The sequence below is a fragment of the Vibrio proteolyticus NBRC 13287 genome, assembly GCF_000467125.1.
GTDB classification, from domain to species: Bacteria; Pseudomonadota; Gammaproteobacteria; order Enterobacterales; family Vibrionaceae; genus Vibrio; species Vibrio proteolyticus.
This window is the reverse complement of sequence record NZ_BATJ01000021.1, coordinates 57,672-104,635: the sequence shown is the minus strand read 5'-3', so window position 1 is coordinate 104,635 and position 46,964 is coordinate 57,672. Positions and strand designations below refer to the sequence as shown.

Genomic DNA, 46,964 nt, shown 5'->3' with positions numbered 1-46,964 from the left:
AAAAGAGCCGCTCAACGCGACTCTTTTTAACAGGCAAACCGCCCGGTAATTAAGCAATTTTACCGTGGCACTGTTTGTATTTTTTACCGCTGCCGCACGGGCAAGGTTCGTTACGACCCACTTTACGCTCATCACGCACCATAGGTTGATGCGCCCCCGACTCTTCTTCACCGTCGGAGAGCGGGTTTTCCGCCGCAGCGTGTTGCGCCTGAGCACGACGAGCTGCTTCTTCTGCCTGCGCCTGACGCTGAGCTTCCATCCGCTCAACTTCTTCCTGTTGCTGTACACGTACTTTCGACAGGATGGCAATCACATCAAACTTGAGTGAATCCAGCAAGCCCTCGAACAGTTCAAACGATTCACGTTTGTACTCCTGTTTCGGGTTCTTTTGCGCGTAACCACGCAGGTGGATCCCCTGACGCAGATGATCCATCGCCGCCAGATGCTCTTTCCACAAGGTATCGAGCGTTTGCAGCATCACCGATTTTTCGAAGTTGCGCAGGACAGTTTCACCTACGGTCTCTTCTTTGGCTTTGTAAACCGTAACAGCCGCATCGATGATTTTCTCACGCAACGCTTCTTCGTACAGTTTGTCGTCTTCTTCCAGCCATTGTTTAATTGGCAGATCCAAATCGAAGTCGTTACGTAAACGCTCTTGCAAACCTTCCACTTCCCACATGTCTTCCAAAGACTGAGGTGGGATGTATTCGTCGATCACTGACGTGAACACATCGAGGCGGTTCTGTTCAATCATGTCACTGATGTCATCAACGCTCATCAGTTCATCGCGCAGCTCATAAACCACTTTACGCTGGTCATTGGCGACATCGTCAAATTCAAGCAGCTGTTTACGGATATCGAAGTTGCGACCTTCCACTTTACGCTGGGCTTTTTCAATCGAACGCGACAGCATCTTGGATTCGATCGCTTCACCTTCATCCATACCACTTTGGATCAAGCTCGCCATCCGGTCTGAGGTAAAAATGCGCAGCAGAGAGTCTTCCATCGACAGGTAGAAGCGAGACGAACCAGCGTCCCCCTGACGACCAGAACGACCACGTAACTGGTTATCGATACGACGTGATTCATGGCGTTCAGTACCAATGATATGCAAACCGCCCGCTTCCAGCACTTGATCGTGCACCTGACGCCATTCAGCTTTGATGGCATCGATCTGTTCCTGAGTCGGGTTCTCCATTGACTCCACTTTGACCTGCCAGCTACCACCCAGCACGATATCGGTACCACGACCCGCCATGTTGGTGGCAATGGTCACCGAGCCCGGTTTCCCCGCTTCGGCGACGATTTCTGCTTCTTTTTCGTGGAATTTGGCGTTGAGTACGTTGTGCTTAATTTTGGCTTTCTTCAACGCGTTAGACAGCAACTCTGATTTTTCAATCGATACCGTACCCACCAGTACTGGCTGGCCTTTCGCCACGCGCTCTTTGATGTCTTCAATGATCGCCGCGAATTTTTCCCCTTCGGTGCGGTAAACCACATCAGGCATATCGTTGCGGATCATCGGTCTGTTGGTTGGAATCACCACAGTTTCCAAGCCGTAAATCGACTGGAATTCGAACGCTTCCGTGTCCGCCGTCCCTGTCATACCCGACAGCTTCTCGTACAGACGGAAGTAGTTCTGGAAAGTGATGGAGGCCAGTGTCTGGTTTTCGTTTTGGATCTTGACGCCTTCTTTGGCTTCGACTGCCTGATGAAGACCTTCAGACCAACGACGGCCCGGCATAGTACGACCGGTGTGTTCATCCACGATCACCACTTCGCCTTCGTCTGTCACGATGTAGTCAACGTTGCGCTCAAACAACACGTGGGCACGCAGCGCCGCGTTCACATGGTGCAGCAAGCTGATGTTGGTTGGTGAGTAGAGCGTATCGCCCTCTTCCATCAAACCGTTTTTGACCAGCAGTTCTTCAACAAACTCCTGACCAGTCTCAGTCAGATGAACCTGTTTCGACTTTTCATCCACGGTGTAGTGACCATCACCGCGGTACTCTTCTGAATCCTCTTTATCTTGCTTCTGCAGATGTGGGATCAGTGTATTGATGCGGGTGTAGAGTTCTGAGCTGTCTTCAGCAGGACCAGAGATGATCAGTGGCGTACGCGCTTCATCGATCAGGATGGAGTCCACCTCATCGACAATCGCAAAGAAGCGATCGCGCTGAACACGGTCTTCACTACGAAACGCCATGTTATCGCGCAGGTAGTCAAAACCAAATTCGTTATTTGTTCCGTATAAAATATCCGCTTGATACGCTGCTTTTTTCTCATGCGGCGGCATGTTCGGCACGTTGACGCCAACGGTCATACCCAGGAATTCAAACAGCGCACGGTTGGTCTCAGCATCACGCTTGGCAAGGTAATCGTTCACCGTGACAACGTGAACGCCTTTACCTGGCAGTGCATTCAAGTAAGCTGGCAAAGTGGCCGTCAGCGTTTTACCTTCACCGGTACGCATCTCAGCAATTTGGCCTGCGTTCAACACCATACCACCAATCATCTGCACGTCGAAGTGGCGCATGCCAAAAACACGTTTCGATGCCTCACGAACGGTAGCAAAAGCTTCTGGTAGAAGTTGGTCGAGTGTTTCACCCTTTTCCAGGCGCTCACGGAACTCAACGGTTTTCGCTTTCAGCTCGTCATCAGACAGAGCTTCAAAACTCGGCTCGTAATTATTGATCTCTTTTACAATCTTTCTAAGGCGACGCAATGTACGGTCATTACGGCTACCAATTACTTTTGTCAGTAGCTTAGTTATCATTTGCTATGAATCTCTCTTTCTTAGACCTTCCCTAGGTCTACTTTTTTGCCTTCAGTCTCTACCAGTCTTGAACTAAGAATACTGAGATAAATCATGTATCACATGAGATATTGTGATGAGAATACTGTATTTCAAGGCAAAAGTTACAATTTGCGGCCGTTAGTTTAAGGAATTTTTCCGCAAACAACCATCATCAAGGCCATTTGTTTGAAGCGGACTTATTTTTTATCAATTATTTGATGAACAATTGGTCGCTGACGCCCCTATCTTCTGGGCAAAGCTTGGATTACACTAACTGTAAATCGAAGTTTAGATTGCAATGATGAGAGACCACCGCCCTACTTCCACCGACACCATTCTGGCGAAATCCAAAATGAGCCAGCTACAGGCGCATGCAGAAGAGATCCTGGCGATCAACCGGATCCTCCAATCTCTGTTGCCTGCCAACGCGGCGGATCATTGCCGGGTGGCAAACCTGAAAGACAGTGTGCTGGTGCTTGAAGTCGCCAGTGCAGCGATCAAAATGAAGCTTGACCGCGATCGGCTGCATTTATTGAACCAGCTGCGCCATCAGGGTTACGCTCGTCTGATCAGTATAGAGATCAGGATCAATCCGGATCTCTACAGAGTCAGAAGCGTCGCAGAAGAGAAGCAGAGTGCACCGCCCAGACCACCGATTTCAGACTGTGCGGCCGCTTATCTGCGTACTATTGCGCAAAATGCGCCGGACAAAATCAAACAGCGCCTGGAAAATATCGCCAAACTGTCACGCAAATAAACCGCCAGTATTGCCCAAATCACAAAATTCGGATGTAAAAAAACCAGACCTCAGGTCTGGTTTTTTATAATCTATTTTGCCGTTACGCCAGAACCATATTTGGCTCTGCAAACGCAACTGGAGAACCCGCTTCTTCTTCAAACGTTGCCCATTCCCACGCTTCCTGATCCGCCAGTACCGCACGCAGCAACTGGTTATTCAGACCATGACCGGATTTAAAGGCACGGAATTCACCCACGATCGCATGACCACACATGTAAAGGTCACCAATCGCATCCAGCACTTTATGGGTTACAAATTCGTTTTCAAAACGCAGGCCGTCTTCGTTCAGAATACGGTAATCGTCCAATACGATCGCGTTATCGAAGCTGCCGCCCAAGCACAAATTCTGTGCCTGAAGGTATTCGATATCACGCATAAAGCCGAACGTACGAGCACGAGAGATCTCTTTCACAAACCCTTGTGAAGAGAAGTCGAAGCGCAGGTGTTGCTCGTCAGAGTCGATCGCCGGATGGCTGAACTCAATTTCGAAGTCCATACGGAAACCGTTGAACGGTACCAATTCAGCCCACTTGTCGCCATCTTCGATGCGCACTGGCTTTTTAATACGGATAAAACGTTTAGGTGCGTTCAACGTTTCAATACCGGCTTGCTGAAGCAGGAACACAAACGGGCTCGCGCTACCGTCCATGATTGGGATCTCCGGCGCATCCACTTCGATGACGACGTTATCGATCCCCATTCCAGCCAAAGCCGCGTTCAAGTGCTCAACAGTCGAGATGCGCACGCCTTCGTCATTGACCAAAGCGGTACACAGCATAGTATCGCGTACAGATTCTGCGTTCGCCGGGAAATCAACCGGTGGATTGAGATCGGTACGACGGTACACAACCCCAGTGTTTGCAGCGGCAGGGCGAAGAGTAAGCGTGACTTTACGACCAGAGTGGAGACCCACACCAGTTGTTTTCACTATTTCTTTCAGAGTACGTTGTCTGATCATCTACTTGCCTCTATATAAGTGCCACAAACCACGGCCGATGATGCCATTGACCGGGTATGCTACCATAATTTTGAACAGTGTCAAATTATGATGATTTCTTAATCAGCCTGACGACGCAAGAATGCTGGTATATCCAAGTAACCACTTTCCTTCTCAGCTTTCGGTGCGGCTGCCTGATTAGACGAGCTCGATGCCGCTGGCTGACTGACTTGTGGTTTTTCCTGCTGCAAAGGTTGTGCCGGCTTCTCTTCCACTTTGGCTGCAGGTTGCTGAGGAACAACTGGTGCAGTTTGCTGTGGTTGAGCAACTGGTGCGACTTTTGCCTTACCGCCAGCCACCAAAGTGATGTCTGGTTTTTTCTCGTTGCCGATACCCGTGGCGACCACGGTGACGCGGATTTCTTCCGTCATATCAGGATCCAACGATGTACCGATAACCACTGTTGCATTGTCAGATGCGAAGGCTTTCACTGTGTTACCCACAGTTTCAAACTCATCCAGACGCATATCCAGACCCGCCGTGATGTTAACCAGCACACCACGAGCGCCTGCCAGATCGATGTCTTCCAGTAGCGGGCTGGAGATAGCGGTTTCTGCCGCTTCTTCAGCACGGTCTTCGCCTTTCGCGACACCGCTGCCCATCATGGCGTGACCCATTTCCGACATCACAGTACGAACGTCAGCAAAGTCGACGTTGATCATGCCAGGACGAGTAATCAACTCAGCAATACCCTGAACAGCATTTTTCAGTACATCATTCGCGCTGGCAAAGGCTTCAAGCAGAGTGACGCCGCGACCCAGTACTTTCAGAAGCTTCTCGTTTGGAATCGTAATCAGAGAGTCCACATGTTTAGACAGCTCTTCGATCCCCTGCTCAGCAAAAGCAAGACGCTTTTTACCTTCAAAGCTGAAAGGCTTGGTCACCACTGCGACAGTCAGAACACCCAGTTCTTTTGCCACTTCTGCGATAACAGGAGCAGCACCAGTACCAGTACCACCGCCCATACCCGCTGCGATAAATACCATATCGGCACCGGTCAGCACTTCTTTAATGCGATCGCGATCTTCGAGAGCGGCTTCACGCCCGACTTGAGGGTTAGCGCCCGCGCCCAGACCTTTAGTGATGTTGCCACCAATCTGAATCACTGTGTTTACGCTTGTTTTACGAAGTGCTTGTGCATCCGTGTTAACACTGATGAATTCCACACCTTCGATGGACTCACGCACCATGTGTTCGACAGCGTTACCGCCGCCACCACCTACTCCAACGACTTTAATTACTGCATCGTCAGACATTTCCATCATCGGTTCAAACATGTGTTATCTCCGCCTTTCCTGCTGCTCAGGTTAAAATTCTTTCTGTATCCAATTACGCAAACGACCTAACAATCCCGACATGGACTGGCGCTTCGGCTCGTTATACTCGGTATCGTCGTTAATTCGACTGTCTCTTGCGTAATGAAGTAAACCAACTGCCGTAGAATGGTACGGCTCCTTTACATAATCTGTGAGCCCGCTCACTTCCAGTGGCTTGCCGACTCTGACTTGGTTGCGGAATACCCGTTCCGCACACTCGACCAAACCTTCAATTTGTGCCGCCCCGCCGGTGAGCACAATCCCTGCTGCCAAATGGTGTTTAATGCCATCCTCACGCAGTTTTTCTTGAACAGTATCGATCGTCTGATTAACCAGTCCCATAAGTTCAGTGTAGCGAGGTTCAATTACCTCAGACAAGGTTTGTCTTTGTAAACTGCGCGACGGGCGACCGCCAACACTAGGAACGTTAACCGTATCATCCTTGCTGACCAGCTCACTAAGAGCACAGCCATATTTTACTTTGATCTCTTCTGCGTCGCTGACTGGAGTACCAAACGCAAACGCGATATCACTGGTCACGGCGTTACCCGCATATGAGAATACTTCGGTGTGGCGCAGCGCGCCGCCAGTCCAGATGGACACATCCATCGTACCCGCGCCGATATCGACGACGCAGACACCCAACTCACGTTCATCTTCGGTAATCACGGCGTTGCTAGACGCCAGGCCCGAATAGACCAGTTGTTCCACTTTCAGACCGCAACGTTCTACCGCTTTGATGATATTCCGTGCCATGTCATTGTGGCATGAAATCAGGTGAACACTCACTTCCATCCGAACCCCAGACAAACCAAGCGGATTCTTGATCCCTTCCTGATAGTCTATGGTAAATTCCTGCGGGATCACGTGAAGAATGCGTTGTTCATCCCCAATTTTGATCGATTTCGCAGTATGAATGGCGCGATCCATATCATCCTGAGAAACTTCTTCCTCAGAAATGGTGCCCATGCCTTTTTCAATCCGGCTCGCAATATGGCGGCCGGAGAGAGAAATAAACACATTGCTGATGCTGCATTCTGCCATCAACTCAGCCTGGTCAATGGCACGCTGAACCGACTTCACGACCGATTCCAGATCGTTGACGCCGCCTTTGTCCATCCCACGTGATGGGCTGGTACCGGCACCAATAATGTTGATCTGACCATCAGGGAGCAGTTCACCGACCAGAGCTGATACGGTTGCAGTGCCTATATCGAGACCAACAATAATGCTGTCATCTGCAGTCTTAGTCATCTGAGTTCTCTTGTGCTTACTCTTCTTTCGGGAACCAACCAACGGCGGCTCCGGTATCGTACCTGAGGTCGACGTAGCTGACTTTTTCAGCCTCGCTACCTAATTTCTTATACAGGAATAAAAAACGTTCGATCCTTTCTTCGAGCGATTCTTTGCCCAATTCCAGACGAATGCCATTCTCCAATATGATTTGCCAGGCTCGGCGTTCGTTTAATACTAACGAGCTGATGTTCAGCCCCAGAGTTTGAAAACGCGGCTCGATATCTTTCCAGACCGAGAGAACTTCTTCACTGGATCCCTGCGGACCGTAAAGTTTCACTCGCTCCTCTTTCAGTTTACCGACATCGCCGTTAAACACCTGACCTTTGTCATTCAGCAGTGCGGTCCCATTCCATATCGCGGCCGGGTGATTCTCCGTCAAAAACACTTTGATGGTATCAGGCCACTGTTTACGAATGGAAGCATGCGCAACCCAAGGGATGGTTTGTACGGTATTCTGCAGTCCATCGATATCTTCCGACATAAATGTTCCGATGTGATCCAGCTTCGCGAACGCGCGCTGGACATCCTGAGCCGTGACGTATTCCAAATCGCCTTGTAACACAATCTTAGACAGGGGTAATCGTTGATCGTCCCACATCCATGACAGTGTTGAATAGAGCATTGAGCCAATCAACAACAAAACCACCAGCAGAAAACAGCCGCCTGTGGCATGTTGTCTGACTAGTGGATAATTGGGTAACCAACGGCCTTCATTTAAAGCACTTTTAATCAAAGTCCGTTGTCCTTGCCATTAGCCTGCAATATTTCCCTATTCCTTTTTCGTAATAGAGGTAAAAGCACTTACTTTAACCTTTGGATTATACTGAGGTAAGTGAAAGTAGCAAATATTGAAATTGAGAAATCGAAGCTTTAAATACGAATTGTGTTTAAATCTTCGAAATATCCAATCTACTCTTCCGCGTTCTGCATTTTCTCGATATTCAGTTCCAGTGCAGCTAATTGCTTTGCTACTTTGCCAACATCACCCGCGCCTTGCGTTAATACTAAGTCACCATCTTGTAAAACATTAGCTAATACCGCGGGCAGAGTTTGACTGTCAGGCACAAATATAGGTTCCAGTTTTCCACGGCTGCGAATGGTCCGGCACAGCGAACGGCTATCAGCACCGGAGATTGGTTTTTCCCCTGCGGCGTAGACGTCCAGCATGATCAACACGTCCACCTGATCGAGCACATTGGCAAAATCATCGTACAGATCGCGGGTGCGACTGTAGCGGTGTGGCTGAAACACCATCACCAGACGTTTGTCCGCCCAACCACTGCGCGCCGCTTTGATGGTCACGTCTACTTCCGTCGGATGGTGGCCATAGTCGTCCACCAACATGGCATGGCCGTTGCCGGTATCAAACTCGCCCAGATGATCAAACCGGCGTCCGGTCCCCTGAGTACCAGCCATAGCCGCCAGGATCGCCGCATCATCGATATCATCTTCGGTTGCCACCGCAATCGCCGCAGAGGCATTCAGGGCGTTGTGACGTCCTGGAATGTTCAGCGTAATATCCAAATTTTTGCGTCCCTGACGCACGACAGTAAATTTGCCCTGTTGACCTTCCTGACGGTAATGTTCAATCCGCACATCAGCGTCGGCCGAAAAGCCATAAGTGATCACCTGACGGCTGACGCGCGGGATCAGTTCACGCACCACAGGATCGTCAATACACAAAATCGCCTGACCGTAGAACGGCAAGTTGTGCAGAAAATCAATGAACGTCTGTTTGAGAGTATCGAAGTTACCGCCATAAGTGTCCATGTGATCGGCTTCAATATTGGTGACGATGCTGACCATCGGCTGTAAGTGAAGAAAAGACGCATCACTTTCGTCGGCTTCAGCGATCAAAATCCGGCTTGAACCGAGACGGGCATTAGTCCCGGCGCTTTTTACCAGTCCACCATTCACAAACGTTGGATCCAGACCGGCTTCTGAGTAAATTTGCGTCACTAAGGCCGTCGTAGTGGTCTTGCCATGCGTCCCGGCGACAGCAATGCCGTGACGGAAACGCATCAGCTCCGCCAGCATTTCAGCACGGCGAACAATCGGAATGCGTCGTTCACGAGCGGCGATGATTTCCGGGTTTTCTTCATTGATCGCCGTAGAGACCACCACCACACTGGCGTGTTGCACATTCAGCGCCTGGTGTCCGATGTACACTTGCGCGCCCTTACTTTGCAGGCGCTCAGTGACGGCATTCTCCGCCAGGTCCGATCCGGTGATCTGATAACCTTCGTTGAGCAGGACTTCAGCGATACCGCTCATACCGGCACCACCGATGCCGATAAAGTGGATGCATTTAACACGGCGCATTTCCGGAACAATCGCCCGGATCTGAGCAAGGTCTTGAGTGTGTTGTATCGTCATATGCTCGTTCTCTATTTGGTTAGCGCTACGATGGCGTCCGCCACAACTTGATCCGCGTTGAGTTTAGCCGCTGCCCGGGCTTTCTCTGCCATGGCGGTCAGTTGGCTGCGATCCAGTGCCTGAATCTCTCGGGTTAGACTGTCGACGGTCAGTTGTGGCTGTTCAATCATTTTTGCCGCCCCGCACTCGACCAGGTGGTCAGCATTCAGTGCCTGCTGGCGATCCTTATGCATGAAAGGAATGAAGATTGCGCCCACGCCGGCAGCTGACACTTCCGATACCGTCAAGGCACCTGAGCGACACACCAGCAGATCAGCCCAGGCGTAAGCCTGCGCCACATCATCGATAAACTCGATCACCTCTGCGTTAGTGACTCCGGCTTGCTGATACGCCTCTTGTACCGGGCGTTGGTTGTTTTTTCCCGCCTGATGACGGATAACGTAGCCGTCACCCAGCGTTGCCATCACCTCTGGCAAAGTACGGTTCAGGATCTGAGCCCCCTGACTGCCCCCCATCACCAGAATACGAACCGGCTGGGTACGATCCCGCATGCGCTCCGACGGAGGCGGCAGTTGCACCACATCATCACGGACCGGATTGCCAACCACTTCAGCTTGCGGGAAGGCGCCCGGAAAAGCCTGAAAAACTTTCTTCGCCACTTTGGACAACCATTGGTTGGTCAATCCGGCGACGGCATTTTGCTCATGCAGCACCACTGGGATCCCCAGTGTCCAGGCAGCAATGCCCCCGGGGCCACTGACATAACCGCCCATGCCCAGTACCGTATCCGGCTGCCAGGCTTTCATATAATGGCGGGCCTGCAGAATGGCATTCACGATCTGAAACGGCGCTTTCAGCAGACGCAGTACGCCTTGCCCCCGCAGTCCTTTAACGCGAATAAAATCGATATCGATACCGTGTTTGGGCACCAGATCCGCCTCCATACGATCGGCGGTTCCCAGCCAGCGAATATCCCAGCCTTGTTGCTGCAGTTTGTGTGCAACAGCCAGTCCGGGGAAGACGTGCCCCCCGGTCCCACCGGCCATTACCATCAGACGTTTATTTTGTTTCATCAGGCTCAGTTTCTATTGCAAGTTTGTGTTTATCCAGCAGGCGGCATTCAAAATCGATACGCAGCAGAATCGCCACTGCCACCGACATAATGATCAGACTCGAGCCACCATAGCTGATCAGCGGTAATGTCAGACCTTTGGTTGGCACAATGCCCGCTGCGGCGCCAACGTTAACCATGGTCTGAAAAGCAAACCAAATGCCGATACCAAAGGCAAGGTAACCGCCAAAATTCTGTTCATGTTCAAACGCTTTTTTACCGATCAGCACCGCTTTGATCACCAGAGCGAATATCAACATCAGCACCAGAATAACGCCGATAAAGCCCAGCTCTTCAGCCAGCACGGCGAACACAAAGTCGGTATGAGCTTCCGGCAGGTATTCCAGCTTCTGAATGGAGTTGCCGAGGCCTTGCCCCATCCATTCGCCGCGGCCAAACGCCATTAGCGACTGCGTCAACTGATAGCCGCTGCCGAACGGGTCTTCCCATGGGTCAAGAAACGAGGTCACTCGGCGCATCCGGTAAGGCTCGGCAACGATCAAGCCGATCACCGCGAGAATTCCGGCCACCATCAGTGCGATAAACTGAGAGAGTTTCGCCCCGGCGATAAACAGCATGCCGAACAAGGTCACCAGCATCACGATCACAGTCCCCAAGTCAGGCTGCCCCAGCAGCAGCACCGCCAAAGCACCGAATACCATGATCGGTTTCAGGAAGCCGCCAAAAAAGGTTTCACGGACTTCGTCCTGTTTGCGCACCAGATAACTGGACATAAAGATAAACAGCGACAGTTTGGCAACCTCGGCAGGCTGTAAGTTGAATAAGCCAAGCGGAATCCAGCGTGAGGCGCCATTCACTGACTTACCCGCCAGCAGCACCACAATCAGCAGGATGAATGAGACCCCAAGAAACACTGAGCTGTAACGCATCCAGCGCTCTATCGGAACCTGAACAATGACAGTCGCAGCGGACAACGCCAGCGCCAGAAACAGGGCATGGCGAAACATAAAGTGGAAAGGTTGTCCGGTCAGACGTGAGCTGATCGGAAATGACGCCGACGTCACCATCACCAGCCCGGTCAGCATCAGTCCGAGCGAAATCCACACCAACTGACGGTCAAACATCGCGTCGGGAGCCGGATGAGAAAACCAGCGGCGGATACTGTGCAGTATTTGCTTAATCGACATCGTCTCGGGTACCTGAGGTTATGCGTATTGTCTGGCTAACTGCGTAAAGGCATCACCACGGGCCATAAAGTTTTTGAACTGATCAAAGCTGGCACAGGCAGGCGAAAGCATCACCATATCGCCAGACGTCAGTTCCGGCGCAATCGCCGCCATGATTTCGCCCATTGAGTCAAAGCGTTTTGCCGACGGATGCAAATGCATAAATGCTCCGCCATCGGCGCCAAAACAGCACAACTGCACATTCATGGTTGCCAGCACTGGCGCGAGTGCTGAAAAATCCGCTCCTTTGCCTACCCCGCCGACCAGCAGGTAGAGTTTGCCCGGGCATTCCAGCCCGGAGAGCGCGGCCAGAGTACTGGCCAAATTGGTCGCTTTGGAATCGTTTACCCACTTGACGCCATGTTGCTCCGCCACCACCTGACAACGATGAGTCAGGCCATTGTATGCTTGCAGCGCTTCCAGTGTGGCCGCGATGTCGACCTGCGTCGCATCCAACAGCGCCAGCGCCACCAACGCGTTGGCAACGTTATGGCGTCCAACCAGAGTCAACGCAGAGGACGGCAGCAGCGGCGTGCCTCGGCTCGTTAGATACTCTTCCCCGTTGACAAACTGCAGACCAAAGTCCGCTGCGGCGCACAGGCCAAATTCGGTGATTGCACCCTGCTCGGGATAGGTCGCCGGGTCTTGTCTGTTCACGATGCAGTGACAAGCATGACGGAAAATGCGCAGTTTTGCCTGACGGTAATCGTCCATACCCTCGTAGCGATCCATGTGATCTTCCGACAAATTGAGGAATGCTGCCGCCTGCAGTTTCAGGCTGGATGTGGTTTCCAACTGAAAACTGGACAGTTCCAGCACGTACAGATCCGCGTCTTCGTTGAGCAAATCGAGTGCCGGTACGCCAATGTTGCCACCGACGCCAATATTCACCCCGGCAGCACGGGCCATCACCCCTGTCAGGTCGGTCACGGTACTCTTACCGTTCGACCCCGTAATGGCAATCACCGGTTTGTCCACCTGCCAGGCAAACAGTTCAATGTCACCGACAACCGGAATCCCAGCCTCCCGCGCGTGCTGGATATCAGGGGTCTTGAGTGCGATCCCCGGATTCGCAACAATCAAATCCGCCTCCAGCAACCAGTCACTTTTCCAGCTGCCTTGATGGAGCGGGATGTTCGTCGGCAGATCCTCTTTTCCGGGCGGGTTATCTCGGGTATCAATAACCTTGATCTGCAAAGAATGAGGCAGAGAAAGTAAGTGCTTCACAACCGACAGCCCAGTTATACCCAGACCGACCACCACGACTTTCTCAATATCCTGCCAACGTTCCATAGCCATAAATTCTCAGTAATCTATCTTCAACAATAACTTAACGGACTTTCAGCGTCGCCAGGCCAATCAGCACCAGCACGATGGAAATGATCCAGAAACGCACAATCACGCGCGGCTCCGGCCAGCCTTTCAGCTCATAATGATGGTGAATCGGAGCCATACGGAAAATACGCTGACCCCGCAGCTTGTACGAGCCGACTTGTAAGATCACCGACAGCGTTTCCATCACAAATACCCCGCCCATGATCACCAGAACGAACTCCTGACGAACCAGCACTGCAATGGTACCCAGCGCGCCGCCCAATGCCAGTGAGCCGACATCGCCCATGAACACTTGTGCCGGATACGTGTTGAACCATAAGAAGCCCAGTCCGGCTCCCACGATTGCGGTGCACACCACCACCAGCTCCGACGCCTGAGGGACATACGGAATATGCAGGTAGTTGGCAAAATTAACGTTACCGGTTGCCCAGGCAATCGCTGCGAAACCGGCCGACACCAGTACAGTCGGCATGATCGCCAGACCATCCAAACCATCGGTCAGGTTGACCGCATTACTGGTGCCCACAATCACAAAGTAGGTCAGAACAATGTACATCAGCCCAAGTTGCGGCATGATGTCTTTGAAAAATGGCACCACCAGTTGAGTTGCCGCAGTGTCTTTACCATGCGCATACAGTGCAAAGGCCACCACCAGCGCAATCGCCGATTGCCAGAAATATTTCCAGCGCGCCACCAGACCATCAGTGTTTTTGCGCACGACTTTGCGGTAGTCATCGACAAAACCAACCGCCCCGTAACCAAGCAGCACGGCCAGCACAGCCCACACATACGGATTCGATAAATCGGTCCACAGCAACACCGTAATGATGATCGCCGCGAGGATCATAATCCCGCCCATGGTTGGGGTGCCACGTTTACTAAAATGCGATTCCGGTCCTTCGTTGCGCACCACCTGACCAATTTGCAACAATTGCAAGCGTTTGATCAGTCGCGGCCCCATCCACAAAGACAGGCCCAAGGCAGTCAGAATGCTGACGATCGCTCTGAATGACAGGTATTCAAACAATCGAAAGAATGAAAAGTATGGCTGGAGTAGTTCCGCGAGCCAAATAATCATGAAAATTTCTCCTTTAAAGCAGCCACTACACGACTCATACCGGCGCTGTTCGCGCCCTTGATCAACAAGGTATGAGCCTGCTCACTCTGTTGTTCCAGTTGCTGCTCGATGTAGGCGATCATGCTGTCATGTGAATCAAAATGAATGCCATTACAGACTTCACTGATCACTTTAGCGTCACGGCCGTACGTCAACACATGTTCAAAATTGAATGGGGCAGCATGTTCCCCGACTTGGCGGTGAAGTGCAAGGCTTTCATCGCCCAACTCCGCCATATTACCTAAAATAAGCCAGCGCTCTGCGGCGAAACTGCCGAGCAGATCCGCGGCGGCTTTCATCGCCGGCACACTGGCATTGTAACTGTCGTCAATCAGCTTCAGTTTGTCGCTCAGCGCGACAACTTCAACCCGTCCTTTAACGTTGGCCAACTGACTCAGCCCCTGCTGTATCTGCTCAACACTCGCGCCGAACTCACACGCCAGCGCTGTCGCGGCTAATGCGTTGGCAACATTGTGCTGACCAACGATGCCGAGACTGACATCGAATTGGGTGCCCGGTGTATGCAGACGAAACTGCGCCTCTCCGGCGGCGTTTAAGCGAATATCGCTGGCATAGTAGTCCGCCTGGGGATCGCTGAGCGAGAAGGTTTTGACCACCTTGTCTGACAGGACCTCGTCCCAGTAAGCGCCGCCGTTGCTGTCCAAGTTGACGATCGCCGTTTGGCCGGCCGCCAATCCCTGATAAATTTCGCCTTTGGCGCGCTTGACGCCATCAAGAGAACCAAACCCTTCCAGGTGCGCTGCGGCCACATTGTTCACCAGAGCAACACTGGGTTTGACCAGCTGTGTGGTGTAAGCAATTTCACCCACGTGGTTTGCGCCAAGCTCAATCACGGCGAACTTGTCTTGCGGGCGCGAGCGCAGCAGCGTCAGCGGCACCCCAATGTCGTTATTAAAGTTACCGGCGGTAAACAGCACTTCTCCCTGCGCCGCCAGAATACCAGCCACCATTTCTTTAACCGTGGTTTTGCCACAGCTACCGGTGATCGCCAGCGTCGGTGTCTGGCATTGTTGATGCACCCAGGCCGCGAGCGCACCCAGCGCCTGACGGGTATCCTCAACACAAAGTTGCGGTGCAGCAACGTCCAGCTTGCGGCTGACCAGCAGTGCCGCGGCACCAGCATCGATCGCCTGCGGAACAAAATCGTGGGCATCAAAACGCTCACCGCTCAGAGCGACAAACAGCGCACCAGCCTCGATGTGTCGGGTGTCCGTTGAAACACTGTGGATCTCACAGTTGGTGCCAATCAGTTCGGCATTCAATACTTCAGCAAGCTGAGTTAACGAGGCTGTAATCATTCCTTCAGTCCTAACAGTGTCTGAGCAGATTCGCGATCTGAGTAATGGATGGTGTCATTGGCGATGATCTGATAATCCTCATGGCCTTTGCCGGCCAGTAAGATGATGTCGTTAGCCGCTGCGTGCGTGAGGGCATGTTGCAGCGCCTTGAAACGACTGTGCTGAACGATCGCGCTCTGAGGACGCTGCATACCTGCCAGCATATCCGTCATGATGGCGGCCGGGTCTTCACTGCGCGGATTATCATCGGTCAGGATCACGTGATCCGCCAGACGTTCGGCAATTTCTGCCATCATCGGCCGTTTGCCACGGTCGCGATCCCCGCCACAGCCGAATATCCCCCACAGCTTGCCCTGACAGTGCACCCTCAGGGCGTTAAGCGCCTTCTCTAGCGCGTCCGGAGTATGAGCATAGTCGACCACTACTTTAGCTTTGTCAGTGGTTTGGAAGAGTTCCATCCGCCCGAAGACAGGTTTCAGTTGGGGCGCCGTCAGGATTAACTGCTGAATGTCAAAACCCAGACACATCAGACTGACGAATGCCAGCATCAGGTTAGACGCGTTAAATTCACCGATCAACGGCGCCTGCAAAGTGCCTGCGCCAAAACAGCCGTTGAATTGAATTTTGATACCACTTTCGGCATACCCGATCTGCTCGGCATAGACGGTGTGGTCGCCGCTCGTCTGCGCTTTGAGCGAGACGCGCACAGCGTTTGGCAAGGCGTCGGCCCAATCGGCTCCGACCGGATCATCCACGTTGATCACTGCGTGCTGGCAGGAGTGTTCAGTGAACAGGCTGAATTTAGCCCGGGCATACTCTTCCATGCTGCCATGGTAATCAAGGTGATCACGACTGAGGTTAGAGAACACCCCGACCGCAAAGTTCAGCGCTTTGACTCGCTGCTGCACCAGACCATGAGAAGAGACCTCCAACGCGGTATATTCCGCGCCCTGTCGGGTGAGTTCACTTAACGAGCGTTGAATATCAATCGCGCTGCCAGTGGTGTTGGCCGCCGGTTTGAGAGCGTCCAAGAAGCCGTTCCCGGTCGTGCCCATCACCGCGGCACGCTTGCCCAGTAATGTCAGCCACTGTGCTATCAATTGGGTAATGGTGGTTTTACCGTTGGTACCGGTAACCCCGATCAGGGCATTGCCTTGGCTGGTGTACAAACGCCCGGCGAGATGTGACAGGTGTTGATTCAGATCCGCCAGGTAAATCACCGGAGCACGGTGCTGGCTGTCAATATAACCATGAGGATACCGCTCACACGCCTGCGCAATCACCGCCGCCGCGCCCTGTTCTATCGCGGCCGGGATAAAACGACGTCCGTCGACACTGTGACCGATCACAGCGACAAACACATCGCCAGTGGCCACTTTACGACTGTCCAGTTCCAAATGAGCAACGGGCATCGCGGCAAGGTGTGGATCATCCAAACGGATCCAGGGAGACAATAGCCCCGAAAGTGTGATTGCGGAAGTCATCCTGCTTCTCTCTTATTTTTCTTTAAATCGATTCTCGTCCGGTGCCACGTTCAGAATTTGCAGTGTGCCTTTCATGATTTCGGAAAAGACCGGACCTGCAACCGAACCACCGTAAAACTGGTCGCCTTGCGGTTCGTTCACCACGACCACCATGGCAACCCGAGGATTACTGACCGGCGCCAAGCCAGCGGTCAGAGCCACGTATTCATCACTGTAACCACCCACCGCAGCTTTGCGCGAGGTGCCGGTTTTGGCCGCCACACGATAGCCCGGCACGGCAGCTTTGGTCGCCGTACCGCCCGGCTGAGTCACCGATTCGAGCATGTTTAGCACCAGCTTGGCTTTGTCATGATCCATCACCTGACGTGACAAATCCTGATCATTGTTCTCAATAATATGGATCGGCTGGTACTTACCATAATTACCTAATGTGGCATACGCATGCGCCAGTTGCAGCGGCGTGATGGAAATACCGTAACCAAACGCCAGTGTAGCGATCTCAAATTGTGACCAACGTCGCCGGTTGGGGAAAATACCGGTGGTCTCTCCGACCAGATTCAGTCCGGACACTTCGCCAAAACCAATGGAGCTGTACATGCCAAGCAACGATTCCAGCGGCATCCCCAGCGCCAGCTTCGCCACCCCGATGTTGCTCGACTTTTTCAAGATGGTGCGCAAGTCCGCTTTGCCGACTTTCGAGGTATCCCGAACCCGGCTGCCACCGATGCGCATAATGCCGTACCCGGTATCGATCACGGTATCCTTGTTCGCAGTCCCGTTTTCCAAGGCGGCCAGAACCACAAACGGTTTAACCGTCGAGCCCGGTTCCATCGCATCTGTGATGATGCGGTTACGCATTTTAAACGGCTGACGATCTTCGCGATTATTGGGGTTATAAGACGGTGCGTTCACCATCGCCAGTACCGCCCCCGTTTTCACGTCCAGGATCACCGCCGAGCCGGACGTCGCACGATAATCGGCTACCGCCTGCTTGATCGCCCGGTACGCAATCGCCTGAATGCGCTGATCGATGGTCAGCTTGAGCGGTTTACCTTCTTCACGCTCTTCCAGTGAGATGTTCTCCACCACCCGGCCGTAACGATCTTTCCGGATGATGCGTTTGCCCGCCTCACCCGTGAGCCACTTGTCGTAGCTACGTTCCACGCCTTCCAGACCGTGACCATCAATGCCGGTCACACCGACTAAGTGTGCACTGACTTCTCCCGCCGGATAGTAACGCCGGGATTCGGCTTTCAGTCCGATACCCGGCAATTTAAGTTCGCGGATGTATTTGGCCATCGCCGGACTGACCTGACGCTGCAGGTAGATAAAGCGGCGTGTCTGATTCCCGTTGACCCGATCGATCAGATCCTGACGTTTCAGGCCGAGCACGTCCGCCAGCGCGTACCAGCGTTCAATGTCTTTCAGCCCGCCTTGTTTAAAAATGGTTACCGGGTCGGCCCACACCGCTTGTACCGGCACACTGACCGCCAGCGGCTCTCCATTTCGATCAGAGATGATCCCACGGGCGGAATGGAGAGTCTTGGCTCGCACCGAGCGCAAATCGCCTTCGCGGATCAGGTTGTCCGGTTCAATGACCTGTATGTAAGCAATGCGTACGACCAGCACCGCAAAGGCTAAAAAGACAAAAAACAACACCAGGTAAAAACGCCACTGGATCAGAATCGGCTTATCTTCCAGGACTTTACGAGTATTGGACGGCTTCTTGGCCGGTTTGGCTTTTTTCTTGGTCATTTTAGCGTCACGATCACTTCTTTCTCGGAATCCGGACGTTGCATATCCAGCTCGTCTTTGGCCACAGACTGCACCCGGCTGTGCTCCGCCAGAGCGGTTTCTTCTAGCAACAGGTTACGCCACTCGTTATCAAGTCGTTCACGTTCAGCCTGCGCCACGTCTTTTTCTGAAATGGCCTCTCGGGTGTGGTGGGTCATAAACACAACGCCCATGGCGCTGGCGAAAATCAATATCAGCAGTAACATCGGGATGCGACCCACGGTCAGCAGATCCGCTCCAATCAATTTGGCCAGGTTAGGCGTGTCTTTACTCATGCGTGTTATAGTTTTTCAGCTATGCGCAGTACGGAACTGCGTGAACGAGGATTGAGTTCAATTTCCTGTTTGGACGGTTTGATCGCCTTACCAATGGCTTTCATGTTGGCACTGCCCAACGCCTGGATCTGTGCTTCTGTCATCGGAATACCGTGTGGAACTTGGGGGCCTTGGCTCTCTTTACGAATGAAGCGTTTAACCATACGGTCTTCGAGAGAGTGAAAGCTGATCACCGACAGACGCCCTTGCGGTGCCAGGATCTCCGCTGCCCCTTTCAGCGCGGTATCAATCTCTTCCAGCTCACTGTTGATGTAAATACGAAATGCCTGAAAGGCTCGGGTCGCCGGATGTTTTTTCTCTTTGAAGCTCTTTGGCGCCGCATCCGAGATCAATTTGGCCAGCTGACTGGTGCGTTTCAGTGGCTCGTTCTCTTCGTTTTCACGGTAAGCCACGATCGCCTTGGCAATGCGGCGCGCGTGCTTGTCTTCACCAAATTCACGGATCACCCAGGTAATGTCATCCAAATCCGCTTCCATCAACCACTGCGAGACCGGAATACCAGAGGTTGGATCCATACGCATATCCAGTGGTCCGTCTTTCATAAAACTGAAGCCACGTTCGGCGTCATCCAGTTGTGGTGACGATACCCCCAGGTCAAACAGGACACCATCGACTTTACCCGCCAAGCCATGTTGTTTGGCGTAGTGCGCGATTCCAGAAAACGGACCGTGCACAATCGTAAAACGAGGATCATCGATGGTTTTCGCTTCCGCGATCGCCTGAGGATCACGGTCAATGCTGTACAAACGACCGTTTTCCCCGAGCTGAGACAAGATGGTGCGACTGTGGCCACCACGTCCGAACGTACCGTCGATGTAAATGCCGTCAGGTTTGATCGCCAGTCCCTCGATGGATTCGTGGAGCAATACGGAAATATGTTGGAAAGATTCGGTCATCGTTATCTCGTCTAGCTTGGGCTGAACCATGAAAACAGGTAAAGGTTAAGTGTACTGATTTAGTACTATATCGCCACTGCTATCGCTGCCATCACGTGATATTGCGCTAAGTTTAGTGGCTTCAGAAACATTTTCGTCAGTAAAAAGCAAAAAACCCATCATAACCGAAAAGTTACGATGGGTCTGAATAGTGGGAGTCGACCTGTAAGCCGGGTTCTGTTCCGCTTGCGCGGCAGTAGCCATTCGTCTAGGCCAGCAATCGCTCACTGGCTCAAGCAACCTACCCGCCTCCTTACGCGAGCAACGCAATGTGGAGGCCTATTTGGTCTTGCTCCGGGTGGAGTTTACCTTGCAACGAACTGTTGCCAGTCGTCCGGTGCGCTCTTACCGCACCCTTTCACCCTTACCTGATCCCTTACGGGCCATCGGCGGTCTTCTCTCTGCTGCACTTGTCGTAGGCTTGCGCCCCCCAGGCGTTACCTGGCACCCTGCTCTATGGAGCCCGGACTTTCCTCCCCTCCATCAGTCTCCCCAACACTAGGCTGAAGACATCAATGAAGCAGCGACTACCCGGTCGACTCCGAGGGCGGATTGTATAGAGTTCTGTGACGGGTGTCTAGGAAGATCCGGCCTGGATGGCACTTTCCGCCTTAAGCGAGCAAAGTTTCACCAACAGCGCGCAAAATCTCACCCTTGTGACACTTAACCTAAATGTTCCAGGCCCCACTTATACAAAGCGTTTTTCTTCACGCTGTAGATTTCCGCCGCCAGGGCCGCCGCTTTCTTAAGGGGCAGTTCCTGAGTCAGAATCGCCAGCGTGCGGGTCGCTTCTTCCGGCAAACTGCCGTCTGAGCTGGCCCGGAACCCGTGCACCAGCAGCACCATCTCACCCCTCTGTTGATTGTCATCCGCGGCCACCCATTCAACCAGTTCAGCCAATGGCATACCCTGAATGGTTTCAAAGGTTTTGGTCAGCTCACGGGCCAGCACCACCTCACGCTCCGGGCCGAGGACCGCCAGCATATCCTGCAGAGAATCCGTGATCCGATGTGGTGATTCATAAAAAATGCAGGTGCGCTCCGCTTTGGCAATTTCAAGAAATTTGTCTTTACGCCCTTTGCTCTTCGCCGGTAAGAAACCTTCAAAACTGAAACGATCCGACGGCAATCCTGAGGCACTTAACGCAGTAATGACGGCGCACGCACCCGGTAATGGCACAACTTTGACGCCTGCCTGACGACATTGCGATACCAGATGGTACCCTGGATCACTAATAAGTGGCGTGCCGGCGTCTGACACCAAAGCGATGGATTGCCCGGCGAGCAATTTTTCGACTAAGACTTGTGCTTTTTGCTGTTCATTGTGATCATGTAGCGCATAGGTCTTCGTTTGAATATTGAAGTGAGACAGTAACTTCCCTGTATGGCGGGTGTCTTCGGCAGCAATCAGGTCCACTCCGTTCAGCACGTTCAGTGCGCGGTGTGTGATGTCGCCCAGGTTACCAATTGGCGTCGGGACGATATAAAGAGTCGGGACGTCCATTGGCAAAGTTTTATTATCTGTCATTTGTTTACCATCACTTCAACGATTAATATAGAAACAATTTTACACGCAAAATAAAGAACTCATGGCTATGAAAAACCACAAGAGAGTCAGTGTACCACGCTTACTCACTCCTGTTGCATTAGCAATTACACTGGCAGCTTGTTCGTCTACGCCTTCCACATCGGACGTGGACATCACCTCTGCCCCGACTCAATCCGCCCAGCGTTACCTGATGCAGGCCGACAGTACACAAGGCAGCATCCAGAACGATTGGTTAATCCTGGCGCTGAAAGCCGCTATTCAGGCGGGCGACACTCAGCAAGCGGAATTGATCGTTAACCGCCTGTCAAAGCAGCAGCTCAGCGACGCCCAGCAGGCCGAATGGCAATTGGCTCGTGCGCAACTGTTGGTGACGCAAGAGCGTTACCCACAAGCGCTGAAACAGCTGAATTTTCAGCCAAGCTGGCAACTGGATGATCAGCAGTGGCTGGAATACCATCAGTTGCGCGCCGAGTTACTGACCCGTCAGGGAAAATATTTCGATGCCAGTCGTGAGCTGACACTGGCCTCGCCATATTTAATTCCAAGCCAGCAGCCGATGTTGTCTGAGCAAATCTGGAGCAACCTGACCAAGTACAAAACTGACGACATTACCGAGCTGGCGGCCGCGCCGAACGAAGCTGTACTCGATGGCTGGCTGCAACTGGCGGTGTACGCGAAAACCATGACCAGCGATATTCCTCAGTTGAAAAATACTCTGGAAAAGTGGCTGGCAGAAAACCCGAATCATCCGGCGGCCCAGTACACACCTCAATCTCTGACCAACATCCTGGCGCTGGACATTATCAAGCCAGTGAATTCCGCACTGCTGCTGCCGCTTTCCGGCAAATACGCCAAACAGGCGCAACTGATCCGCGATGGATTCATGATGAAAATGATGAACGATCCTAACCGCGATCCAAACGCCTCACTGACGGTAATCGATACCAACACCAACTCTGCCGAACAGATCAAACAGACGCTGGTGCAGAAAAACATCGATTTCATCGTCGGTCCGTTAACCAAAGAAAACGTTGAAGCCCTGCAACGTGAACAGAGCAGCCTGCCAGCGCCTATCCCAACACTGGCGCTGAACATTCCGGATCAACTCGAAGATGGCCCGGGCGTGTGCTATTTGGCGCTTTCCCCTGAACAGGAAGTGGCTCAGGCAGCCAAACACCTGCACGAGCTAGGCTACCAGTTTCCACTGCTCCTGGCACCGAAAGGTCGTTTGGGTGAACGCGTAACAGAAGCGTTTGAAAAAGAGTGGCGAAAATACAGCCCGAATAAAGTGGCGGTCAGCCTATTTGGTGATAAACGTCAGCTACAACGCAACATCAACACGGTTTTTGGCCTGCAAGACAGTCAACAACGTATCACTCAGATGCAATCCCTGATGCGCCGTTCACTGGAATCCCAGCCGCGCAGCCGTCGTGACATCGACGCGGTGTATATTGTGGCCAAAAGCTCCGAGCTGACACTGATCAAGCCATTTATCGAAGTCGCCATCAACCCGGATACCGCGCCACCGAAGCTGTTCGCTAACTCCAGCAGCAACAACGGCCGTAAACAATATGAAGACCTGACCGGTGTTGCTTACAGCGATATTCCACTGCTGATCTCACCCGATCCGCAAACAGCCGAGCAAATGGCTGAGCTGTGGCCACGTGAGTCCAACGTCGAGAAGCGTCTCAAAGCGATGGGCATGGACGCGTATACTCTGATGGAAGAGCTGCCACAAATGAAAGTGGTGTCTGGCTACACGGTGGATGGCCAAACCGGCATCCTGAGCATCGACTCACAGTGCGTCGTTCAGCGTGAAATCAGTTGGGGTGAGTACGGGAAAGCAACCCCAGTAACGACGACCGGCAGCGATGATATCGCCACGGACGAGTTGCCAACGGCGGAACCGGATGAAACTGCTGAAGAGCTTGAGCCGTCGCTCTAAAGGCGCTCACTACGAGACCGCAGCCAAAGAGTATTTACTTGGTTGCGGTCTGTCGTTAATTGAGAGAAACTTTAGCGCCAGAACGGGTGAGATCGATCTGATCATGCGTGACGGTGATACCATCGTCTTCGTAGAGGTACGCTACCGTACTCATCAGAACTTTGGTCATGCAGCGGAAACGGTTACGTATCAGAAAATGCAAAAGCTGATACGGACAGCAACCCGTTGGCTACAAACCCAGAACCTTTCGGTTCACACAACCGACTTTCGGTTTGACGTCGTTGCTATTCATGATAACGGCAAGCAAACTGACTGGATAAAAAACGCAATAGTTCAAGGATAATCAATGCTCGACAGCATTAAAGACAGTTTCAAAGAAAGCATTCAAATTCAAATCGCGGCAGCCGAAGCGCTGCCTGATGCCATTACCCATGGGGCTCAAGCCATGGTCACCAGCCTGCTCAACGGCAATAAAATACTCTGTTGCGGCAATGGCGGCTCCTCTTCGAATGCTCAACAGTTTGTCTCTTGCCTGCTCAATCGCTTTGAAACCGAACGTCCCAGTCTGCCGGGCATGGCACTAACCGCTGACAATACCACGCTCACGGCGGTCGCCAACGACTATCATTATGAAGAGATCTTCTCCAAACAAGTACGTGCATTCGGTCAGCCGGGTGACATTTTACTGGCAATATCCACCAGCGGTAACAGTAAGAACATCATCAAAGCGATGGAAGCGGCAGTGACTCGCGACATGACCATCATCGCTTTGACCGGCAAAGACGGCGGTGAAATGGCCGGGTTACTGGGCGAAAATGATGTGGAAATTCGGATTCCATCTCACAGAACCGCCAGAATTCACGAAGTCCATATGGTGACGTTGCACTGCTTGTGCGATCTTATCGATCAAGTTCTGTTTCCGACACACGAAGAGTAATGATGAAACGCCTAAAAACCTTGCTACTGACTGCGGTTATCCTGTCGACCTCCGGGTGTGCGGGATTATTTGTCGCTGGTGCGGCAACCACCGCCAACATTGTGACCGATCCCCGTTCAACGCAGGAGATCTGGAATGACAACAACATTGAGTTTGAAGTCGCCGGTATTGGTAACAAAGCGCCGTACACTGGCAATGTGCGCATTGTGGCCAGTTCCTACAACGGCACTGTGGTTCTGATGGGACAAGCTCGTAACCAGGAGTTACTCGATCAGTTCGTTGCACAGGCTCGTGACGTCAAGGGCGTCAAAACCATCTACAATCAAGTCCGGATCAAAGCACCACTCTCGGTTGGCGAAATCAGCCATGACAGCTGGATCACCACCAAAGTGAAGTCGTCGCTACTGGCTGACAGCGAGCTGACTACCGTCAAAATCAAGGTCATTACCGAGGACAAAGAAGTCTTTTTGCTGGGCTACGTCAAACGTGCGCACGCCGATAAAGCCGTCAACATCGCCCGAAATATCTCTGGTGTAAAGCAAGTCATCAAAGCGTTTGAATACGCCGACTGACGCTTAAATGAAGTCGATAAAAAAGCAGCGCTAATGCGCTGCTTTTTTTATTTCACGACTCTCAAACTCGGCCGTCCTTTGGGACGTGGTGCTTCGTCATCATCGTCGTCCGTGGTCTGGTTTTCCGCCGAGGTCGCTACAGTCAGACCTGTGGCTTCCGCTTCTTCAGCCAGCTCTTCCAGCGCTTCATCTTCATAAGCGATGTCGTAAGCTGGCTCAGGCTCAAACATGGTCCCTGCCCCATTTTCGCGGGCATAAATCGCCTGCACCGCGTATAGAGGCACAATCACCGAATGAGGACGTCCGCCGAAACGGGCGTTGAAGGTAATCACTTCGTTCCCCAGTTCCAGATTCCCGACCGCTCGCGGAGCGAGATTGAGGATGATCTGGCCATCCTGGATAAACTCAACCGGAACCCGAACCCCAGGTAAAGTGGCATCCACCACTAAGTGAGGCGTCAGATCGTTGTCAACCAACCAGTCATAAAACGCGCGCAGCATGTATGGGCGACGCGGAGTCATTTGGGCAATATCCATCGATTCTGTTAGCGAGCCAGGCGCATTTCTCGTTCAGCTTCAGTCAGTGAAGCCAGGAATGAATCACGTTCAAATACGCGGTTCATGTAAACTTTCAGTTCTTTTGAACCCGGACCTGTCAACTCAATACCCAGTACAGGCAAACGCCACAACAGCGGAGCCAGGTAACAGTCGATCAGGCTGAATTCTTCACTCATGAAGTATTCGTATTCAGCGAAAACCGGCGCCAGAGTCAGCAGGTCGTTGCGCAGTTTGTTGCGCGCAGCTTCCGATTCTTCCGCAGTGCCTTTCACCACTTTCTCAGCCAGTGAGTACCAGTTTTTCTCAATACGGTAGATCATCAGACGGCTATTACCGCGGGCAACCGGGTAAACAGGCATCAGTGGTGGGTGAGGAAAACGCTCATCCAGGTATTCCATGATGATCTTCGAATCGTACAGCGCAAGCTCGCGGTCAACAAGAGTTGGCACTGTCTTGTATGGATTCAACTCAATCAGCTCAGCTGGCAGATTTGCTTCATCAACAAGTTCAACTTCTACACTGACGCCTTTCTCAGCCAGTACAATGCGTACCTGATGGCTATACATATCAGATGCGCTTGAAAATAGAGTCATCACAGAACGTTTATTGGCAGCTACAGCCATGGAGCCCTCCAGCACACTTACTTAAATAAAAACAATGGAGGCTAAGCCTCCATTGTAAACGTTAAAACGCGGAAATTAGCACGGTATGATAGCACAATTAGTGCACATCGCGCCAATACTCTTTCTTGAGTAACACGACCACGATGGTCAGCAGAACCAAGAAGCCCATCACCCACCAGCCAAGAGCATGACGCTCGAGCTTGACCGGGTCACCGGAGTACTCCAGAAAGTTCACCAGATCACGGACCGCTCTGTCGTACTCTTCGGTATGCAGCTCACCCGTTCCGTCGGTTTTAGTACCAACCACGACTTTATGCTCTTCACCATCCACCATTTTGGTTTCAAACACTGGCTGCGGAATCCCCTGCAGCTCTTCCAACACGTGAGGCATGCCCACACTCGGGAAAACGATGTTATTCACCCCAAACGGACGAGACGGATCGGCGTAAAATGAACGCAGGTAAGTATACAGCCAATCGGTACCACGCACGCGGGCCACCAGTGTCAAATCTGGTGGTGGCGCGCCAAACCACTTCGCAGCCGACTCTTCAGGAATGGCATTTTCCATCAAGTCACCAATTTTCGCTTCAGGATTGAAAATCAGGTTTTCTTTCATCAGATCAGCCGGAATGCCGAGGTCAGTCGCAACACGCTCATAGCGTTGATATTGCGCCGAGTGACAGCCAAAACAGTAGTTCATAAACAGTTTGGCACCGTTTTGCAGTGATGCCTCATCCGTCAGATCGTTGTTGGCTTGGTCCAACGGCACCTTCGCACCAGCAGCCATCGCCAGAGATGGCAGCAAAGCAAATAAAACTACAATCCATTTCTTCATTTGAAATTCACCCTCTCTGGTAATGGTTTGGTCGCTTCATTCTTGCTGTAGAAGAACAGCAGCACGAAGAACATGAAGTAACCTAAGCTAAAGATCTGCGCCAGCAGTGTGTATGTTGGAGTCGCAGGCAGCGCCCCCAGAATACCCAGCGCGATAAAGCAGATGGTGAACTGAATGATATTGATCAAATGAAGCTTGCTACGGTAACGGTAAGAACGCACTTTACACCGATCCAACCAAGGCAGCACAAACAGAACCACAATGGATGCCCCCATTGCGATAACGCCCAGCAGCTTGTCCGGTACCGCACGCAGAATCGCGTAAAATGGTGTGAAGTACCAAACCGGTGCAATGTGCTCAGGCGTTTTCAGCGGGTTTGCCGCTTCAAAGTTAGGTGGCTCAAGGAAGTAACCGCCCATCTCTGGGTTAAAGAACAAGACATAACAGAACAGGAACAGGAAGCCTGCCACACCCACCAAATCCTTAACCGTACCGTACGGATGGAAAGGGATCGAATCGATGATGTCGTATTTCTTAGTGTAGTACTCGTGGAACTTGAACTGGCTCTGGTAATCGTCGCCCATAGAGCCTTTCGGCAGCTTAGTTTCGATGCCGTCCGGGTTGTTAGAGCCCACCTCATGCAGCGCCAGAACGTGCAGCACGATCAAGAGCAGCAATACGATCGGTAGTGCGATTACATGCAGAGCAAAGAAACGGTTCAGCGTCGCGCCGGAGATTACGTAGTCGCCACGAATCCATAGTGTCAGATCATCACCGATCACAGGAATCGCACCAAACAGAGAAATGATCACCTGAGCGCCCCAGTAGGACATCTGCCCCCATGGCAACAGGTAACCCATAAAGGCTTCTGCCATCAGAACCAGGAAGATCAGCATACCGAACAACCACAGCAGCTCACGCGGCTTCTGGTATGAGCCGTAGATAAGTCCACGGAACATGTGCAGATACACCACAATAAAGAACGCCGATGCGCCAGTGGAGTGCATGTAACGCAGCAGCCAGCCGTATTCCACATCACGCATGATGTATTCGATAGAAGCAAACGCGCCGTCGCCGGACGGAACATAGTTCATAGTCAACCAGATACCCGTTAGGATCTGGTTTACCAGGACAAGCATTGCCAGTGAGCCAAACAAGTACCAGAAGTTGAAGTTCTTCGGCATTGGATACTCAGAAAGGTGTTTCTTGTACGCATTCATTGCGGGTATGCGTTTTTCTACCCAATCAAGTAGAGCTTGCATTATGCCTCCCCAGTTTCATCAATACCGATAATGATTTTGGTATCACTCAGGTACATGTGCTTAGGCACCACCAAGTTCAGCGGCGCGGGCACCCCCTGGAAGACTCGGCCAGCCATATCAAACTTCGAACCGTGACACGGACAGAAGAAACCTGACTTCACACCCTGAACCTGTTCGCTGAAACTGTCTGGTAAATAGGTAGGCGAACACCCCAGGTGAGTACAGATACCAACCGCGATGAAATACTCGGGTTTGATCGAACGGTACTCATTCTGAGCGTAATCCGGTTGCTGTGCTTCTTCTGAAGAAGGATCACGTAATTGACCGTCGATGACCTTCAGGCCGTCAACGATAGACTGTGCACGTCGAACCACCCATACAGGCTTACCACGCCACTCGACACGAACCATCTGCCCTTCTTCCAGTTTGCTGACATCAACTTCAACTGGGGCACCGGCAGCTTTCGCTTTGGCACTCGGGTTCCAGGACTTAATAAAAGGAACGGCGACAGCAGCTGCTCCAAGACCACCAACAACCGCCGTTGTTGCCGTCAAGAAACGTCTGCGACCGTTATTTAAAGGCGCATTGCTCATCCAACATTCTCCCATTTGCTCCTTATGGATTATCGTTATTCCGATGACAGAGCATGGCTAACAAAATACGATTTTCGTTGTATTTATTTGATGGGAAATGATAAATAAAACCCTACTTTTTGACAAGATAAAGCTACCTTTTTGTAACATTTGTGAAGTAAATCGCTTGTGAGGTCACAAAAGGGAGATAAGTGAAACAAAGCAGAATAAACGGCCGTTCGGGAGAGGATTTTCTTCGAGCAAAAAACAAAAAAGCCTGGCAAAAATGCCAGGCTTTTGACCCACAATCCGATATAAAAATCGGAGCGTTCTCTTTTCGTAAAAAGAGATTAACGCTTAGAGAATTGTGGACGACGACGTGCTTTACGCAGACCCACTTTCTTACGTTCAACGCGACGAGCGTCACGAGTAACGTAACCAGCGGCACGTAGAGCAGGACGTAGAGACTCATCGTATTCCATCAGAGCGCGAGTGATACCGTGACGGATAGCACCTGCTTGACCTGAAATACCGCCACCTTTAACAGTAACGTATAGGTCCAGTTTCTCAGTCATTTCAACTAGCTCAAGAGGTTGTTTAACAACCATGCGAGAAGTTGGACGACCGAAGTACTCATCAAGGCTACGCTTGTTGATTACGATGTTGCCGCTGCCTGGTTTGATGAAAACACGTGCAGCTGAGCTTTTGCGACGGCCAGTGCCGTAGTATTGATTCTCTGCCATTTCCGAAATCCCCGATTAGATGTCCAGTACTTGTGGTTGTTGAGCAGCATGGTTGTGCTCAGCGCCAGCGTAAACTTTCAGCTTACGGTACATAGCACGGCCAAGAGGACCACGTGGAAGCATGCCTTTAACCGCTAGTTCAAGAGCCATCTCAGGCTTACGATCGATCAGCTTTTCAAAAGTGATTGATTTTAGGCCGCCTGGGAACTCAGAGTGACGGTAGTACACTTTGTTTTTAGCTTTGTTGCCTGTTACAGCAACTTTCTCAGCGTTGATAACGATGATGTAATCACCAGTGTCAACGTGAGGAGTGTATTCAGCTTTGTGTTTGCCACGTAGGCGAGATGCAATTTCACTTGCTAGACGACCTAGAGTTTTACCCTCAGCGTCTACAACGTACCAGTCGCGTTTTACAGTTTCTGGTTTAGCAACGAAAGTTTTCATGCTAATAATAACCCGTTAATTTAAATTTACACTTAAGGAGCCTTAGCTCCCACTGACTAAGAGCCCAGTCATCACCCCTTCGAGTGGGTGGCACTCTCGACCCAACTTGGAAAAATTGAGTCTGCAGTAACGGTGGGTCGCAGGATTATAGAGAAGAGCGAAGAAAAAATCACCTCTTTTTGAACAAAATCACGAATTTTTTCTTCGTTGTCTAAAAATCGCAGACAGCCTTTAACCTAAATGCTCCCGAGCTAGGTATTCGTGACTCTGCATTTCAATCAGGCGTGACTGACAACGTTTGAATTCAAACTCCAGATGCCCTTGTGTATACAGGGCTTCTAAGGCAACTTCTGCCGAAATAATCAGTTTAACGTGTCGCTCGTAAAACTCGTCCACCAGAGCAATAAAACGTCGCGCCGCATCGTCAATATTGCGCCCCATTTGTTTCACGTCTGACAGCAATACCGTGTGATACAGTTTGGAGAGTTCAATATAGTCATTTTGGCTACGGGCGGTTTCGCACAGCTGGGCAAACGTCGCCTGAAGCACCCCGTCACAACTGGCGACAACCTCCAATTGACGATGATTGATGTCAATCTTCTGTTGGTAAGCTTTGTCTTCACCGACCAATTGACGGAAATAACGCATCAGATTACTGCGGGCGGCGTCATCAATTGGAAAGTGGTAAATCTCCGCCTGCTCCAGCGTACGTAGCCGATAGTCGACGCCACTGTCGACATTCAGGATGTGGCAATGCGTTTCGATCAATTCAATCGCCGGCAGAAAACGCGCACGCTGTAAGCCATTGCGGTACAGATCATGTGGCGGAATGTTCGACGTCGCGACCAAAATCACCCCGCGTCTGAACAGAGCCTGAAACAGAGTGCCCAGTATCATGGCATCGGTAATATCTGAAACAAAAAACTCATCAAAACAAATGACGTCCGCTTCCAACTTAAACTTATCAGCGACACACTCAAGCGGATCGCTCACCTCGGCCAGGGCCGCCAGTTCATCATGCACCCGGTACATGAAACGGTGAAAATGGACGCGCATTTTTTTCTGGATAGGTAAGGCGTCATAAAACGCGTCCATCAGATAGGTTTTACCGCGCCCCACTCCACCCCAGAAATACAGCCCTTTCGGCGCCTCCGCCTGACTTGCCTTTTTACCGGACAAACGCTGCCATAACGATCGCGTCGCTGGTGGCTGGTTCACATGCTCGAGAATCTGATGATAAAGGCTATCTAGGGCGTCGACAGCTTGTTGCTGAGCGGCATCGTGTTGAAAGCCAGGAGTTAAAAGATCGTTCTCGTATCGCTGCTTGGGAGTCATACACCTTTCCATTCAAACTTCTAATCGGAGCACACGCATTTTGCTTTATCCAATCTGGGACTCATAGTACCATGTGATTTGAACATGTGTAACCAACCGGTAAAAAACATGTTAAATAACAATGATAAGGAGCTATTATGCCTTGGATTTATGCCCTTGTTGGCCTGTTAGTAGGTGCGGTCTTGGGGATTGTGATTACCCGAATCATGACCCCTGAGTACAAAAAGCAAAAGAACATTCAGAAAGACCTGGATGCGGCTAAGTTCGAGATAGAGCAGCATCGCCAGGAATTGGCTGACCATTTTGCCCAGGCCGCAGAAATGCTGGATACACTGGGTAAAGATTACACTAAGCTGTATCAGCACATGGCGAAGACCTCTGTCGAGCTCCTTCCTAACCTGCCAGAGCAGGATAACCCATTCGCGAAGAAACTCACCCAGGCGGAAGAGCCGCGTGATGTCGTGGATGAACTGAGCGAGCAGGCACCGAAAGACTACGCCAGCGGCGCCACCGGCTTACTGCGTGAGCAGGAGAAAGAGATCATTCGCTCCGCCGATGTGGTGAACGTCAAAGCCTCATAAATCACACTGGTGAACTAAACAAAGGTTTTTGAGTCATAACTCTCAGATGTAGCAATTGTTTTTTAATATTTCGGACAAATATTAACCTCAATGGCGTTAACTGAAAGGAGTTAAAACGATGAAAAAACCTTTGCTTGCCTTAACCATCCTGTCGTTAAGCATAAGTTCACTCATCACCCCTATATCGGCCACCGCAGCCTTGCCTTTTTCTGCCAGCGGTGAACAGCTGCCGAGCCTAGCCCCAATGCTGGAAAAAGTCACACCAGCGGTGGTCAGCATTGCCGTCGAAGGCACTCAGGTATCCAAACAGCGTCTTCCCGAACAGTTCCGTTTCTTCTTTGGCCCTGACTTTCCGACTGAGCAGCTTCAGGAGCGTCCTTTCCGCGGACTGGGCTCCGGCGTAATTATCGATGCCGGGAAAGGCTATATCGTCACTAACTACCACGTCATCAACGGCGCCGAGAAAATCCGGGTCAAGCTGCACGATGGTCGTGAATACAAAGCAGAGCTGATCGGCGGTGATAAAATGTCTGACGTCGCGCTATTGCAGCTCGAGAAAGCGAAGAATTTAACGGAAATTAAGATTGCAGATTCGGATCGATTGCGGGTCGGTGATTTCGCCGTGGCCATCGGTAACCCGTTTGGCCTTGGCCAGACCGTCACCTCGGGGATTGTGTCAGCGCTGGGGCGCAGCGGGCTCAACATCGAAAACTTCGAGAACTTCATTCAGACCGACGCGGCCATCAACAGCGGTAACTCGGGCGGTGCTCTGGTCAACCTAAATGGTGAGCTGATCGGTATCAATACCGCCATTCTAGGCCCAAGCGGCGGCAACGTCGGTATCGGCTTTGCTATCCCATCCAATATGATGAAAAATCTCGCCGACCAAATTCTGGAATTTGGTGAGGTCAAACGCGGCATGCTGGGGGTTCAGGGGGGCGAAGTCACCTCAGAGCTGGCTGACGCCCTGGGTTACGAGTCCAGTAAAGGGGCCTTTGTTAGCCAGGTGGTGCCTGACAGCGCCGCCGATAAAGCGGGGCTACAAGCTGGTGATGTCATCGTGTCGGTCAATGGCAAAGCGATCAACACCTTCTCAGAGCTGCGCGCTAAAGTCGCCACCCTGGGAGCTGGTAAAGAAGTCACGCTCGGCGTGGTACGTGACGGCAAAGAACGCAGCTTCCGGGTCACACTGGGCGAGCAAACCAACATCAAGACCGCTGCCGAGAAACTGCATGAAGGACTGACTGGAGCCGAGCTAACCAACACCACCAAACGCGATCCGGTGACCGGCGTTAAAGTAACCGAAGTGAAAAAAGGCTCACCAGCTGAAGCTTATCAGTTGCAGACCGGCGACATCATCATCGGTGTGAACCGTCACCGGGTGAAAAACCTCGCGGACCTGCGCGCAGTGCTGGAGAAAAACCCGGGAGTTCTGGCGCTGAATATTCAACGGGGTGAACGTTCGATATACTTAGTCGTTCGCTAGACAAAACGCGACTCGCTTACCAAAGGGCAGCTCAGAGATGAGCTGCCCTTTTATTATTTTGAGATCTGATGCTATGCTCTGCGATTCGAATTATGTTAATTGGGGCGTTATGAGAAAACTATGCTGAAATTCCTGTTGCGGTCAGTGTTATTGGGTGTTCTGACTGCCGCTCTCCTGATCCTCGCGGTGCCTTCTTTGCGTTCCAATGTGATTCCCGTGGTTGACACCGCCAGCCCTCAAGATTTGAGCGACTTGCAGATTTCCTTCAATAGCGCGTACCGACGTGCTGCGCCGGCCGTGGTCAATATCTACAGCCGCAAGTATGCTGAAAATGACCGCACTAAATTGTCGACGCAGGGCTTGGGATCCGGCGTGATTGTGAACCCGAAAGGCTACATCATCACCAATTATCATGTCGTCGCTCAGGCCGATCAGATCATCGTAGCACTGCAAGACGGTCGCGTCGCCGCTGCACAACTGGTGGGCAAAGATCGCCGCACGGATATCGCGATTCTGCGTATTGAACTGTCCAGCCTACCGGTGATCCCGCTCAACCCGAATTACTCGCCCAACGTCGGCGACGTCGTCCTGGCGATCGGTAACCCATACAATCTGGGACAGACCACGACCTTTGGCATCATCTCCGCTACCGGGCGTTCATCAATCAGCGCCGATGGACGCCAGGCCTTTATTCAAACGGATGCTGCCATCAATCAGGGGAACTCCGGAGGCGCACTGGTTAACACACGGGGGGAACTGGTTGGCATCAATACTGCGTCGTTCCAACAAGCCACCGATCTGGAGACCTATGGTATCTCGTTTGCTATTCCGTATGCGCTGGCGAGTAAAATCATGGAAAAAATCATCGCTGATGGCCGGGTGATCCGCGGCTACATCGGTGTCGATGGTCAGGACATCAACCCGGTTACAGCCCGTCTGCTGGGTAATGAACATATGGGTGGTATCATCGTACTGGGGGTGGACCCCAATGGGCCTGCCAGCACCGCGGGCTTTCAGGCTCAGGACATTATCCTGAAAATCGATGGCGAAAAAGTCAACGGCCGACAAAGTGTGATGGACCTGGTTACTGACCTGCGTCCAGGTACCACCGTTGATGTGCTGATCCTACGTAAAGGCGAAGAGAAAACCCTGACAGTGACCGTTGCGGAAGACACCCGCTAGTACCGCGATTAAACCAACAGCTACAGATATAAACATCCCCGCTCATTGGCGGGGATGTTTCTTGTTACTCTTCTTCGGCAGGTTCCGTTGCGTCACTTTCCACATCAATCCGGGTTACGCGCTGCAACCCTCGTGGCAGTAAGCTGCCACGACGGCCTCGTTCACCACGGAAATTCTCCAGGTCCGCCGGCTTCAGGCCTAACTTGCGTTTTCCGGCATAAAGCGTCACCGAGCAGCCTTGCGGCAAGGCCATCAGGTGCGAGACAAACTCTTCACGCTCTTTGGCTTTCGCTGCCGGAATGTTGATGATCTTGTTTCCTTTCCCTTTGCCCAGTTGCGGCAGGTCTTTGATCGGGAACAGTAACATCCGGCCCTGGTTAGTGATCGCCAGAATTTCATCGGAGTCGAGATCATTGATGCTTTGCGGCGTCATGATTTCCGAGTTTTGCGGCAATGTCACCAGCGCTTTACCACTGCGGTTTTTCGACAGCATATCCGCGCCTTTACACACGAAGCCGTAACCAGCATCCGAGCCAATCAACCACAGCTGATCTTCTTCACCCATCACCACCTGACGCACATGCGTGCCGGCACTGATATTGAGTCGCCCAGTGATCGGTTCCCCCTGGCTACGCGCAGACGGCATAGAGTGCGATTCGAGTGAATAACTGCGACCATCACTGCCAAGGAATACGGCCTGTTGGTTGCTCTTACCGATGGCATGAGCCAGATACTTATCGCCAGACTTGTAGTTAAGCCCTTCCGCATTGACGTCATGACCTTTGGCGTGACGGATCCAGCCTTTTTCTGACAACACAACCGTGATTGGCTCACTTGGCACCAAGTCACGTTCAGTCAGCGCTTTGGCTTCCGCACGTTCTATCAGCGGTGAACGGCGGTCGTCGCCATACTTCTCAGCATCGGCTTTGATCTCTTTCTTCAGCAAGGTATTCAGACGGCGTTCGGAACCCAGCAGTTGCTCCAGTTTCTCACGCTCTTTTTCCAGCTCTTCCTGTTCACCGCGGATCTTCATCTCTTCCAGCTTAGCCAGATGACGAAGTTTGGTGTCGAGGATAGCGTCCGCCTGAATGTCGGTGATACCAAAGCGCGCCATCAGCACGGCTTTCGGATCGTCTTCGGTCCGGATGATTTCAATCACTTCATCGAGATTCAGATACGCGACCAGCAAACCTTCCAGAATGTGCAGGCGTGCCAGCACTTTATCCAGACGGTATTGCAAACGACGACGTACGGTCTCACGACGGAACTCAATCCATTCGCTCAGGATCTGCACCAGCCCTTTGACTTGTGGACGGTTGTCCAGACCGATCATATTCAGGTTAACGCGGTAATTTCTTTCCAGATCCGTCGAGGCGAACAAATGGTTCATCAGTTGCTCGCTGTCGACCCGGTTCGAACGCGGAACGATCACGATACGCGTCGGATTCTCGTGATCCGATTCATCACGCAAATCGTCGACCATCGGTAGCTTCTTGGCGCGCATCTGGTTGGCGATCTGTTCTAGCAACTTCGCACCGGAAACCTGATGTGGCAACGCGGTCACCACAATGTCACTGCCTTCTTTGTGCCATACCGCACGCATTTTAATGCTGCCGCGACCGTTGCGATAAATCTTCTCGATTTCCGCTTGGGGTGAAATGATCTCCGCTTCCGTCGGATAATCCGGTCCTTTAACGTAATCCATCACCTCGGGCAATTCCGCTTTCGGATTGTCGATCAGGTGGATGGTCGCATCGGCAATTTCACGTACGTTATGTGGTGGAATGTCGGTGGCCATGCCGACGGCAATGCCGGTCACGCCATTGAGCAGAATATGTGGCAGTCGGGCTGGCAACATTTGCGGCTCTTTCATCGTGCCATCAAAGTTTGGTTGCCACTCAACCGTGCCCTGACCCAGTTCCCCGAGCAGTACTTCGGCAAACTTGGACAGTTTCGCTTCGGTATAACGCATCGCAGCGAACGATTTCGGATCGTCCGGTGCCCCCCAGTTCCCCTGACCATCAACCAGAGGATACCGGTAGGAGAATGGCTGCGCCATCAAGACCATGGCTTCGTAACAGGCCGAATCACCGTGAGGGTGATATTTACCCAATACGTCACCGACGGTACGCGCGGATTTTTTGTACTTAGCCGAAGCGGACAATCCCAGCTCCGACATGGCGTAAATGATACGTCGCTGAACCGGCTTCAGGCCATCACCAATGTATGGCAATGCCCGGTCCATGATGACGTACATGGAGTAATTCAGATAAGCGTCTTCGGTAAACTTGCGCAGTGGCAGTTGTTCAACGCCATCGTAGGTAATTTCAGTAGACATGGTTAAACCTCAACCTCCGCCTGATCGCCGTTGCGTTGCAGCCAACTGCGACGGTCATCGGCACGCTTTTTACCCAGCAGCATATCCATCATTTCATTGGTTGCTTCATCGTCATCGATGGTCAGTTGCACCAGACGACGCGTGTTCGGATCCATCGTGGTTTCCCGCAACTGCAGCGGGTTCATTTCACCCAGACCTTTGAATCGTTGGACGTTGATTTTGGCTTTTTTCTTACTCAAACGTTCTAGGATGCCGTCTTTCTCGCCGTCATCCAAGGCGTAAAAGACCTCTTTACCACAATCGATGCGATACAGTGGCGGCATCGCCACATAAACGTGTCCTGCCTCAACCAACGCACGGAAATGGCGGGTAAACAACGCACACAACAAGGTGGCGATGTGCAGACCATCTGAGTCCGCATCGGCCAGAATGCACACTTTGCCGTAACGCAGGCTGTCCAGATTATCGCTGTCCGGGTCGATCCCCAATGCGACGGAAATATCGTGCACTTCCTGCGACGCCAACACCTGATCCGCCGACACTTCCCAGGTATTAAGAATCTTACCGCGCAGTGGCATCACCGCCTGAAATTCGCGATCGCGGGCTTGTTTCGCACTGCCGCCGGCCGAGTCCCCTTCCACCAGGAACAGCTCGGTACGGTTGAGGTCCTGCACCGAACAATCGGTCAGTTTCCCCGGCAGAGCCGGGCCAGACGCCACTTTCTTACGCACCACTTTTTTGCTCGCGCGCATACGGCGATGCGCATTAGCAATACACACTTCCGCCAGTTGCTCAGCCAGTTGCGGCTTTTCATTCAACCACAAACTGAACGCATCTTTGACGACGCCAGAAACAAAGGCTGCCGTCTGACGTGACGACAGACGTTCTTTAGTCTGCCCTGCAAATTGGGGATCCTGCATTTTGACCGACAGCACGTAACTACAGCGGTCGAACACGTCATCACCGGTCAGCTTGACACCGCGTGGCAGCAGGTTACGGAACTCACAAAATTCGCGCATCGCATCCAGCAGGCCCTGACGCAACCCATTCACATGAGTGCCTCCCTGCGCTGTCGGGATCAGGTTGACGTAGCTTTCGGTGATCATCTCACCGCCTTCCGGCTGCCAGATCACCGCCCAGGTAGCCGCTTCCGTTTCCGCAGAAAATTCGCCGGTAAATGGTTCTTCCGGTAACACCGGATAGCCTTTGACACCTTCGGCCAGATAGTCTTTCAGACCGTCTTCATAGAGCCACCGGTGCTCTTTGCCATTGACCTTGTCACTGAAGGTGATTTCAAGACCAGGGCACAGCACCGCTTTAGCACGCAGGTTGTTGACCAGACGTGTCACAGAGAAGTTGGCGGAGTCAAAATATTTGGCTTCAGGCCAGAAGTGCACGCTGGTGCCCCGATTACGGCGGCCACAGGTACCAGTCACGGTCAGATCTTCGACCTTATCACCGTGTTCAAAGGCAATTTCATACACCTGACCATCGCGGCGCACGGTTACTTCCACACGCTTGGACAGGGCGTTCACCACCGAAATGCCCACGCCGTGCAGACCACCGGAGAACTGATAGTTTTTGTTGGAGAATTTACCGCCGGCGTGCAGCTTGCAAAGGATCAATTCAACCCCGGAAACCTTCTCTTCCGGGTGAATATCAACAGGCATACCACGACCATCATCGATCACTTCAAGTGACTGGTCGGCATGAAGAATCACTTGTACCTTGGAGGCATGTCCGGCTAACGCTTCATCGACACTGTTGTCGATCACTTCCTGACCCAGATGGTTTGGGCGAGCGGTATCCGTATACATCCCTGGTCGGCGACGTACTGGTTCTAAACCATTAAGAACCTCAATGGCCCCAGCATTATATTGTTCAGTCATAATACGGAATGCTTTCGTAAATAAATAATGAGTGACTTTACGCTCTGTTCATGAATGTTTTTGTGATTTGAGCAAAAAACGGTCAGCCATGGCTGATTTATCCGCCATGAAACGCAGCAAAGTATAGGTGGAACATAGTCTGGAAGAGCTCGACTTATGTCAAGCGACATAAGTGAGTAACAGGCAAAATTATGACTCTTCCCTCAATGAGCGCAAAGAGATGTATTACAGCCCTAAGAACTGAATAATCGCGGGCGGATAACGTTCAAAACCGACAAAACTGTGGTCTCCTCCCTGTTCAATGGTTTGTTTGGCGGCAGCAAACTTACTGACGGCCTGACGATAGTCGAGCACTTCATCCCCCGTCTGCTGCAGCAGCCAAAAATCTTGCGGATCAGCGAGCACCGGCACATCGAGTGCTTTCAGCTCTTCAATATGCGCCTTCGTCAACTGGTAACGCTCGTGGGTATACGGGTTTTCCTGTTCCCCGAGGTAATCCACCAACAACTCATATGGACGTACGGCCGGGTTCACCACTACCGCTTTAAAGCCATAGCCTTGATTGAGCCAGGTCGACAAGTAGCCGCCAAGCGAACTGCCCACCAGACCAATGCGGTAATCATTCTGATACTGCTCCACAAGTTGCGTGAGCAGCTCTGCCGCTTGCTGCGGGAAACAAGGTAACTGCGGAACCACAACTTTGATGTCCGGGCGGTGTGTCTGGCAGTAGCTTTTCATGTCCGATGCTTTGACCGACAACGGCGAGCTGTTAAACCCGTGGATGTACAGTAGCAGTGGCTTTTTCATTCAGTACCCCGAAGCGCTGAAGTCAGGCAAGAAATGTCCTTCCGGCAGTCGCTGCACCTGAGTGTGCAAAGTGCCGTCTTGACACAGTTCCAGCTCACGCCATCCAGGTGACTGACGATCAAGCGCAAAATCGTTTGAGCGAGGTTTAAACTGCACGCAAGTTGAGGGGGTGGCCATCACTCGGACATCGCCACGTTGCAGATCCATTTCCTGATGAATATGGCCGCACAACACCGCACGAACATTACTGTGTTTATCCACGATCTCCCAGAACGCCTCACTGTCTTTGAGGGTATGCTGATCCAGCCAGGCACTGCCAACCAACAATGGGTGATGATGCAATAGCACCAGCGTGTAACGATCCGGGTGAGCGCTCAACTGATTATCCAGCAAGGTCAATTGAGCATCACTCAACCGTCCGTGCGGGACCCCCACAACCTGCGAGTCCAGCAGAATCATCTGCCAGTGTTCGCCGAGCAGCACATGCTCTGCGGTCTGGATTTGCTGCGACGGCAGAATCGCCCCCATGCTGGGCTTATAATCGTGATTACCCGGCAACCAGAAACATGGCTGGCTCAGTGGCTGGATACCACGCTCAAACTTCTCATACGACTCGCGGCTGTGGTCCTGAGAAATATCTCCGGTAGCAAGAATGGCATCAAACCCCACCTGCCGCTCAAGAATGGCTGCCACCACAGCATGAAAACTCTCCGCCGTGTTGACACTGAGTAAGCTTCCGTCTTCGGGCGCAAACAGATGAGTATCTGTAATCTGCAGCAGTTTGATCCGCTGATCTGTTGAGCTTGACGACACGTTCAAAATCTAAAACCTAAAGTAATTATTAATTTGTCTGAATCGGAGTCCGGCTGATTCCGTGTTTGAGGCAAAACGTCAGCCAGTCGCCAAGAAAACGGTTTAACTGAGCTTTTTCGTCCCGCTGTACCATGTTGACATTGGGGTACTCGTAACGCGGCTGAACACGGCTGACGCTGTCACTGCCACACACCTCTGCCACACGAGCATCGTGGTACAGCCTGACAGACATTTTTGGCAATGGAAACACCGGAATATCATCACTTTGACAGATGTCGACCAAAGTTGTGTACTTTGTGACTTCGCCCACTTCCAACTGATAAGTCATGCTGGCCGCCTGATAGCAGCGCACGTCCCCGACGCTCGGCTGGTGTGGCAGCAAAGCGTTCAGTTTGGCGTAGTTGGTCTCATAAACCCGCATCAACTCCGCCAAATCAACGTGATACGGTTTTCTCAGTGCTACTTCAGCCATTGTGATCTTAAATGCTCATAATTGAGTTCTAACCATTGCAGTGCAATTATTGAGGCACCATTCTCAAATTTACCTTCCCGTACATATTGATACGCTTGTGCACGTGACAACACCCGTACGCGGATGTCTTCGCCTTCATAATCCAGCCCGTGAATGCCCTTGGCCGTGGACGCGTCCACTTCACCGACAAACACATCCAACATTTCCGAGCAGCCCCCTGCTGACGGGTAGTAAGAGGTGACTTTTTCCATGCGACCGATGTTGATCCCCGCCTCTTCCGTCGCTTCCCGGCGAACCACTGCCTGAGCCGACTCATCACGATCGATCATTCCGGCAATGATTTCCAGTTGCCACGGATGTTGGTGCTCCAGCGCACCTACCCGGATCTGCTCGATGATGACCACTTTATCAGTTACCGGGTCATAAGGAAGCATAGCGGCTGCATGGCCTCTTTCAAACATCTCGCGTTCAATGGGCTCGCTCCAGCCACCAGCAAACAACTTATGCCTGAAACGATACTTTACCATCTTGAAGAAACCATGAAACAACGTCTCTTTGGCGATGATTTCTACATCGTCCACAGTAAACTCAGCTTGTTGCTCGTCAAATTGTTGCATTTATCACCTCTCTGAGTGAATCTAATAGTTTACGCAGAGAAGCACTGAACCACCAAGGACTTGGCTCAACTTTTTATACAATTTTTATAGTAAAATTTAAATTGATTAATTAAATTTATTGTACAATTGGACAGCTAAGTGTAAAAAAGTGCAAAGTTTCGAGTGAATTACCATCAAATTACGTTAGAATCTCAACAGTCACCCTCTTTGAACCAGGCAGGTATAGGACCAATGAAAAAACTGCTTCCTCTATTTATCAGCGCTGCGCTCGGCAGTCTGAGTACTTCGGCATGGGCGGATACGCTGGCTGAAATTTACAACCAGGCAAAAGACAACGATCCAACGCTTATGAGCGCGGCCGCTCAGCGTGATACTGCATTCGAAGCAGTGAACTCAAGCCGTAGTGTATTGCTACCGCAAATTGACCTGACTGCCGGTTACAATATTAACCGCAGTGATGAAGACGCACGTGAAAGCGACAAGCTGACTGCTGGCGTAAACTTCTCACAACAACTGTACAACCGTTCAAGCTGGATTTCGCTCGATACGGCCGAGAAAACTGCGCGCCAGGCAGACTCAACGTACGCGGCGGCGCAACAGGATCTGATCCTGCGTGTGGCTCAGGCGTACTTCGATGTACTGCGCGCTCAGGACAACCTCGAATTTGTCCGCGCGGAAAAAGCCGCGGTGGGTCGCCAACTCGAGCAAACCAAACAACGTTTTGAAGTTGGCTTGTCTGCCATCACCGACGTGCATGACGCCCAGGCTCAATACGATGCGGTTCTGGCAGATGAAGTCCTGGCACAAAATGACCTGACCAACAGCTATGAAGGTTTGCGTCAGATCACCGGACAAGATCACGCCAATCTGTATGTTCTGGATACCAAACGTTTCTCTGCCAGCAAACCTGGTGAAGGTGCAGAGTCACTGGTGAAAGAAGCCGAGCAACGCAACCTGCAGCTATTGAGTGCACGTATTTCTCAGGACATCGCGCGCGACAACATCTCTCTGGCGAGCTCTGGGCATCTGCCATCACTGACGCTGGACGGCGGCTACAACTTCGGTAACGACAGCAACAGCAACGCCAACAATGGGCCGAATGAACAGTACAACGACTTCAACATCGGTGTGAACCTGTCGGTACCTCTTTACACCGGCGGCAACATCAACTCGCAAACCAAGCAGGCTGAATACCAGTACGTGGCAGCGAGCCAGGATCTGGAAGCGACTTACCGCAGTGTGGTCCGTGATGTTCGTGCGTTTAACAACAACATTAGCGCGTCTATCGGTGCGATCCGTGCCTACGAACAGTCGGTTGTGTCGGCCAGATCGGCTCTGGAAGCAACGGAAGCGGGCTTTGATGTCGGCACCCGTACCATTGTGGACGTACTGGACGCGACCCGTCGCCTGTACGATGCCAACAAAAACCTCTCGGATGCTCGCTACAACTACATCATTAGCGTACTGCAATTGCGTCAGGCTATCGGTACTCTGAATGAGCAGGATGTCATGGACATCAGCGCCGGCCTGAAACCAGCACCGGCGTCTAAGCCAGGTAAAACCTCGTAAACCGGGTTCAAGATACGCAAAAGCCGCTGACAACAGCGGCTTTTTTCTTGTCGATGTCCCGGCCCTGGCCTCTGGCCATGACCGGAATCCCACTCACAGCACTTAACCTTTGCCGCCTTTAATCGCATCGATGATTTCGGTGGTCGAGCAGCCATCTTCAAAGTTCAGTACTCGTACTTCACCGCCATTGGCAATCACTTCCTTACCTCCTGCGATCTCTTCCGGCTTGTAATCACCGCCTTTGACCAGCATATCCGGCAGCACCTCTGAGATCAGGCGTTGCGGCGTATCTTCACCAAACGGCACCACCCAGTCCACTGCGCCCAGCCCCGCCAGTACTGCCATACGGCGATCCGTCGGATTGACCGGACGACCCGGCCCTTTGAGGCGCTTCACCGATTCATCCGTATTAACGGCAACGATTAATCGATCGCCCAACTCGGCCGCGTGATTGAGGTAAGACACATGACCAGCATGCAGAATGTCAAAGCAGCCATTGGTCATCACCACTTTCTCCCCTTTCGCCTGAGCTCGCTTCACGGCTTCGATCAGCGCAGATTCAGAGATCACACCGTAGTCGGTATCTTTGCTACCGTGGATCGCTTCCGCCAGCTCAATGGTCGACACCGTTGACGTGCCCAGTTTACCCACGACCACACCGGCTGCCGCGTTTGCCAGCGCACACGCTTCATCCAGAGGTTTACCCGCAGAAACCGACGCCGCCAGGACCGAAATCACCGTGTCACCGGCCCCGGTCACATCAAAGACTTCTTTTGCCTGAGTCGGCAGATGGAACGGCTCCTGACCACGACGCAGCAATGTCATCCCGTGTTCACTGCGTGTCACCAACAGAGCTTCAAAGTCAAACTGTTCGATCAGCGCCAACCCTTTGCGGACCAGTTCCTCTTCATTGCGAACTTTGCCCACCACCAATTCAAACTCTGTCATGTTCGGTGTCAGCAGAGTCGCGCCGCGGTAACGTTCAAAGTCGGCCCCCTTCGGGTCAATGAACACAGGTACCTGAGCCGCACGGGCTTTCTGGATCAGTTGCTGCACATTTTCCAGCGCACCTTTGTCGTAGTCCGACAGGATCACCGCCCCCACTTTGGGTAGTGCACGCTCCATACGCTCATTGATTAACGCCGGATCCACGTCTTCAAACTTGTCTTCAAAGTCAAGGCGGATCAGCTGCTGACCGCGGCTCAGCACCCGCAGTTTGGTCACGGTCGGGTAGTTGGGCAACGCCACGAAATCACAACTCACTTTGAGCGCCGTGAGTGTCTCAGTCAGTACCTTGGCTGGCTCATCCATCCCGGTTAAACCGACGATATGGGCGTGTCCCCCCAGCGACGCAATGTTCATCGCAACGTTGGCGGCCCCGCCTGGACGCTCTTCGTTATTCTCTACTTTGACTACCGGCACCGGGGCTTCTGGAGAAATGCGCCCGGTTGGCCCATACCAGTAGCGATCAAGCATCACATCACCAATGATCAACACGCCCGATGAGCTGTAATCAGGTAGGATTGGTTTCATTGTGGATCTCCAATATTAATTTCTGCGCGAAGTGTAGCACAGGCAAAAAAGTCACTAAACTCCTGCTTTGACCTCAGCCAAGCCATTGGTTCCATCCTTGGATCACCACATTGCGCTCGGCGGTCAGCTTTTCTTCAGCCACGTCGGCGTCCAGATTGAGTAAATTGCGGTGATGAATATGATCGCGCATCGTGGTGTACGCCTGAGTCAGGGCCATCGCCTGAGTTTCATCCATAATGCCTTGCTGAAGCATCGACTCAAAAATACGCACGTTATCCGACCAACGGGTCAGTTTCGGTTTTTCATGGCTGTAGCGCAGGACCAGGTACTGAGCGAGAAATTCAATGTCGGTGATGCCACCCGGATCTTGCTTAAGCATAAAACGCCCCGCCTTTTTCCCGCCAAGATGCTCACGCATCTTATGACGCATCTCGACCACCTCGCGTTTGAGGGTCGCCTCATCCCGTGGACGGGCAAGAATGCCATGACGGATTTGATGAAACGCCTGTTGCAGCGGCGCGTCACCGTAAATCATCCGCGCACGAACCAGGGCCTGATGTTCCCAGGTCCAGGCTTCGGTTTGCTGGTATTCGGCAAACGCCTCCGTCGGACTGACCAGCAGTCCAGAAGCCCCGGATGGCCGTAAACGAGTGTCCGCTTCATACAGAATGCCAGACGCCGTGCGTGTGGAAAAAATATGAATGATGCGCTGCGCGAGACGCAAATAGAACTGACGGCCATCGATCTCTTTTTTGCCGTCGGTATACACGTTCACCGGGCAGTCGTGCATGAACACGATATCCAGATCTGAGTTGTACCCCAACTCCCAACCGCCTACTTTCCCATAGCCGACGACGGCAAAACCTTTGCCTTCCCGCTCGCGCAAATGGGTAGGTTCACCGTATTTTTCCGCCATCTGCTGCCAGGCTTGGTGCACCACCGCCTCCACGATCGCTTCAGCCAGATAGGTCAAATGGTCGCTGACTTTCATCACTGGCAGCACCCCGGCAATGTCGGCCGCAGCAATACGCAGCATGCAGATCTGTTTGAACTGGCGCAGCGCTTCCATCTGCTGCTCAAGATCGTCTTCCGGAATGCGGGCCAGAAAGTCACGTAACTCTGTTTGATAGGAGTCAAGCGGCACCGGATTATACAAATGCTGTGGATCAATCAGCTCATCCAGCAGAATCGGATAACGCCCCAATTGCTCGGAAATCATCGGACTGGCGGTACACAGGCGAACCAGTTGAGTCAACGCGGCCGGATGCTCATCCAGCAGCTCGAGATAGGTGGTGCGCGTCACAATTTTATGCAGCAGATGCAAAACCCGGGGCAGGCCAAAGCGGGCGTCCTGATGGTCGAAAATCGCTTTGAATATTTTGGGCATTAAACGATTTAAGACTTCACGTCCGCGTGGGCCGAGTGTTTTCTTGGCCAGATCATCTTTAAAGTGGACGATCACCCGCGCCATGACATCCGGCTCATCACTATGGACATCTTGCTCCAGAATGTGGCTCATCACTTCCGACTTGTGGGCCATGTCCCATAGCTCGTGGTAATACTGCTCGGTGTTCGACTCTTCGTCGTCATCGGCACCGATCAGCTCGGCAAAAATAGCGTGTACCGCAGCCATGTGAGTTTGAGTTTCCGACAGCAATGCACGCCAATCCGGGTAGCCCATCGCGGTCGCCAGCTTGAGTTGTTCGAGCTCGCAATCTGGCAGGGTTTGGGTCTGTTTGTCACCCATCGCCTGCAGCAGGTTTTCCTGGCGGCGCAGGTAACAATATGCCTCGCGCAATACATGGACTTCTTCTGGTTTCAGCAAACCGAGCTCACCAGTCGCCTCTAAGGTTTCCAGTAACCCTCGCTGACGCAGCGAAGGCTCGCGTCCCCCCCGAATCAGTTGGAATACCTGCGCAATAAATTCCACCTCTCGAATGCCACCAGCGCCCAGCTTAATGTTATTACTCAACCCTCGCCGGCGTACTTCGCTGGAAATCATCGACTTCATCCGTCGCAGCGACTGGACCGCGCTGAAATCGATGTAACGACGGAACACAAAAGGCCGCAGCATCTGACGCAGTTCCTGATATTGGGGGTACATTT

40 protein-coding genes, 1 other RNA gene and 1 pseudogene (1 of these 42 only partly in view) are annotated in these 46,964 nt (G+C 52.1%); 9 read left to right on the top strand and 33 right to left on the bottom strand.

Annotated features, from left to right (window positions below; all coding sequences use genetic code 11):
* Positions 1-49: 49 nt before the first annotated feature.
* A complete protein-coding gene (secA, locus tag VPR01S_RS18885; protein ID WP_021706976.1) occupies positions 50-2,776 on the bottom strand; it encodes a preprotein translocase subunit SecA in 2,727 nt (908 codons plus the stop codon).
* A 322-nt stretch (positions 2,777-3,098) separates the two neighbouring features.
* On the opposite strand from secA, the gene VPR01S_RS18880 reads away from it, so the two are divergent.
* Positions 3,099-3,554, top strand: coding sequence for a DUF721 domain-containing protein (locus VPR01S_RS18880; protein WP_040903129.1), 456 nt, complete (start codon positions 3,099-3,101; stop codon positions 3,552-3,554).
* 82 nt (positions 3,555-3,636) lie between these two features.
* Here the strand turns inward: VPR01S_RS18880 and lpxC are convergent, their stop codons facing one another.
* The 16 genes from lpxC to rsmI all read right to left on the bottom strand — a co-directional run bounded on the left by lpxC (position 3,637) and on the right by rsmI (position 21,725).
* Positions 3,637-4,554 carry a UDP-3-O-acyl-N-acetylglucosamine deacetylase gene (gene lpxC, locus VPR01S_RS18875; protein WP_021706974.1) on the bottom strand — a complete coding sequence of 306 codons (918 nt, stop codon included), beginning with the start codon at positions 4,552-4,554 and terminating at the stop codon, positions 3,637-3,639.
* A gap of 98 nt (positions 4,555-4,652) precedes the next feature.
* Positions 4,653-5,870 (bottom strand): cell division protein FtsZ, encoded by a 1,218-nt coding sequence (gene ftsZ / locus VPR01S_RS18870; protein WP_021706973.1) that lies wholly within the window; start codon positions 5,868-5,870, stop codon positions 4,653-4,655.
* A 30-nt stretch (positions 5,871-5,900) separates the two neighbouring features.
* Positions 5,901-7,163 (bottom strand): cell division protein FtsA, encoded by a 1,263-nt coding sequence (gene ftsA, locus VPR01S_RS18865; RefSeq protein ID WP_021706972.1) that lies wholly within the window; start codon positions 7,161-7,163, stop codon positions 5,901-5,903.
* A gap of 16 nt (positions 7,164-7,179) precedes the next feature.
* Positions 7,180-7,938: a cell division protein FtsQ/DivIB gene (locus VPR01S_RS18860; RefSeq protein WP_021706971.1), complete on the bottom strand. Its 759-nt coding sequence runs from the start codon at positions 7,936-7,938 to the stop codon at positions 7,180-7,182.
* A gap of 176 nt (positions 7,939-8,114) precedes the next feature.
* On the bottom strand, positions 8,115-9,581 hold the full coding sequence (murC, locus tag VPR01S_RS18855; RefSeq protein ID WP_021706970.1) for a UDP-N-acetylmuramate--L-alanine ligase: 1,467 nt from the start codon (positions 9,579-9,581) through the stop codon (positions 8,115-8,117).
* Between the two features lie 11 nt (positions 9,582-9,592).
* Positions 9,593-10,654 carry an undecaprenyldiphospho-muramoylpentapeptide beta-N-acetylglucosaminyltransferase gene (murG, locus tag VPR01S_RS18850; RefSeq protein ID WP_021706969.1) on the bottom strand — a complete coding sequence of 354 codons (1,062 nt, stop codon included), beginning with the start codon at positions 10,652-10,654 and terminating at the stop codon, positions 9,593-9,595.
* Positions 10,641-11,840 carry a cell division protein FtsW gene (gene ftsW, locus VPR01S_RS18845; protein WP_021706968.1) on the bottom strand — a complete coding sequence of 400 codons (1,200 nt, stop codon included), beginning with the start codon at positions 11,838-11,840 and terminating at the stop codon, positions 10,641-10,643. Before ftsW ends, murG begins: the two co-directional genes overlap by 14 nt.
* An 18-nt stretch (positions 11,841-11,858) precedes the next feature.
* Complete coding sequence (gene murD / locus VPR01S_RS18840; protein WP_174377447.1) at positions 11,859-13,172, bottom strand: UDP-N-acetylmuramoyl-L-alanine--D-glutamate ligase; 1,314 nt, start codon at positions 13,170-13,172, stop codon at positions 11,859-11,861.
* Between the two features lie 37 nt (positions 13,173-13,209).
* Complete coding sequence (gene mraY / locus VPR01S_RS18835; protein WP_021706966.1) at positions 13,210-14,292, bottom strand: phospho-N-acetylmuramoyl-pentapeptide-transferase; 1,083 nt, start codon at positions 14,290-14,292, stop codon at positions 13,210-13,212.
* Complete coding sequence (murF, locus tag VPR01S_RS18830; protein WP_021706965.1) at positions 14,289-15,650, bottom strand: UDP-N-acetylmuramoyl-tripeptide--D-alanyl-D-alanine ligase; 1,362 nt, start codon at positions 15,648-15,650, stop codon at positions 14,289-14,291. Before murF ends, mraY begins: the two co-directional genes overlap by 4 nt.
* On the bottom strand, positions 15,647-17,134 hold the full coding sequence (gene murE, locus VPR01S_RS18825; protein WP_021706964.1) for a UDP-N-acetylmuramoyl-L-alanyl-D-glutamate--2,6-diaminopimelate ligase: 1,488 nt from the start codon (positions 17,132-17,134) through the stop codon (positions 15,647-15,649). Before murE ends, murF begins: the two co-directional genes overlap by 4 nt.
* Before the next feature lie 12 nt (positions 17,135-17,146).
* A complete protein-coding gene (locus VPR01S_RS18820) occupies positions 17,147-18,889 on the bottom strand; it encodes a penicillin-binding transpeptidase domain-containing protein (RefSeq protein ID WP_021706963.1) in 1,743 nt (580 codons plus the stop codon).
* Entirely contained in the window at positions 18,886-19,203 is a 318-nt protein-coding gene (gene ftsL / locus VPR01S_RS18815) for a cell division protein FtsL (protein WP_021706962.1), read from the bottom strand. The genes VPR01S_RS18820 and ftsL overlap by 4 nt, the downstream gene beginning before the upstream one ends.
* 5 nt (positions 19,204-19,208) lie before the next feature.
* Positions 19,209-20,159 (bottom strand): 16S rRNA (cytosine(1402)-N(4))-methyltransferase RsmH, encoded by a 951-nt coding sequence (gene rsmH, locus VPR01S_RS18810; protein ID WP_021706961.1) that lies wholly within the window; start codon positions 20,157-20,159, stop codon positions 19,209-19,211.
* Between the two features lie 189 nt (positions 20,160-20,348).
* Positions 20,349-20,741, bottom strand: an RNA gene (gene rnpB, locus VPR01S_RS22035) — RNase P RNA component class A.
* A gap of 120 nt (positions 20,742-20,861) precedes the next feature.
* Complete coding sequence (rsmI, locus tag VPR01S_RS18805; RefSeq protein WP_021706959.1) at positions 20,862-21,725, bottom strand: 16S rRNA (cytidine(1402)-2'-O)-methyltransferase; 864 nt, start codon at positions 21,723-21,725, stop codon at positions 20,862-20,864.
* Positions 21,726-21,792: 67 nt separating this feature from the next.
* On the opposite strand from rsmI, the gene VPR01S_RS18800 reads away from it, so the two are divergent.
* From VPR01S_RS18800 to VPR01S_RS18785, 4 genes are read left to right on the top strand one after another with little or no spacing between them, the layout of a single operon-like run.
* Complete coding sequence (locus VPR01S_RS18800; RefSeq protein ID WP_081693210.1) at positions 21,793-23,691, top strand: penicillin-binding protein activator; 1,899 nt, start codon at positions 21,793-21,795, stop codon at positions 23,689-23,691.
* Complete coding sequence (locus VPR01S_RS18795; protein WP_156008755.1) at positions 23,666-24,034, top strand: YraN family protein; 369 nt, start codon at positions 23,666-23,668, stop codon at positions 24,032-24,034. Before VPR01S_RS18800 ends, VPR01S_RS18795 begins: the two co-directional genes overlap by 26 nt.
* 3 nt (positions 24,035-24,037) lie before the next feature.
* Positions 24,038-24,628, top strand: a complete 591-nt coding sequence (locus tag VPR01S_RS18790; protein ID WP_021706956.1) for a phosphoheptose isomerase — start codon at positions 24,038-24,040, stop codon at positions 24,626-24,628.
* A gap of 2 nt (positions 24,629-24,630) precedes the next feature.
* The gene (locus VPR01S_RS18785) at positions 24,631-25,200 is read left to right on the top strand and encodes a BON domain-containing protein (protein ID WP_040903127.1); all 570 of its coding nucleotides are present in this window, start codon (positions 24,631-24,633) and stop codon (positions 25,198-25,200) included.
* 47 nt (positions 25,201-25,247) lie between these two features.
* Here the strand turns inward: VPR01S_RS18785 and sspB are convergent, their stop codons facing one another.
* The 8 genes from sspB to zapE form a co-directional block, all read right to left on the bottom strand.
* Entirely contained in the window at positions 25,248-25,736 is a 489-nt protein-coding gene (gene sspB, locus VPR01S_RS18780) for a ClpXP protease specificity-enhancing factor (protein ID WP_021706954.1), read from the bottom strand.
* Positions 25,737-25,744: 8 nt separating this feature from the next.
* On the bottom strand, positions 25,745-26,380 hold the full coding sequence (sspA, locus tag VPR01S_RS18775; RefSeq protein ID WP_021706953.1) for a stringent starvation protein SspA: 636 nt from the start codon (positions 26,378-26,380) through the stop codon (positions 25,745-25,747).
* 97 nt (positions 26,381-26,477) lie between these two features.
* Positions 26,478-27,215 carry a cytochrome c1 gene (locus tag VPR01S_RS18770; protein ID WP_021706952.1) on the bottom strand — a complete coding sequence of 246 codons (738 nt, stop codon included), beginning with the start codon at positions 27,213-27,215 and terminating at the stop codon, positions 26,478-26,480.
* Complete coding sequence (locus VPR01S_RS18765) at positions 27,212-28,477, bottom strand: cytochrome b (protein ID WP_021706951.1); 1,266 nt, start codon at positions 28,475-28,477, stop codon at positions 27,212-27,214. Before VPR01S_RS18765 ends, VPR01S_RS18770 begins: the two co-directional genes overlap by 4 nt.
* The gene (gene petA / locus VPR01S_RS18760) at positions 28,477-29,070 is read right to left on the bottom strand and encodes a ubiquinol-cytochrome c reductase iron-sulfur subunit (RefSeq protein ID WP_040903124.1); all 594 of its coding nucleotides are present in this window, start codon (positions 29,068-29,070) and stop codon (positions 28,477-28,479) included. The genes VPR01S_RS18765 and petA overlap by 1 nt, the downstream gene beginning before the upstream one ends.
* 329 nt (positions 29,071-29,399) lie before the next feature.
* On the bottom strand, positions 29,400-29,792 hold the full coding sequence (gene rpsI, locus VPR01S_RS18755; protein ID WP_021706949.1) for a 30S ribosomal protein S9: 393 nt from the start codon (positions 29,790-29,792) through the stop codon (positions 29,400-29,402).
* A gap of 15 nt (positions 29,793-29,807) precedes the next feature.
* The gene (gene rplM / locus VPR01S_RS18750) at positions 29,808-30,236 is read right to left on the bottom strand and encodes a 50S ribosomal protein L13 (RefSeq protein WP_021706948.1); all 429 of its coding nucleotides are present in this window, start codon (positions 30,234-30,236) and stop codon (positions 29,808-29,810) included.
* A gap of 231 nt (positions 30,237-30,467) precedes the next feature.
* Entirely contained in the window at positions 30,468-31,571 is a 1,104-nt protein-coding gene (gene zapE, locus VPR01S_RS18745; protein ID WP_021706947.1) for a cell division protein ZapE, read from the bottom strand.
* A 137-nt stretch (positions 31,572-31,708) separates the two neighbouring features.
* On the opposite strand from zapE, the gene zapG reads away from it, so the two are divergent.
* From zapG to degS, 3 genes are all read left to right on the top strand, one after another.
* Entirely contained in the window at positions 31,709-32,152 is a 444-nt protein-coding gene (gene zapG, locus VPR01S_RS18740) for a Z-ring associated protein ZapG (RefSeq protein WP_021706946.1), read from the top strand.
* A 118-nt stretch (positions 32,153-32,270) separates the two neighbouring features.
* The gene (locus tag VPR01S_RS18735) at positions 32,271-33,638 is read left to right on the top strand and encodes a DegQ family serine endoprotease (RefSeq protein ID WP_021706945.1); all 1,368 of its coding nucleotides are present in this window, start codon (positions 32,271-32,273) and stop codon (positions 33,636-33,638) included.
* Between the two features lie 120 nt (positions 33,639-33,758).
* A complete protein-coding gene (gene degS, locus VPR01S_RS18730; RefSeq protein ID WP_021706944.1) occupies positions 33,759-34,820 on the top strand; it encodes an outer membrane-stress sensor serine endopeptidase DegS in 1,062 nt (353 codons plus the stop codon).
* A 64-nt stretch (positions 34,821-34,884) separates the two neighbouring features.
* On the opposite strand, the gene parC is transcribed toward degS, so the two are convergent.
* The 6 genes from parC to nudF all read right to left on the bottom strand — a co-directional run bounded on the left by parC (position 34,885) and on the right by nudF (position 41,756).
* Positions 34,885-37,158, bottom strand: a complete 2,274-nt coding sequence (gene parC / locus VPR01S_RS18725) for a DNA topoisomerase IV subunit A (protein ID WP_021706943.1) — start codon at positions 37,156-37,158, stop codon at positions 34,885-34,887.
* Between the two features lie 2 nt (positions 37,159-37,160).
* Positions 37,161-39,047: a DNA topoisomerase IV subunit B gene (gene parE, locus VPR01S_RS18720; RefSeq protein ID WP_021706942.1), complete on the bottom strand. Its 1,887-nt coding sequence runs from the start codon at positions 39,045-39,047 to the stop codon at positions 37,161-37,163.
* A 225-nt stretch (positions 39,048-39,272) separates the two neighbouring features.
* Positions 39,273-39,854, bottom strand: coding sequence for an esterase YqiA (gene yqiA, locus VPR01S_RS18715; RefSeq protein ID WP_021706941.1), 582 nt, complete (start codon positions 39,852-39,854; stop codon positions 39,273-39,275).
* Positions 39,855-40,673, bottom strand: coding sequence for a 3',5'-cyclic-AMP phosphodiesterase (gene cpdA / locus VPR01S_RS18710; protein WP_021706940.1), 819 nt, complete (start codon positions 40,671-40,673; stop codon positions 39,855-39,857).
* Between the two features lie 22 nt (positions 40,674-40,695).
* Entirely contained in the window at positions 40,696-41,139 is a 444-nt protein-coding gene (locus VPR01S_RS18705; RefSeq protein ID WP_021706939.1) for a DUF1249 family protein, read from the bottom strand.
* The gene (nudF, locus tag VPR01S_RS18700; RefSeq protein ID WP_021706938.1) at positions 41,127-41,756 is read right to left on the bottom strand and encodes an ADP-ribose diphosphatase; all 630 of its coding nucleotides are present in this window, start codon (positions 41,754-41,756) and stop codon (positions 41,127-41,129) included. Before nudF ends, VPR01S_RS18705 begins: the two co-directional genes overlap by 13 nt.
* 231 nt (positions 41,757-41,987) lie before the next feature.
* On the opposite strand from nudF, the gene tolC reads away from it, so the two are divergent.
* On the top strand, positions 41,988-43,325 hold the full coding sequence (gene tolC, locus VPR01S_RS18695) for an outer membrane channel protein TolC (protein ID WP_021706937.1): 1,338 nt from the start codon (positions 41,988-41,990) through the stop codon (positions 43,323-43,325).
* A 102-nt stretch (positions 43,326-43,427) separates the two neighbouring features.
* On the opposite strand, the gene hldE is transcribed toward tolC, so the two are convergent.
* Together hldE and glnE are read right to left on the bottom strand one after the other, a co-directional pair.
* Complete coding sequence (gene hldE / locus VPR01S_RS18690; protein WP_021706936.1) at positions 43,428-44,858, bottom strand: bifunctional D-glycero-beta-D-manno-heptose-7-phosphate kinase/D-glycero-beta-D-manno-heptose 1-phosphate adenylyltransferase HldE; 1,431 nt, start codon at positions 44,856-44,858, stop codon at positions 43,428-43,430.
* A 73-nt stretch (positions 44,859-44,931) separates the two neighbouring features.
* A pseudogene (gene glnE / locus VPR01S_RS18685) lies at positions 44,932-46,964 on the bottom strand (bifunctional [glutamate--ammonia ligase]-adenylyl-L-tyrosine phosphorylase/[glutamate--ammonia-ligase] adenylyltransferase) (its annotated part continues 709 nt past the right edge of the window); the annotation flags it as partial.

Excerpts from the sequence above, each read along its gene's own strand:
- secA (WP_021706976.1), bottom strand. The coding sequence starts at position 2,776 with ATGATAACTAAGCTACTGACAAAAGTAATTGGTAGCCGTAATGACCGT.
- VPR01S_RS18880 (WP_040903129.1), top strand. The coding sequence starts at position 3,099 with ATGAGAGACCACCGCCCTACTTCCACCGACACCATTCTGGCGAAATCC.
- lpxC (WP_021706974.1), bottom strand. The coding sequence starts at position 4,554 with ATGATCAGACAACGTACTCTGAAAGAAATAGTGAAAACAACTGGTGTG.
- ftsZ (WP_021706973.1), bottom strand. The coding sequence starts at position 5,870 with ATGTTTGAACCGATGATGGAAATGTCTGACGATGCAGTAATTAAAGTC.
- ftsA (WP_021706972.1), bottom strand. The coding sequence starts at position 7,163 with ATGACTAAGACTGCAGATGACAGCATTATTGTTGGTCTCGATATAGGC.
- murC (WP_021706970.1), bottom strand. The coding sequence starts at position 9,581 with ATGACGATACAACACACTCAAGACCTTGCTCAGATCCGGGCGATTGTT.
- murG (WP_021706969.1), bottom strand. The coding sequence starts at position 10,654 with ATGAAACAAAATAAACGTCTGATGGTAATGGCCGGTGGGACCGGGGGG.
- ftsW (WP_021706968.1), bottom strand. The coding sequence starts at position 11,840 with ATGTCGATTAAGCAAATACTGCACAGTATCCGCCGCTGGTTTTCTCAT.
- murD (WP_174377447.1), bottom strand. The coding sequence starts at position 13,172 with ATGGAACGTTGGCAGGATATTGAGAAAGTCGTGGTGGTCGGTCTGGGT.
- mraY (WP_021706966.1), bottom strand. The coding sequence starts at position 14,292 with ATGATTATTTGGCTCGCGGAACTACTCCAGCCATACTTTTCATTCTTT.
- murF (WP_021706965.1), bottom strand. The coding sequence starts at position 15,650 with ATGATTACAGCCTCGTTAACTCAGCTTGCTGAAGTATTGAATGCCGAA.
- murE (WP_021706964.1), bottom strand. The coding sequence starts at position 17,134 with ATGACTTCCGCAATCACACTTTCGGGGCTATTGTCTCCCTGGATCCGT.
- VPR01S_RS18820 (WP_021706963.1), bottom strand. The coding sequence starts at position 18,889 with ATGACCAAGAAAAAAGCCAAACCGGCCAAGAAGCCGTCCAATACTCGT.
- ftsL (WP_021706962.1), bottom strand. The coding sequence starts at position 19,203 with ATGAGTAAAGACACGCCTAACCTGGCCAAATTGATTGGAGCGGATCTG.
- rsmH (WP_021706961.1), bottom strand. The coding sequence starts at position 20,159 with ATGACCGAATCTTTCCAACATATTTCCGTATTGCTCCACGAATCCATC.
- rsmI (WP_021706959.1), bottom strand. The coding sequence starts at position 21,725 with ATGACAGATAATAAAACTTTGCCAATGGACGTCCCGACTCTTTATATC.
- VPR01S_RS18800 (WP_081693210.1), top strand. The coding sequence starts at position 21,793 with ATGAAAAACCACAAGAGAGTCAGTGTACCACGCTTACTCACTCCTGTT.
- VPR01S_RS18790 (WP_021706956.1), top strand. The coding sequence starts at position 24,038 with ATGCTCGACAGCATTAAAGACAGTTTCAAAGAAAGCATTCAAATTCAA.
- VPR01S_RS18785 (WP_040903127.1), top strand. The coding sequence starts at position 24,631 with ATGAAACGCCTAAAAACCTTGCTACTGACTGCGGTTATCCTGTCGACC.
- sspB (WP_021706954.1), bottom strand. The coding sequence starts at position 25,736 with ATGGATATTGCCCAAATGACTCCGCGTCGCCCATACATGCTGCGCGCG.
- sspA (WP_021706953.1), bottom strand. The coding sequence starts at position 26,380 with ATGGCTGTAGCTGCCAATAAACGTTCTGTGATGACTCTATTTTCAAGC.
- VPR01S_RS18770 (WP_021706952.1), bottom strand. The coding sequence starts at position 27,215 with ATGAAGAAATGGATTGTAGTTTTATTTGCTTTGCTGCCATCTCTGGCG.
- VPR01S_RS18765 (WP_021706951.1), bottom strand. The coding sequence starts at position 28,477 with ATGCAAGCTCTACTTGATTGGGTAGAAAAACGCATACCCGCAATGAAT.
- petA (WP_040903124.1), bottom strand. The coding sequence starts at position 29,070 with ATGAGCAATGCGCCTTTAAATAACGGTCGCAGACGTTTCTTGACGGCA.
- rpsI (WP_021706949.1), bottom strand. The coding sequence starts at position 29,792 with ATGGCAGAGAATCAATACTACGGCACTGGCCGTCGCAAAAGCTCAGCT.
- rplM (WP_021706948.1), bottom strand. The coding sequence starts at position 30,236 with ATGAAAACTTTCGTTGCTAAACCAGAAACTGTAAAACGCGACTGGTAC.
- zapE (WP_021706947.1), bottom strand. The coding sequence starts at position 31,571 with ATGACTCCCAAGCAGCGATACGAGAACGATCTTTTAACTCCTGGCTTT.
- zapG (WP_021706946.1), top strand. The coding sequence starts at position 31,709 with ATGCCTTGGATTTATGCCCTTGTTGGCCTGTTAGTAGGTGCGGTCTTG.
- VPR01S_RS18735 (WP_021706945.1), top strand. The coding sequence starts at position 32,271 with ATGAAAAAACCTTTGCTTGCCTTAACCATCCTGTCGTTAAGCATAAGT.
- degS (WP_021706944.1), top strand. The coding sequence starts at position 33,759 with ATGCTGAAATTCCTGTTGCGGTCAGTGTTATTGGGTGTTCTGACTGCC.
- parC (WP_021706943.1), bottom strand. The coding sequence starts at position 37,158 with ATGTCTACTGAAATTACCTACGATGGCGTTGAACAACTGCCACTGCGC.
- parE (WP_021706942.1), bottom strand. The coding sequence starts at position 39,047 with ATGACTGAACAATATAATGCTGGGGCCATTGAGGTTCTTAATGGTTTA.
- yqiA (WP_021706941.1), bottom strand. The coding sequence starts at position 39,854 with ATGAAAAAGCCACTGCTACTGTACATCCACGGGTTTAACAGCTCGCCG.
- VPR01S_RS18705 (WP_021706939.1), bottom strand. The coding sequence starts at position 41,139 with ATGGCTGAAGTAGCACTGAGAAAACCGTATCACGTTGATTTGGCGGAG.
- nudF (WP_021706938.1), bottom strand. The coding sequence starts at position 41,756 with ATGCAACAATTTGACGAGCAACAAGCTGAGTTTACTGTGGACGATGTA.
- tolC (WP_021706937.1), top strand. The coding sequence starts at position 41,988 with ATGAAAAAACTGCTTCCTCTATTTATCAGCGCTGCGCTCGGCAGTCTG.
- hldE (WP_021706936.1), bottom strand. The coding sequence starts at position 44,858 with ATGAAACCAATCCTACCTGATTACAGCTCATCGGGCGTGTTGATCATT.